Origin of the sequence: Pseudoalteromonas aliena (assembly GCF_038155085.1) — a bacterium.
Taxonomy (GTDB): Bacteria; Pseudomonadota; Gammaproteobacteria; order Enterobacterales; family Alteromonadaceae; genus Pseudoalteromonas; species Pseudoalteromonas aliena_A.
Map to the genome: position 1 here is coordinate 173,014 of NZ_JBAKAU010000003.1, position 57,671 is coordinate 230,684.

A 57,671-nucleotide genomic window follows, 5' to 3' on the forward strand; every position below is an offset into this window, starting at 1 on the left:
GCTTTCGCAAGTAACCGTTATTTTTAACGAAGGCACTGATATTTACTGGGCTCGCCAGCAAATTAGTGAGCGCATTCAGAGTATTCGATCAGATTTACCTGCCAATATTGAGCCAAATTTAGGGCCAATTGCCAGCGGGCTGGGGGAGATTTTTACTTACTCTGTGCATGCAAATAAAGGCGCGATAAAAGATGATGGCACCCCATTTAATGCAGAAGACTTACGTACTTTGCAAGATTGGGTTATTCGCCCGCAGTTATTAAAAGTAAAAGGCGTTACCGAAATAAATAGCCAAGGGGGATTTGAGCGCCAATATCAAGTAGCGCCGATGCCTGAAAAGCTATTAGCTTATAAGCTCACGCTCAGCGATGTAATAACTGCACTTAAATTAAATAACAGTAACCAAGGCGCAGGGTTTATAGAGCGTTTTGACGGGCAATATTTAGTGCGCTCGCCAGGGCAATTAAAAACCATAGATGATATAGCTAATACCGTGGTTGCAAAACGTGATGATGCGCCTGTACGCATTAAAGATGTCGCAAATGTGCGTTTAGGCAAAGAGCTTAGAACTGGCGCAGCTACTTATAACGGCAAAGAGACTGTACTTGGCACCGCTATGATGCTCATTGGCGAAAACAGCCGCATAGTGGCAAAAGCGATGGCCGATAAACTCAAAGCCGTACAACTTAGCTTACCTGAAGGGGTTGTAGTTGAGGCAGTTTATGACCGTACAACCCTTGTTGATAAAACCATAGAAACCGTAAAAACTAACCTGTTCGAAGGTGCGGTATTAGTGATTGTTATTTTGCTGCTGTTATTAGGTAATGTAACTGGTGCGCTTATTACGGCCATGGTTATTCCGCTTAGCATGTTATTTGCCATTACCGGTATGGTTGGCAATCGTGTTTCGGGGAATTTAATGAGCTTAGGCGCAATCGATTTTGGTTTAATTGTTGATGGTGCAGTCATTGTGGTTGAAAACTGTTTAAGGCAGCTTGGCCTTGCACAGCACAAACATGGCAGGCTACTTACTTTGAACGAGCGTTTAAGTGTTGTAACCGCCGCCACTAAAGAAGTGTTCAGCCCAGCAGTATTTGGCATTTTAATTATTATGCTGGTGTATTTACCGCTGTTTGCACTAAGCGGGGTTGAGGGCAAAATGTTTCAGCCAATGGCATTTACTGTTGTTGCTGCATTAGTTGGCGCACTTATTTTTGCAGTGACGTTTGTACCTGCTGCTATTGCGGTGTTTATACGCGGTAAGGTGAGTGAGAGCGAAAATGCGGTTATGCGCGGTATTAAAAAAGGTTATAAACCGCTACTTGGCTTATCGCTTAAGTTACCGTGGGTAATGCTAAGCATTGCTGCTGTGCTCGTAATCGCACTTGGCTTCAGAGTTAAAAATATGGGTGCTGAATTTTTACCACAGCTTGATGAAGGCGATATAGCTATGCATGCACTGCGCATTACCGGCACCGGCATTGAGCAATCGGTAAAAATGCAAAAAGAGTTAGAGCAAGCCATTTTAGACATACCTGAAGTTGAAAAGGTCTTTTCAAAAATTGGTACGCCTGATGTCGCAAACGATCCTATGCCACCTAACGTTGCCGATACATTCTTAATGTTAAAGCCGCGCGAGCAATGGCCTAATCCAGCTTTAAGTAAAGAAGAACTGGTTAAGCAAATTCGCCATTTAGTAAACGAAGTACCAGGTAACAACTATGAGTTCACGCAGCCAATAGAAATGCGCTTTAACGAGTTAATTGCTGGCGTGCGCGCCGATGTGGCAGTTCGCATTTATGGCGATGACTTATCAACATTAAAACAGTACGGTGAAAAAGCCACAGCGCTGGTGCAAAACATTACTGGCGCAACCGATGTTCGCCTTGAGCAAATGGAAGGGTTGCCTACACTTTCGGTAACGCCGCTTCGTGACCATATGGCGCTGTTAGGCTTAACCGTAACCGATATTCAGCAAAGTGTAAGTGCTGCTATAGGCGGTGTGCAAACGGGGCTTATTTATGAGGGTGATAAACGCTTTTCATTATTAGTGCGGTTAGATGAGCGTTGGTCGAGCGATGTATCGCAGCTTGCGCGTTTGCCGGTAGCAGTGCCTAAAAGTGCTAACCCCGACCTTGCATTTGTACCGCTTGGCGAAGTGGCAACAATTAGTATTGATAAAGGCCCTAATCAAATAAACCGTGAAAGCGGTAAGCGTAATGTTGTTGTTACTGCAAATGTAGAAGGGCGCGATTTAGCAAGCTTTGTAAGCGATGCGCAAACTGCTTTAAATTCAGATCTTAATTTACCAAGTGGTTATTGGATTGAATACGGCGGCACGTTTGAGCAGTTAGAATCGGCAAGTAAGCGGTTATCGCTGGTGGTACCGGTTACTTTATTGCTTATATTTGGGCTGCTTTACAGCGCGTTTAATTCACTGCGTGATTCGTTAATTATATTTAGCGGCGTACCACTTGCACTGACAGGTGGCGTGCTTGCGTTATTGTTACGCGATATGCCGCTTTCAATATCAGCAGGCGTTGGTTTTATTGCGCTAAGCGGTGTAGCGGTATTAAATGGTGTGGTGATGCTGTCGTTTATTAAACAGTTAAGAGCCGATGGGCTTAGTTTAATTGATGCGATACAAACCGGTGCGCTTTCGCGCCTGCGCCCAGTCCTTATGACCGCTTTAGTGGCAAGTTTAGGATTTATTCCTATGGCGCTAAATACTGGCACCGGCGCTGAGCTTCAACGTCCGCTGGCGACGGTTGTAGTAGGGGGGATTATTTCATCAACCCTACTTACGCTATTAATATTGCCCGCGCTTTATAAGTTAGTGCATGCAAAGTTTAACAAGCAACAAACAGCTTAGCTAATTGCACCTGTTAGATAACGTAAAAAGCAGCTGAAGTTTCAGCTGCTTTTTTGTTGTTAAGTAAACTTTGCAGGTTAATTATATTGAAACAGGTTATCCCAGCGCTCATCCAAAATAGTTTTCGCGTGCTCCAAATTTATTGCGCTATACACATCATTAGTGCTCGTCACTAAGCGCATACGCTCCAATTTTTCAAGTGCATCGCTAATTTCAAAATCAAGATCGCACTGGTATTTGCTGTTAAACCACGCCTCTATTTGTTCATCAAGCGTTTGGGCAGTTAAGCCACTTTCTGATTTTAGTAAAAAGGTATACGCAAGCAGGGCTTCTTTTGTGTCTTCTTCTTCGGCGGCGTCAATAAGGGTATGAAAAACACCGGCGTTATTATCGAGGTTTTTAAAGTAGAGGTTATCGCTAAGCGCTTTCATAAATTTAATTTTACGGTTTTTAAACTTACTCCACTCTTTAAAAATAAAGCTGCCAAATACTCCCATGCCAATGGCAAAGGTAATAAAGTGTTGTTGTGTCATTTCTACAGCTTCACTTCTAAAACCACCCCAAAAGGCAAACAAAGCAAATAACAATAAAATTGATGCGCCAAGCTTAGTAATTAATACCACCGCACCGCCAACTAAAGCCGATGAGCCAATAATCACTTTATCAATAGGGCGCATGCGTACTTCGCTATTAGGAAATAGCATTTCAAGGTCGGCTTTTGGTACATTTTGAAACAGCTTAACTATGGTCGAGCTTGGCTCAAACCCTAAAGGTGTTTTATTTTTAGCTTCAAAGTGGGCTTTATCTTTAAAACGAATAAACACAGCAACACGGTCGTAATTAGTAAAGTGCAGCGGCTTTTTACGAAGGCCCCAAAAGCTGGTTATGGTTTCGGTCAGTTGCGACTCGCCACGGCGATAAAAAACCACTTCTTCAAAGTCATCAAATTCAACTTCAAGGCGCACTTTAAATAGTGACTCTTCATTTAATGCATCTTGTAAATCTTCATTGGTGATCACTTCAAAGTTAGCTGCGTTGAGTACTTTGGCAAAGTCGCGCGCAAATTCACGTTGGCACTGCGCTTTTTGAGCATTTGAAACCGGCGCTAAAGAGCGTGTATCGCTATTAGGATCAAAGGGGGCGTAGTTATTTTTAAGTGACTCAAGTGTCGTGTGGTAATCGTAATGAATAAGACTTGCTAGTAAATCGCAAAATTGTTTAAACGATGTTTTTTGTGTACTGCTTTTAAGCTCTTCGCTACACATATCAACAATATCTTGCTTTCTAAAGGGAATAAAACGCGCACTTTGCATAAGTTTTTAACTGCTTTGGTAGGTATTTAACTGCATTGGCACATAATAAAATATTCTTATGGATATTACTAATTTGTTAACACCCTAGAGCCAGATAAATTTAGTACACAGTTTTCAGCGTGTATTAACCTAAATATGTGATTATTGATTTATTGAATACTCTTGTTCTTACTGATAAGTGAAAAGGATTTACTATGGCCATTCAAAAAAAGCTAAAAGAAAAAACGCGTAATTTTATTGACTCTAAGCATATGCTTAGCGGTATAACAGTGGCGTCGTTTTTAGAGTCAACCATAGTTCCAATTCCACTTGAAGCAGTGCTTGTGCCTCTTATGCAGGCTCGTCGAGAAAAGCTATGGCTTATAGCATTAATGGCGACCTTGGGCTGTGTAGTGGGGGCATTGTTTGGTTATGCATTGGGTTATTATTTATTTGATGCGGTTGGTGATTGGGTTATTAATACGCTTTCGAGCCCTGAGCAATTTGAAAGCGTTAAACAAAAAATGCAAGATCAAGGTTTTTGGTTTGTAATAACACTGGGCATTGTGCCCATTCCGTTTCAAATAGCGATGCTTGCAGCGGGCGCGACTAAGTACTCTATTTGGCTATTTTTATTGGCCTCAGGTATTGCGCGTTCTATTCGTTACTTTGGTTTGGCTATTATTGTTTATTATGCCGGTAACGAAGCTGAGCGAATCATTAGTAAACATAGAACTAAAGCGATGATTGGCATTACTATTTTAGTGTTGGGATTGTGGGGACTTAGTAGCGTAGTTTAAGTTTAAATTTGGGGGTTATTACGGGTTTCATCTTCGTGGTGGTTTTTATTATTGTGCTATAGTTTTCAAATGAAGTACTGAAAAACCTAGCAATTAATATGATTGAAACAGTAAGACTTACCGTTAAACTTTCTAACTTTTATAAAATGCCTTTGATCAATAAAGTTTTAAGTTTAGCTTTATTGATTTATATTGCTATTTTTTCAGCCTACTCCCTAACTAACTTTCCTCCCTTACAAGTTCAAAACAATGTGTACGGTTTTACTACCGATTTTATTAATTTAATTGTCATTATATTTCTGTTTTGGATGGTTCAATGCTCTGAGCTATCTAAACAAGCATATATTTTTTCAAGTTTCGGTTTATTACTATGGATCATTGGCACCGCGGCAGATGTGCTTGATGAGTTAGTTGTACAGCCTTACTGGGTGAGTATTTACTTGGAAGACTTATGCTGGACCATCGGCATGCTTTTAACATCTTATGGTTTATTTAAAACGATGAGGTTTGTACAAAGTATTAATAACCGATTAGCGCGTGAACTCATTATTGACGATTTAACTAAGGTACATAACAGACGCTATTTTTATCAGCACGCTAAAAGTGCTCAGCACTCACCTTACGTTATTTTAATTATCGATATAGACCACTTTAAAATGATTAATGATGAGTTTGGTCACGATATTGGAGATTTGGTGCTCAAAGAGCTGGCTACTAAATTCGACAATACTTTTACGCACAAAAACAAGTTTGCTCGTCTCGGTGGGGAGGAGTTCGGTGGTTATTTATCTACAAATAACATGACGCAAGCGTGTGACTTTTCGCAGCAATTAATTGCTCTTGCGCACACTATCAATGTTAAAAATACTCGCCATTTAACAGTAAGTATTGGCGTAGCAAAACAAACCGCTAACGAGCCTCTCGATAAAGTCATGAAGCGTGCCGATCAAGCCCTATACGTAGCTAAAAAAACAGGTCGGGATCGTTTTGAAATTGCCCTATAAGCGTTTTCAATTATATAAAAACACGTCCTTATTGTTTGCACATTTACTACACTTTTTAACATTTTCGTAAGGAAGTGTCAGTGAGGGTAATACTTTGTAAACCATGAAATTAAAATAGAATGTTTAGGTCATAATGGGGATATTAATAATAAGGAATAACCTTAATGACCAACTCCCTTTTAAAAGCTGCATTACCCTTAAGTCTAATTACTATTTTGTCGGGCTGCGGCTCTGATGATAGCTCAAGCTCTACAGGTTACATTCAATTGTATAACGGCTCTTACAATAGTCCATATACACGCTTATTTGTTGAAGAAACAGAACGTTCAGGCGCTGATTTTTCCGAAGTAACTACTCGTCATAACTACAGCACAGGTACTTACGATGTAAGTTTTGAATACCTAGACGCTAACGACAGCTACATAACTATTAGCGAAAAAGAAGTATCAATTAAAGGCGATAAAACCCAGTTAGTAGTCATGAGTGGCAATTTTGACGAGCCTACATTTACAGAATTAAGCATACCTACATCAAGCGATACCGGTGAATTTAACTTAGACTTTTACAATATCGCTGATGAAGAAGATAGCTACGATGTTTACCTTGCAACCGATGATGGTGTATTTGAAAGCGCAAATCTTTTTTCATCAGAGCAGTATTTAAGTGAGTTAGATTTACAAAGCTTAGATGAAGGTTACTACACAATTTATATTACTAAAGCAGGCAGTACTGATGTTATTTACGAGTCATCGTCAGTGTATTTTTATGATGAAGCAAGTTATGTAGCAATGATCCGTCCAAGCTATGCAACAGAAGACGGCGGTATTACTCTTGATATAGTAACTGATAATAACTACGTTACTGAGCTCAAACACCAATCTGCCCTAGGGCAATTACGCTTTATAAATACAGTTGATGATTATTCGCCAGTGAGCTTTAGTACTACACGCGGTACGACTGTTAACAATACAAATACCGTGGCAAGCGATACGTATACTGATTACATTGAGCTATCGCCTAATAGTTACAGTGTGGCGATGTACGACGAAGAAGGAACAAAATTAGCTGATAACTTTTTAATGACGCTAGAGCGTGAGCAAAGTGCGGTGGGTATTTTTTATAACGACGTAGATAACGGTTTACGTATGATGAGCGTTGAAGAAAACCTAACACCAAGTAGTTACAGCCATACGGTGTCGGTTGTAAACCTAATTGAAAGCTACGCAGGGCAACCGGTTTCAGATGTTGATGTCTACTTTACACTTAACGGTGAAACGGTAGACGATACAACTAATGTCGTTGATGGACTTGATAAGTATGACCAAGAAGAGCAAGTTGTAGATAATGAAATTTACACTGTTTATGCTGTATATGAAGACAACGGTCAGCAAATTGTGCTTATTCAACAAAGCGATATGGATTTTACACAAGAGGGTAACTACATATTAATTTTAGAGCATGATGAAACAACAAGCTCAGGTTATAAAATGACCCTAGAACGCACCATTACCGATAGTGTTGAATAACTTTAAACATATTAAGTAGCGTAAAGCCTAAGTATTTTAAGTACTTTAAGTGCTTAGGCTTTTTTTACATACAAAATATTACACACATATATGTAAATATAGGTACACTAACCAAGTAAAAAATAACAATAGAGTGTGCCATGGATGATTTAATTGGTTTAGCAGTAATACTTATATTAGTGGTTGTAGCTGGGGCTATTTGTGGCTTAATTGCACTAATACAACTCAATAGTTTAAAGCAAAATGTAGCGCTTTTAAAAGCAAAAGTGAATGAACTACAAGCTGATGCTGCAGGGGGAAAACAAACTCAATTTGTAAATGCAGATACTACGCATCACCAAAGTACAACCGTAACTGCAAAAACATATACTCCACAACCCATACACTCAAGTCATGTTATTGAGCCTCACGCTGTTCAATCTCAAAGTATCCAATCTCAAACTACACAACAGCAAGCAACGGCTAAATCCAGTGTTAACAGTAACGTTAAAGCAAAGCCTAAAAAGCCATCTTCTATTGAATTACTATTTAATAAATTACGCACAGGGTTTGAAGAGAATTGGATGACGTGGATAGGCGCAATAGCGCTTGCATTTGGGGGGATATTTTTAGCTAAATACAGCCTAGAGGCTGGATTACTATCGCCTGTAATGAGGTTGAGTTTAGGCGGCTTATTTGGGCTTAGCTTAATTGCAGCTGCAGCTTATTTACACCATAAACGCATTGTATTTGAAGGCTTTAATAATTACATACCCGCAGCACTTGCCAGCGGCGGGTTTATTACCTGTTTTGCTTTAACGCTTTTAGCTTACAGTAGCTACGATATGCTTAGCCCTACCGTGGCATTTTTTGTACTGGCAGTTATTGCAATTAGCGCAAGTGCGATGGCGCTTAGGTTAGGCCCATTATTAGCCGTGCTTGGTATTATTGGTGCTTACAGCGTTCCAATATTGGTTAATACAGGCAGCGGTAACTTGTTTGCGTTATTTATGTATGTTGGTTTTGTAAGTTTGTCAGCTGCGTTAGTTGCACATAAAGTACAGCGAGCTTGGTTGTGGTACTTATTATGGGCAGGGCATATTGGTTGGTATTTAGTTGGTTTTACATTACTTAAGATTAATACCGTTTGGTTAATGGGGGCTTTTGCTTTACTTAGTATTATAGGGTTAATTGCTATACCGCGCTTAGGTCTAAAACTGAATGTTATTGAGCACCGGCCGCACAGTTTAAAACGCTTACTTAAAGTGCTTCCAGATCATGCATTACTACTCGCTTTTATAACGCCCTTAATATTTACTATGTTGTTCAGTCACTTTGATATGCAGTGGCAAGTAATTGGCGTGTTAAGCATTGTACTAATGCTATTTTTAGTCCTTAAAAATAGCCGCTGGGATATTTGGCAAGGAGTTGCATTAGTAAATGCAACGCTATTAGTGATAGGCGCTGAACGCACGTATCTTTCGCCAAACCTATTTGATGACGCACTCTTTATATTCAAAAATGAATACGGTTTGGGTTTATTACTCGGATTGTTACTTACCGCTTTTGGGCTTTATTACGGTAAAAAACAGATTAAGCGTTTAGTGTTTCATATTACGGGAGCATTTAGTGTATTTGTAATGATAGCGACTTTGTATACGCTTATTCCTAATTCCGCGTTAAGTACTGCATATCCACTTTGGGCCGTTGTATTGTTTATAGTGACCGCTATTTTAATAAAGTGTGCGCAGCATAATACAACGCTTTTTCAGCGTTTTACTTATTGGGTAGGGGCTAATGCCAATATTACGTTAGCAATTACCATGCTACTAAGTGACAGCGGCCTAACCATTGCTCTTGCTGTACAAGTATTACTTATAAGCGTACTTATTAAACGCTATACAGTGCCTATACCGCATTGGCCTATAAAAGCCTTGGTTGCTGCGTTATTACTGCGCTTAACGTTTGCGCCTTGGACACCAAGCTACGATGCACTGACTGTATTTGGTTTGCATTGGAGTATTGTGGTTTATCCGTTATGTATTGCGCTATTTTTTGCCGCAGCTAGGTGTTTTGGCTCATCAAAACTTAAAATATGGCTGGAAGGTGCTGCACTGCATTGTTTAGCGCTTTTTATTACAACCGAAACAAGTTATCAGTTAGTAGGGCATTATCCGCAATTTGATTCACTTAACTTTTACGAACAAATACTCCTTACCTGTAACTGGTTAGCATTAGGGTGTGTGTATTTACACAGAGCAAAACTTGCCGGTACTTTAGCTAAGTTATACCAAGTGGCGGGCTTTGCACTTGCAGGGGTAGCAGGGCTTTTTGCTATTAAAACACTGTTTGACGATAACCCATTACTTGAATCACTTTACATAGGTGAGCTGCCAATATTTAACTGGTTATTACCATTGTGGTTAGTACCTGCAGGATTAGCGCTTTGGCTGGCCAAGCTTCTAAAACCAATAAATGCTAAGGCTACGCCATTTGTATTGGCCGTTGCGGGTGGCTTTTTATTATTGGCAATAAACAGCTTCATTCGCCAATACTGGCAAGGTCCTTACATTTACTTATCGAAAGGCGCAAGTAATGCAGAGCTTTATAGCTACTCTGTTATTTGGTTAGTATTGGGGGCGGGTACTGTTATTTTTGGTCATCTTAAAAATCAACTATTAATACAAAAAGTAGGCTTAGGCTTACTAGCTGCAGTTATTGTAAAAGTATTTTTAATTGATATGGCTAATTTGGAGGGCTTACTTAAAGCGCTTTCGTTTATCGGATTAGGGCTTTCGTTAGTTGGGCTAAGTTGGTTGTTTCAAAAGCTTAGAAGCCGAGTTAGTTAAGTAAAGCCCAGTAAATTAATACTGGGTTTTTGTTTTGTATTTGTAAGGGAAAGCCCATAATTCTTGATATTAAGTGCTGTGATTAAGTAGCGCTTTGAGCTTACCTGGTTTAATTGGCTTACTCAAATAATGAATATTAGCGGCTTTAGTTTCCTGCTTAAGCTCTGTGTCGCGCACGGCGGTAATTAAAATAGCAGGAACTTGGCTTTGCCAAATTTCGCGCAGGGTTTTAATTAGCGTTATCCCATCGCAGTCACTACCTAATTGGTAGTCCATTAAGATAACATCGGGTGTGCTGCTTTGCTTAGCATGTGCGAGTACGTCACCTACGCTATCAAACAATGTGTAGTTAGCCTGCCACTTTTTCAGCAAACTTGCCATTGCAGCTAGGTTTTCGGGGTCGTCATCTACGGCAACAATATTAATTGCTGCACTGTTTTCTATTAGGCTATTTGTAGGATTTTTTTGTTGTACAAATTGCTCGTCGCCGTAAGGAACTTCAATACTAAATCGGCTACCCTTATTAGGCTCAGAATGCACATCAAGTGGCAAACTTAATAAATCAGCCATTCGTTTTACAACTCCTAGGCCTAAGCCTACGCCTTTATTATCTCCAGACTCAACACGGTAAAAGTCGTTAAATATTTTAGCTTGTTCTACTTTGCTAATACCGGGGCCAGTATCCCATACTTCTATTCGTAAATTATGTTTACGGTTTCTGCAGGCAATTAATACTCGGCCATTATTAGTATATTTAACAGCGTTCGATACTAAGTTTTGAATAATACGACGTAGATAGGTTATATCGCTGTGCACAACTTGATGGTTTGAGCGCACACTAAGCTTAAGGCCTTTATCGCTAGATAAAATAGCATATTCACTTTGCAGTGGCGCTAAAATGTCTTCAATGTAAAAGTGGCGTGGGGTTGGCGTCATAGCACCTTGCTCTAGTTTAGCTATTTCAAGTAGTGCTGACATTAAATGCACTGTAGAATCAAGACTGTCGCCTAGTTTTTCAAAGCTGTTTTGATTTGTGCTGTCGAGTTGTTTTTCGTCAATAGCGGCAAGGTATAAACGTGCTGCGTTTAACGGTTGTAAAATATCGTGACTAGCCAGTGCTAAAAAGCGGGTTTTACTGTCGTTGGCCTGCTCTGCTTCGCGTTTGGCTAAAGTGAGTGCTTGCTCTGTTTGTACGCGGCTGTCTATTTGTGCTTGTAAGTCTTTATTAATGGTTTGTACTTCCTGAGTTCGCGCCTCTATGCGGTTTTCAAGATCCATATTTACTTCTTCAAGTGCATTTTGCGTACTAATGTGATTGGTTATATCTGAAAAGCTCGTTACAAAGCCGCCATCAGGTAGAGGGTTACCAATCATTTCAAATACTTGGCCGTTACGACGATGGCGAATAAAGTGATGTGAACTACCATTTTTTAAGTGTTGTACGCGCTTTTCTACTTGGCGCTCTATTTCACCTGGCCCACATTCGCCACGTTCTGCGTTATAGCGAATTATGTCTTGTATGGGTTGACCTACTTCTAGAAAGCCTTCAGGGTAGCTAAACATTTCTCCGTAGCGCTTATTCCATGCAACAAGTTTTAGTTCCTTGTCGACAACTGAAATGCCATGACTCAGGTTTTCAAGAGAAGTATATAAAAGGTTTTGGTTAAATTGCAGCGCTTGTGTGGTTTCGTCAAAAAAGTTTACAACTTCTTCAAACGCCATACGTTTACCCGATGATACCGTATGTATTAACGCTTGTGCCGACGATGCGCCAAGCACGCCCGTTAATGCGCGTTCGCAGTAGGCTATAAATTCAGGCTTTGGATGAGCATTGTTATCATTTAAATGATGGGCAAGTGCGTAATGGGCTAATACTTGTTGGCTGCGCTGAATACCTAAAAAGGTTTGCAAAAGTATTTTAAAATCATAAACAGTGGCTTTTACATCTTTATTTAAACGTCTTGATAAAATAGTCTGATCTTTAGGGTTAACAAATGCAGCAGCCTGAATCTTATCTATTAACCGCTCCTCTGCCCCTAATGAAAAACTAATGTAGCAGCCAATATTGGCAAACAACGCTATTAAAGTACCTCGAGTAATAAGCGTTTGTTGCAGCTCGCTATCAATCATTGCGCCAGCATCAAGTATTGGCATCATTAAAAATAATATCCAACAAATAAAGCCCGCCATTAAGCCTGCATATACGCCATAAGCGTGGCCTTTTCGCCAATATAAACCACCGACTATTGAGGGTAATAACTGTGTAACCAACGAAAATGCAACTAAGCCCATACTGGCCAGCGCACTACTGTGGCCAAACCATTGCTGATAAAAATAGGCCAAAATTAATATGCCAGCAATAGTAAAACGCCTAACAAGTAATATGCGCGATTTATAGCTACTGGTTATTAAATTACGTTTAAATTTACGGCGTAGCATCAGGGGCAATACAACATCGTTTGAGATCATGGTACTTAGCGTAAGTGTTGCAACGACTATCATTGCAGTTGCAGCGCTTAGCCCGCCTATAAATACAAAGGTGGTTAAAAATGCTTGGTCGTGAATTAACGGAAGCGCTAATACAAAGCTGTCGGGCGAGAAACCTGAACCAATATCGGGATGAATAGCAGCGGTGGCAATGGGTAAAATCATCGCGGCGGTAAGCAGTAAATAAAGCGGAAACGCCCAGCGGGCAGTAAATAAATGGCGCTTGTCTTGGTTGTCGACCACGGTCACATGAAATTGACGCGGTAAACATATAATTGCCGCAGCGGCCATGAGCGATTGGCCAATAAAGTCAAAACTAAAAAAGTTAAAATCGCCCCAGTGCTGCCAAATAGACTCGCTTACTTTGCTTGATATTGCGACAGGCATATTAAAAAGGGTGTAAACAGCAAGCCCTGCTACTGCAACAAGTGCAATAAGTTTTATCATCGACTCAAATGCCACAGCGAGCATTAAACCTGAGCGGTACTCTGTTACATCCACTTTGCGAGTACCAAAAAATATTGCAAACATTGCCATAATTAATGTGGCAGAAAGCGCGAGCATATCGCCCGATATTTTATTACTACTTTGCAGCAGTAAAAAGCTGGTACTAAGGGCTTTTAATTGCAGCGCAATATAAGGAATAGTCGCTAATAATGCGATTAAAGTAACCATAATTGCAGTGGTTTGGCGCTTGCCATAACGCGCAGAAATAAAGTCGGCAATGGTGGTTATGTTTTGCTTTTTACTTACTAACACCAGTTTGCGTAAAAACCCTTGGCCGAAAAAAAACAACAGTGCAGGGCCTAATAATATGGGTAAATAACTCCAGCTGCTGGTGGCCGCTGTACCTACAGAGCCATAGTAGGTCCACGATGTACAATAAATACCTAAAGATAATGAATATACAAAAGGGTGATGGCTTATACGCTTTGCCAATGGTGTTGTTTTATCGCCCCAGTTGGCAAGCCAAAACAGCACACCTATATAACCTAAAGCAACAATAATGAGTACGGCAGTCATGTTGTTATTAACCTTATTAGTAAAACATTTCCCTCAACCTTGAGAGCATTAACACAATACCAGAACTGGCAATAAGTGTGCGTGCAGATTTTTATTTTAAAACGCGCTTATTTTTATAATGTATTGAATATATTAAGTAAATTTATATTTGGTATTTTTATTAGACTAATGTCGCATTATTGACCAATTTGGAGCTACTGTGCTTTATAACCTCTTACTTAATATCATAACGTTATGAAAAGTCTATCTTTTATGGTTGCTTGTTAAATGTTGCTTTACAGTTTACGTAAACGTTAACAAGCTGTTACGACTATGGTCTCAATTCAATATTTAAGCTGCGTTGCTAAATTGATTAGCGAAGATAAAAAACCACCCATCGCGATACTGCGATGCTTAAAGGGGAAAATAAAAATGGCTTTTAAAGATGAAGAACAAGCAAAAGCTTATTGGGCAGAAAACATTTCACTACTGTTTAAATTACTAGCAGTGTGGTTTGTGGTCTCGTTTGGCTTTGGCATATTACTGGTAGATGTACTTAATGAAGTACGTTTTTTTGGGTTTAAACTTGGCTTCTGGTTCTCCCAGCAAGGCGCGATTTACACCTTTGTTGCTTTGATTTTTGTGTACGTTTTCAAAATGAATACGTTAGATAAAAAATACGGCGTAGACGAATAGGAGCTAAGCAATGGATGTTCAAACACTCACATTTATAATTGTTGGTTTAAGCTTTGCGCTTTATATCGGCATCGCAATTTGGGCTCGAGCGGGCTCAACTAAAGAATTTTACGTAGCGGGCGGCGGCGTACCACCACTTGCTAATGGTATGGCAACAGCTGCGGATTGGATGAGCGCCGCGTCGTTTATTTCAATGGCGGGTATTATTTCGTTCGCAGGGTATGATGGCGGCGTTTACTTAATGGGGTGGACCGGCGGTTATGTATTACTCGCTATGTGTTTAGCGCCTTACTTACGTAAATTCGGCAAATTCACGGTACCTGATTTTATTGGCGACCGTTACTATTCACAAACAGCGCGTGTTGTTGCTATTTTGTGTGCCATCTTTATTTGTTTTACTTACATTGCAGGGCAAATGCGCGGCGTAGGCGTGGTATTTTCTCGCTTTTTAGAAGTAGAAATTGAAACCGGTGTATACATTGGTATGGTGATTGTATTCTTTTATGCAGTACTTGGCGGCATGAAAGGCATTACCTACACGCAAGTAGCACAGTACTGTGTGCTTGTATTTGCTTACCTTGTTCCTGCTATTTTTATCTCGATGATGATGACAGGCCACTTCTTCCCTCAAACAGGTTTTGGCGCCACACTTATTGGCACTGACGGCGTTTATGTACTCGATAAGTTAGACGGTTTAAGTGCAGAGCTTGGCTTTGCCCAATACACCGAAGGCTCTAAGAGCATGATTGACGTATTTGCAATTACAGGTGCGTTAATGGTGGGTACTGCTGGTTTACCACATGTAATTGTTCGCTTTTTCACTGTACCTCGTGTTAAAGACACACGTATTTCAGCAGCGTGGACACTGGTATTTATTGCTATTGTTTATACCACAGCACCCGCGGTTGCCTCGTTTGCTCGTGTAAACATGATTGATACCATTAACGGTAAAGACGGCAGTGGTACAGAATACGCAGAAGCACCAGCGTGGATTAAAAACTGGGAACGCACAGGCCTTATTACCTTTGATGATAAAAACGGTGATGGCAAAATGTTCTACACAGCAGGTAAAATTGAAGATCCAAATAGCGCAAACGAAGTAAAAGTAGACCGCGATATTATGGTGCTTGCTAACCCTGAAATTGCCAACTTACCAGCATGGGTAATTGCCTTAGTAGCCGCAGGAGGTATTGCTGCAGCACTATCTACTACCGCCGGTTTACTGCTGGTTATTTCGACCTCGGTGTCGCACGATTTACTCAAGCGCACCCTTAAACCCGATATTAGCGATAAACAAGAGCTACTGGCCGCTCGATTAGCTGCGATGGTTGCCATTGTTATATCCGCGTACTTTGGTATTAATCCGCCTGGGTTTGTAGCATCGGTGGTCGCATTTGCCTTTGGTTTAGCGGCGGCGAGTTTCTTCCCAGCAATTATTATGGGTATATTCTCTAAAACAATGAACAGAGAAGGCGCAATTGCCGGCATGGTAACGGGTATTGGCTTTACCGCTGCGTATATTATCTTCTTTAAGTTTGTAAGCCCTGAGTTAAATAGTCCTGAAAACTGGTTCTTAGGTATTTCTCCAGAAGGCATAGGCCTAGTTGGTATGATTATTAACTTTGTAGTTGCAGCTACAGTACTTAAGTTTACTCAGCCTACACCTGTTGAAATTCAAGAAATGGTAGAAGGTATTCGTAATCCTAAAGGGTCGGCTGGAGCACATGCTCACTAAGCCTACTTATTTATAAAGCACCAAAAGCCCGACTTTAGTCGGGCTTTTTATTTGTATAAATAATGAGTACATTGGTGCTGTGTATACTTTTTAATGAGTGCAACAATGAGTGTAGAACAACAAGAAGTAGCCCAGTATGTGTGTATGCAAGCGCCTTTTAGTATGCTGCAAACGAGTGCATGCGAATACTTTGTAAGCCATTTAGATTGTGTTTACTTAACACGCGAAAATCAAACTCAATGGCTGCAAAGCGAAAGCCCAAAGCTCTTTTTAATTCGCTCAGGTTTATACGATTTGGTTGATGCCAAAGGCAATGTAATAACGCGTTTAGCGCAAGGTGACTATTTTGGTTACCCCTCGCTTTTAACCGGTGAAGCAATACAAAATAGGTTAGCGGTTCAAAAAGAGGGTATAGTGTATATGCTCAGCCAAGAGCATTTTGATTTTTTACGCCGTGAATACAAACCGTTTGAACAATACTTTGTAAGAGCACACGCAAACCGTTTACTCTCATCACACTATAAAAGTAAAAGCGATAGCTGGTCTGAGCGTAAAATATCTGAGCTTATGACCCGTAAAGCGATAACTTTAGCGCCTGATGCGAGCATTAGACAAAGTGCTAAAAAAATGAAAGAGCATGGTGTGTCATCAATTATGATCACCGAACATGCCCATTTAGTCGGTGTAGTTACTGACCGCGATTTACGTAATAGAGTACTTGCCGACGAAGTAGATCCACAAGAAGCTGTTAGCAGCATAATGACCGCTAAACCCAAGTTTATTTTTGAAAATAACCGCGTGTTTTCTGCGCTGCATTTAATGCTTAAATACAATATTCATCACTTACCTGTACTTGATGAAAACCATAAACCATTGGGTATGCTTACTAGCACCGATTTACTACGCCAGCAAAAAAGCGACCCAGTACAGCTCATTGGCCGCATTTATAAAGCGCATACCATTACTGACTTAAAACGCTACGCAAAAGAAATTCCTGAGCTTCTGCGTAGTTTTTCATACAACATTGATGATATATCACTAATTGGTAAATTATTAAGCGGCTTAACCGATGCACTAACATCACGCCTTATTCATTTATTTCAAGAAGATAATGGCGCAGCGCCCACCAGTTTTAGCTTTATTTGTTTTGGCTCGCAAGCGCGAGAAGAGCAAACCCTGCACTCAGACCAAGACAACGGTTTACTACTGCCTGATGATTTAAGTGATGAACAACACGCTTATTTTAAACATATGGGGGAGTTTGTATGTGAACAGTTAGTAGAGTGCGGAATTAGACGTTGCCCTGGGAATATAATGGCCAGCAGCGATTTATGCCGAATGAGTATAAGTGACTGGTGTGAGCGCTTTTTTAAATGGATAAAAAGCCCAACGCCAAACGCCATGCTTAACTGCAAAATATTTTTTGATTTGCGCTTTATTGAAGGCTCAAATGCCTTGTACAGCAGCTTTTGTGAGCAGCTTACTCGCATATCTCGCAATGAATTATTTTATGCCGCTATGGCAACCGATATAAGCAGTAACAGCGTACCGATTGGTCTATTTAACAAATTTAAAACCGAAAAAACCGATCAAAATAATAAATACATAGATTTAAAAACACGTGGTGTGGTTATTATTAACGACATAGCAAGGTTATACGCACTTAAAGCTGGAATTAGGCGCGCTAATACACAAGAGCGATTAGATGCGCTTTTAAAGCACAGCTTACTCAGTAAAAAGGATATATATAATTTAAAAGATTGCTGGCGATTCTTAACTCAACTGCGCTTAAGTACTCAAATAAATGAAGAAGGATTGCCAAGTAACTGTATTAATCCTGATAAGTTAAATTCGCTTGAGCGCCACCAGTTAAAAGAAGCTTTTTACTTAGTTAAGCAAGCGCAGCAAGCCGCCGCGTTTAAATTCGCTCGTGGCAGTTTATAAGGCGTATTTTAGGAAAGACCATGGTCAAAAAATTATTTAGCGAGTACTTTAAAAAGCGAAATTTATTAAGTCAAAATGCGTTAACGCAGCGCTATTTAGTTATTGATTTAGAGCTAACAGGGCTTGATGCAAAACAACACGAAATTGTATCGGTAGCGTGGGTTGTAATAGATAACCAATGTATAAAAATGAGTGAGTCAAAACACTTAGTTAATAAAGATGTTAAAAGCCTAGAGCAAAGCCCTGTATATCATGGAATTAACGACGATACTTTAGCTAAAGGGCAAAGCCTTACCAGTATATTAGCGCAATTAAGCAGCCACTTTAGCGACTGTATTTTAGTGTTTCATAATGCAATGCTTGATTGGGGCTTTTTAAAAGTGGCGCTAAAAAACGCAAATATTAATATTCAGCCCAAACTCATCCTTGATACGCTTCATATAGAACAAAAACGCTTAATTAATCATTCATGTGATATAAAACAAGATGATTTAACTCTAAGTGCGTGTCGTATGCGTTATGAGTTACCAAGCTATCATTGTCATCATGCGCTTACCGATGCACAAGCGACCGCCGAATTACTACTAGCTCAGTGCCATCAAATAAGTCGTGGGAAGGAGTTGCAGTTGAGGTCAATAATTTAACAAAACTACAGAATTTACTAATTATTTTGTTAAGATAAGAATTTTAAAAGGATTTATTATGGTAATTGAAGCCGCCAGTAAGTATTACAACCAGTTAAACAATGACCTTAAAGCAGTTAAAAAGTACATTCACAATAATTTTGGTGTGTTTCTTACTATTCTTTACTTACTGGGTAGTTTATCAGGCGTTGTGTATCTTTACGTTTTACTTAATAACTTCTCGGTTGATATATTCAATTTCATTGAAATAAGTGACTTTTTACTGGCACTGATTTCAAACCCTTTACTTATTACTCTTTATACTGCGATCATCGTTTTAACAGCTATTTATTTAAATTGGCGCTCAGGACACATGCCAGATCCTAGTAAAACAACCGTGTTAAAAAAACTTTATTATGGCTTTGGTTACCCGTTCTATTTATTAAAGCCTAGTTACTCAGTAATATTATTTTTAGCACTTATAATATCTACATACCCTACTATGTTGGCGCATTCACACAGTAAAGATATAATAAATGAAAGAACAATGAATTATCACTTGTCATTAAATTATCCAATTGCTCAGAGTAAAGTAACTCAAATTAAAAATGTTCAAATAGTAGCCTCAACAATGGGGAATTTATTTGTTTATGATAATAAACAAGATAAGTTACTTATTATTTCACAAGAAAATATTTCAGCATTAATACCTAACCCACACAAAGAAAAAACGATTAAGCCAAAGTCAAAAGCTGCATCAAGCACACAGTAATTAAACATTCGCTGAAACACGATTGGCTGCTATTTATTAATATGGACGCATAACCCAGCATGGCACTTTTTAGGGACGAAACATGAAACTCATCACTACTATTTTCTTAACTTTATTCCCAGTTATCGCTTTTGCTAATTCGAGCTTACCTGCCAATCGTCATATCTCAGTGCAAGGCACTGCTGAGGTATTAGTTGAGCCTGACATGGCTAAAATACTATTTAAAGTGAATAGCGTTAAAAATGAGCCGAAAGCCGCCAATAACACGCTTGTGAATAAAGTGAAGCTATTAATAGATGGGCTCAATCAATTTGAAATAAGCGCCGATGACTTAGTTGCCTCAAACGTTAAAATTGAAAAAACAGGGATGGATTATATTGAAACAGGGCATCAGGCCCTTAGCGAATACTCAGCGATAAGAACGTTTGAAGTAACGCTAAACAGTATTGAGCGTTTGAGCGATTTAACAGATTTTTTATTGAACAAAGAAGTAAATGCCATTCAAAATATTGAGTTTTCATCTTCAAAATTTGAACAACTACAAGCGCAAGTCACACAGTTAGCAATTGAAGATGCAAAAATAAAAGCGGATTTACTTGCCGATTCATTCAATGCAAAAGTAGGTGAAGTACGCACTATTCGCTCAACTAAAAACAACTATGACAGTGGTTTTAGTACAGCCATAACCAATATGCACAGGGCGCAGCAAGGCAATAATTCTTTTCCTCAAATACGTAGTAACGATTTACAGGCAACAATAAGCTTTAAATCATCTATAAACGTGGTGTTTGATTTAGAAGTGGATGATTAAGTTAAAAATTTAATTCCAAATACAGTTTCGTACTGTAAGCTAGCTTCAGTTTTTGAATAATTTGAAGGTAGCCATACAATGAGCGATGAAAGCAACACATTAAAAGCACAAACCGAGGCAAAAGTAGCCGCGGGGCGAAAAGGTAATCCTGACTTTATGAAAGGTGTTGATGAGAGCATTGCTCAAGCCAAATCCTTTAAAGAGGGGGCTAATGCACTTGCTTTAAACCAAAACGCGCCAAGCTTTGAGTTACCAAATCAACATGCTCAACCGGTGCAGTTAACCGAGTTACTTGCTAAAGGCCCTGTGGTTATTACTTTTTATCGTGGTAGTTGGTGCCCATACTGTAATTTACAGCTTAAAGCGCTCCAAGCTCGCTTACCTGAAATTCATGCGTTAGGCGCACAGCTGGTTGCTATTAGCCCAGAAGTGCCTGATGGTTCAATGAGCGAAAACGAAATAAGTAACATGGATTTTGTAGTGCTGTCGGACCAAAATGCAGATGTAGCAGCAAGTTATGGCGTAGCGTGGAAAGTCCCGACATTTTTATTAGAGCATATGCGCGTAGACCGCGGCCTTGATTTAGAGTCGCTTAATAATGGCAATGGCAGTATTTTACCTATCCCTGCAACCTTTGTTTTAAATAACGAAGGTAGGGTAACGTGGCGTTATGTTGATGTTGATTACCGCACTCGTTCAGAACCCGAAGATATTATTAATGTATTGAAAGCACTGCAGTAAAGAATAAGTTTACACCATGGTGAACGCCCAAAAGTAGCAAGGCAATTAAGCTACTTTTGGGTTAATTTAAAGTTTCTAATCGCTCCCTCTTATAATAATGTGTAAGGTCGATTACAATACAGACATCTAAAAGGCATATTGCCTTTATCTGCACGTAACTAGAGTGGATTTTATATTTCATGGCAATCAAACTTGCAATTAATGGTTTTGGTCGTATTGGTCGAAATATTGTCCGCGCGTTATACGAGTCAGGTTTAAGCGACGAGATTAAAATTGTTGCGATTAACGAACTTGCTGACCCTGAAGCTATTGCTCATTTATTAAAATACGACACATCCCACGGTCGTTTTTCTTTTCCTGTAAAACTTGGTGAAGACACCATCAATGTTGCAGGCGATACCATTGCACTTTTTTGTGAAGAAAACCCAGTAGAATTACCTTGGCAAACCCTTGATATAGATGTAGTACTTGAATGTACTGGTGTTTATCATTCGCGTGAACACGCACAGCTACACATTATAGCGGGCGCTAAAAAGGTGTTGTTTTCGCATCCGGCTGATAACGACGTAGATGCCACTATTGTTTACGGCATAAACGACGATGAGCTTAAAAGCGAGCACACTATTGTATCTAACGGCTCGTGTACCACAAACTGTGTGGTACCCGTAATTAAAGTATTAGATGATGCGTTTAGTATTGAGTCGGGCGCTATTACTACTATTCATGCGTCGATGAACGATCAACAAGTAATAGATGCGTATCATCATGATTTACGCCGTACTCGCGCTGCGAGTCAGTCTATTATTCCGGTAGATACAAAGCTTGCCCGTGGTATAGACCGTATTTTGCCTAAATTTAAAGGTCGCTTTGAAGCGATTGCGGTGCGTGTACCAACGATTAACGTAACGGCGATGGACTTAAGCGTAACGGTTAACGCAGATGTTGATTTAAATGCAGTAAATAATGCACTTAAAGCACAGGCAAAAGATCGCTTAGAAGGTATTTTAAGTTATACCGAAGAGCCGCTTGTATCGGTTGATTTTAATCACGACCCGCATTCTTGTATTATTGATGGCACGCAGACACGAGTTAGTCATAAAAGGCTGATAAAGTTACTTGTTTGGTGCGACAATGAGTGGGGTTTTGCCAATCGCATGCTAGATACAGCGCGTGAGATGATGGCTAAGTAAACGTATTTTATAATAATTTTAAAATTTATTTTTCAGGTTCAAGTATCGTTAACTAAGGAGATGTTCATGTCGGTCATAAAAATGGCAGATTTAGATTTAAACGGCAAGCGCGTATTAATTCGTGAAGATTTAAATGTACCAGTGAAAGCAGGTAAAGTGACGTCAGATGCGCGTATTCGTGCTGCACTGCCTACTATTAAATTAGCGCTTGAAAAAGGCGCTAAAGTAATGGTTATGTCACACCTTGGCCGCCCTACAGAAGGGGAATACGATGATGAGTTTTCACTTGCCCCTGTAGCTGATTACCTAAACGATGCCCTAGAGCAAAATGTACGCCTTGAAAAAGATTACCTAAACGGCGTTGAAGTTGCTGGTAACGAAGTCGTTGTGTTTGAAAACGTACGCTTTAACAAAGGCGAAAAGAAGAACGATGAAGCGTTATCAAAACAACTTGCAGCACTGTGTGATGTATATGTAATGGATGCATTTGGTACGGCTCACCGTGCACAAGCCTCTACACATGGCGTTGGCTTATTTGCCGATGTAGCATGTGCTGGCCCTTTACTTTCAGCTGAGCTTGAAGCATTAGGTAAAGCACTTGATAACCCTGCTCGCCCATTAGTGGCTATTGTTGGTGGTTCTAAAGTATCAACTAAATTAACTGTTTTAGACTCGCTTTCAACGATTGTTGATCAGCTAGTAACAGGCGGCGGTATTGCTAATACCTTTATTGCAGCTGCGGGTCACCCGGTCGGTAAATCACTTTATGAAGCTGATTTAATGGATGAAGCAAATCGTTTATGTGCAGCAGCTAAAGAAAACGATGGCGAAATTCCGGTTCCTACCGATGTTGTAGTAGGTAATGAGTTTTCAGACTCAGCTGTTGCTACGCTTAAAGATGTAAGCGAAGTGACAAGCGACGATATGATTTTTGATATTGGCCCAGATACAGCCAGCCAACTTGCTAAAATTATAGCAAATGCAGGTACTGTAGTTTGGAATGGCCCTGTTGGCGTATTTGAGTTTGATCAGTTTGGTAATGGCACGCGTGCTATTGCTCAAGCTATTGCAAATTCAAAAGCGTTTTCAATTGCTGGTGGCGGTGATACCTTAGCTGCAATTGATAAATACGGCATTGCCGATAAAGTTTCTTACATTTCTACCGGTGGTGGTGCGTTCTTAGAGTTTTTAGAAGGAAAAAAACTTCCAGCAGTAGAAATGCTAGAGTCACGCGCTAAATAAATTTATTTAGCCGTGTAAGGTGAGGGGGAAACCCTCGCCAACAATTAGTTATTAAATACCTCTCACCCTAATTTAATAATTAATTTTGACGGAACTTTGCTGCTAAATAGTGATTTTTCGTGGTGTTATTTAAACGCTAAACTAACAAATCCGTTCAAACTAGATGGTAGGAGACTGCTGTCGATAAATTGGAGAATACCCAATGGCTTTAATCAGTATGCGACAACTTTTAGATCATGCAGCTGAACATGGTTACGGCGTACCTGCCTTTAACGTGAATAACCAAGAGCAAATGCGCGCAATAATGGAAGCGGCTGATAAAACCAACAGCCCAGTAATTGTTCAAGGATCAGCAGGCGCACGTGCTTATGCTGGTGCTCCATTTATTCGTCACATGATTTTAGCAGCCGTTGAAGAATGGCCACATATCCCCGTTGTAATGCACCAAGATCACGGCACTTCACCTGGTATTTGCCAACGTTCAATTCAACTAGGTTTTTCATCTGTAATGATGGATGGCTCATTAATGAGCGATGGTAAAACCCCTTCAAGCTACGAATACAATGTAGAAGTAACACGCGAAACTGTTGCGATGGCGCACGCGTGTGGCGTATCGGTTGAAGGCGAGTTAGGTGTACTTGGCTCACTTGAAACAGGTGAAGCTGGCGAAGAAGATGGTGTAGGCGCAGAAGGTAAACTAACTACGGATCAAATGCTTACCGACCCTGAAGAAGCTGCAGACTTTGTAAATAAAACCCATGTAGATGCGCTGGCTATTGCTTGTGGTACATCGCACGGGGCTTACAAATTTACGCGCCCGCCAACAGATGATATTTTAGCAATTGATCGTATTAAAGAGATCCACGCACGTATTCCTGATACGCATTTAGTAATGCATGGATCGTCGTCTGTACCACAAGAGTGGTTAGAGATCATAAATCAATACGGTGGCGAAATTCCTGAAACTTACGGTGTACCAGTAGAGCAAATTGTAGAAGGTATTAAGTTTGGCGTTCGTAAGGTAAATATAGATACAGACCTACGCTTAGCTTCTACTGGTGCTATTCGCCGTCATATGGCGCTTAACCCATCTAACTTTGACCCGCGAAAATACTTAGCAGAAGCTACAAAAGCGATGACAGAGATTTGTGTAGCGCGTTACAACTCGTTCGGCACAGCAGGACAGGCAAGTAAAATTAAGCCAATTTCACTTGATGAAATGCACCTTAAATACTTAAGCGGTGAACTAGATCCAAAAATTAGATAATACGCTTTTATAAGCGATTCTTTCAAAAGCCAGTAACTTAGTTTCTGGCTTTTTTAATACCTATCAATTTTATTATGCTGAGATCACTGTATTACTAACCTGGTTATTTGGGATCACGCATTTACTAACATAGCCTTTTTCGGATCATTACTTTACTAAGCCAAATATACTTTAATGCTATTTTAGGCTCTGAGATAATTTGATCTTTGTTTTGTTAGTATAAAAAATCAACAGTTATGGCTTTAACTAGGTACAACTCTGATCTGAGGGTGGATCGGCTTAGTAAAAATCTGATCCTTTATTTTAGGCTTAGTAAAATTTAGATCTATTTTTAAACGTATTGATTGTTACACAGGCGGGTTTGTTGATTTTAAAATGGCTTTAAAGCTACTTTTAAACGATCGATCTGTAAAAGTATCTCGGTTAGTAAAGCAATGATCCCAGCTAGTTTAATATTATTTAGTGGTTTTAATAGTGATGCAAAAAAGATAATTTCAAAAGCGAGCTATTACATAAATTTATCGTAAATCTCTTTTTACTACGTTAAATATTAAAAAGGTTTTAAAAATATGATGTTAATAATATTTTTTGTCACTAATTTGTGTTTTTTTTACCACCATTTTAATTTACACGTTACACTTTCATAAAAATGTCATACTTAGTCATAATAATGAAAACTAATTCGATAGCGTAAGAGATAAATTGGAATGTCACGTAAAGTACTAGTCGTAGATGACGAAGCTCCTATTAGGGAGATGTTGGTTTTTGTTTTAGAGCAAAATGGATTTCAAGCAATTGAAGCAGAAGATTACGACTCTGCTATTGCAGCTATGGTTGAACCTTACCCAGATATGGTTTTACTTGATTGGATGTTACCTGGTGGAAGCGGTATCCAAATTGCTAAAAAGTTTAAGCAAAACGAACATACCCGCCAAATTCCAATTATTATGCTTACAGCTCGTGGCGAAGAAGAGGACAAAGTACGGGGCCTAGAAGTAGGTGCTGACGATTACGTGACTAAACCGTTCTCTCCTAAAGAGCTTATGGCGCGTATAAAAGCAGTTATTCGCCGTGTATCGCCAACCTCATTAGAAGAAGCTATTGAAGTACATGGCCTGCGTTTAGACCCTATTTCGCATCGTGTTACCTCAGAAGGTAACGAGCTTGATATGGGGCCAACCGAATTTAGATTACTGCACTTTTTTATGACTCACCCTGAGCGTGTATATAGCCGTGAACAACTGCTTGACCATGTATGGGGAACTAACGTTTACGTAGAAGATCGCACGGTTGATGTGCACATTCGTCGTCTGCGTAAAGCAATTGGCCCACTTGGACATGACCGTTTGGTGCAAACTGTACGTGGTGCTGGGTATCGTTTTTCAAGTAAGCTGTGATCAGCTTATAGCTTAGCTAATGTATGAAATACGTATGTATTACTACTCTAAGGTAAAGTGAGTGTATGTATCGAGTTGTTAATAAACAGGCGTTAGTAAAGCGTCTGTTTATCTATTTTTTACCCTTACTATTAATTGGCGTGCTAGTTGGCGCGCCATTTTTGCTTTTATTTTTAGGATCATTTTCCTTACTTATTTGGCACTACCACCAACTTTATCGTTTGAGCGATTGGCTACTTAATCAGCGCAGCTTTAACCCTCCAGAGGGGGAGGGTGCGTGGGAGCAAGTGTTTGAAGGTATTTATCATCTACAGCACCGTAATCGAAAAAAACGTAATGAGCTTGCAGATTTAATTCGTCGCTTTCGTGATGGAGCTGAAGCGGTACCTGATGCGGTTGTGGTATTACAAAACGATTTAAGTATTGTCTGGTGTAATCAATTAGCCCTTAAGGTGCTTGGTTTGCAGTGGCCAACCGATCATGGTCAGCGTCTTGATAATTTAATTCGCGAACCGAAGTTTGCTAAATATATGCACAAAGGTGAATTTGACGATCCGCTTGAGCTGGATAACGGTCATAGTATTGAGCAGGTACTTGAGTTTAGGGTAATGCCTTATGCAAGCACGCAGCTTATGGTTGTGGTGCGAGATGTGACGCGCTTAAAACAGCTTGAACAAATGCGCAAAGACTTTGTCGCCAATGTTTCGCATGAACTACGTACACCGCTTACCGTGGTTACTGGGTATCTTGAGATGATGGATGGCGACATGATGCCGCCGCCAGCAATGTGGAACAAAGCGCAAAATACCATGCTTGAGCAGTGCAAGCGCATGGACAGCTTAGTCAGCCAATTATTATCGCTTTCGCGTATTGAAGGTGCGCGGCGCCAAGATAACGATAAAGCTATAAATGTGCCGCAATTACTTGGTTATATTCACACTGAAGCAAACTCAATTAATCAAGACAAAGGCCACGAACTGATTTTTGATATTGATAAAACTCTTGATATTAAAGGCTCTGAGGATGAACTGCGTAGTGCGTTTTCTAATTTAGTATTCAATGCAATTCATTACACAAAACCAGGCGGTAAAGTAGAAGTATCCTGGCAGCGCAAAAACAATAAAGCGTGTTTTAGTGTTACTGATAATGGCGATGGTATTGCGCCTGAGCATATTAACCGATTAACTGAACGTTTTTATCGTGTTGATAAAGCTCGCAGTAGAACAACAGGTGGCTCAGGCTTAGGGCTTGCTATTACAAAACATGTGTTAACTCGTCACGATAGTAAATTAAATATTAGCAGTGAAGTTAACAAGGGTTCGTGTTTTTCTTTTGAATTTTCAATAGATAAGATAGTTTCGCTGACTAAATAATTAAGCTAATAGATCAAGTCATAAAAGTGTCATTTAAGAGTAATGTAACTGTCATGTACTCACTTTAGAGTGGGCAGCAGTTAGAAAATGGAACGAACAAACCGGAGAACTCTACATGAAATTTAAAAACTTAGTTGCCGCAATGGGTGTGGCTGTTACAACTTTCGTATCTACACAAGCAGTTGCTCTAGATCAAAATATCCCTGAGTATCAAAAAATTAGTGGCGTTTCAGGTAACTTTTCATCAGTAGGTTCTGACACTTTAGCCAACATGATGACGTTTTGGGCTGAAGAGTACAAACGTATTTACCCAAATGTAAATATTCAAATTCAAGCAGCAGGTTCTTCTACTGCTCCACCGGCACTCACCGAAGGAACAGCTAACCTGGGCCCAATGAGCCGTAAAATGAAATCTAAAGAAATTGAAGCGTTTGAAAAACGTTACGGTTACAAGCCAACAGAAGTTCGCGTAGCTATTGATGCACTTGCTGTATTTGTACATAAAGATAACCCAATTGAAGGCCTTCGTATTGATCAAGTAGATGCTATCTTTTCATCTACTCGTAAATGTGGCGCACCAGAGCAAGTTAATCGTTGGAGCGATGTTGGTCTAACAGGTGATTGGGCAGCTAAAGACGTGCAACTTTACGGACGCAACTCAGTATCAGGTACGTATGGTTACTTTAAAAAGAAAGCACTTTGTAAAGGTGATTTCCGTAATAACGTAAATGAGCAACCGGGTTCTGCATCAGTAGTACAGTCAATTTCATCTTCGTTAAATGCAATTGGTTACTCTGGTATCGGTTATAAAACATCGGGTGTACGCACGGTGCCGCTAGCTAAAAAAGGCGATAACTTTGTTGATGCAACACTTGATAACGTTGCGCAAGGTAAGTATCCGTTATCTCGCTTTTTATATCTTTATGTGAATAAACACCCAAATAAGCCGTTGTCTCCAATGGAAGCGCAGTTCTTAAAAATGGTACTTTCAAAAGATGGTCAGCAAATTGTAGAAAAAGATGGTTATGTACCGCTTTCTGCAAAGTTAGTAGAAACCGAACTTAAGAAGCTTGGTTTAAATTAATAAACTATAAGCAATAAAAAACCGCTCATTGAGCGGTTTTTTTGTGCCTAAAACTAAAAACTTTAAGGAATTAAATATTACCTAATTTTTCGGCTTGTGCTTTACATTGATTATAGCTCTCAACACATTTTGCAGAGCATACTTGTTGCTTTAAGCCCTCAGCAGTTGTTTGCTGTTCACAACTACTTTCACACTGGTAGTTTTGTTGAGCACACTGATTCATTTCAGGGTTTTCTACTTGGTTTTGACAACCTGCTAATAGTGAAAAAGTAAGGGCGACTACGCTTGTTTTTATTAAAGTGTGCATGCTTCTTATCCTTAAAATGGAGTCGCAATAATATTAAATTTCGACTTGAATATTGTCGATCAATCTAACACCACCAAAATAGGCTGCGGCTAAAATAACAAATTGAGTATCTTCGATTGTAGCAGTTTTTAATGTATCTCGTTGAGCAATCTCAAAATAGTCTGGCTTTAGGCCAGCTTGCTCTAAGCTCTGTTTAGCTGAGCTTTCAAGTTTTACGAAGTCTTTTTCGCCATTTTTAAGTTGCTCAGCGCATGTATTAAGTGCTTTAAATAATACGGTTGCAGTCGCTTTTTGTTCATCAGATAAGTAACCATTACGCGAGCTCATAGCAAGGCCAGAAACATCTCGCATTGTAGGTACACCAATAATTTCGACCGGAATTGATAGGTCGCACGCCATGGTTTTAATTACTTGCAGTTGCTGAAAATCTTTTTCACCAAAGCAGGCGTAATCTGGTTGTACAAGGTTAAATAATTTTGTAACTACCGTGGCAACGCCTCTAAAGTGACCAGGGCGTGAGCCACCACAGTAACCTAATGAAATATCAGGCACATCAACAAAGCTTTGTGCGCCAAGTCCATTTGGATAAATTGTCTCTACGCTTGGGGTAAATACAATATCAGTGCCTAGTTCTGCAAGGCCTTGTTTATCTTCGCTTAATGTACGAGGATAGTTATCTAAATCTTCGTTTTCACCAAATTGCATTGGGTTTACAAAAATACTCACAACGACTTTGTCGGCTAAGTTTTTTGCTTTTTCTACTAGCGAAAAATGCCCACGGTGCAAGTTGCCCATCGTTGGCACAAGTGCCACGCTAAGACCCGCTTGTCGCCATGCTTTAATTTGACTACGTAACGATTTGATTTCAGTAATTGACTGCATTATTTAAACTCGTGTTCAGCGCTTGGAAATGCGCCATTTTTAACGTCTGTACAATACTTTTGAACGGCTGCAGGCATATTGCCTGTTTCGAGCAAAAAGTTTTTAGAAAATTTAGGAATGTAACCTGCCGAAATACCAACAAGGTCATGCATTACTAGTATTTGGCCGTCAGTTAAACTGCCAGCACCAATACCAATAGTTGGAATGCTAAGTGCGTCTGTAATGCGTTTTGCCAATGCACTTGGAATACATTCAAGTACTAATAATTGCGCGCCAGCAGCTTCAAGTGCTTTCGCGTCATCAATCATTTTTTGTGCTTTATCTTCTTCGCGACCTTGTATTTTAAAGCCACCAAATACATGAACAGATTGCGGTGTGAGCCCTAAATGTCCGCAAACTGGTATACCTTGTTGAGTAAGCATTTTAATGCTCTCGTAAAGCCATTCTCCGCCTTCAAGCTTAATCATGTTTGCGCCAGCGCGCATAAGCTCAGCTGCATTTTTACAGGTATCATTAACGCTTGAGTAGGTCATAAAAGGTAAGTCAGCAATTACAAATAATTCACGGCTACCAGCGCGTACACAGCGGGTATGATATGCAATATCTTGGTTAGTTACGCCAAGGGTGTCATTGCCACCTTGTAGCACCATACCTAAAGAGTCGCCCACTAAAATAACTTCAACGCCGTTATCATGAAATAACTTTGCAAAACTAGCGTCGTAGGCTGTTAATGCAGTAATTTTGTTATTTTCTGCTTTCATTTTATTTAAAGTAGAAACGGTTATTTTAGACATAATATCCTCGTAGGCAAAAGCCTAGGTTAATTACAGAGGTAATTGTTGTAAGTCGTTGAGCGGTAAATTATTTGCAATCGTTTTTAATGCAATGCCGCTAGGTAAAATAAGTTCAGGTGCAAGCTCTAGCAGTGGATAAACCACAAACTCGCGATCAGTCAAACCATAATGAGGCACGGTTAAACGCGCGGTATTTATAATTTTATCACCAAATAACAAGGTATCGATATCAAGTGTGCGTGGACCCCAACGCTCAGCTTTTCTTACTCGCCCATGCTCAAGCTCAATATTTTGTGTTAAATCAAGAAACTGCTCTGGCTCAAGGGTCGTTTTAATACACGCTACTGCATTGATATAGTCCGGTTGATCTTGTGGGCCCATAGGCTTACTTGCATAGTAATGCGATACGTTTATAAATTCACAATTAGGCAGCTTCTTAAGCGCGACCACCGCATTATCAAGCTGCTCTTTTGGTGAGTTTAGGTTGGCACCTAAACCCAAATAAACACAATGCATACTATTACTCAGTTGGCTTTTTAGTGGGACGGCGGCGTCTTCGCGGTTTGGGACCACCTTGATGACCTAAATTTTTAACCATTTCTTTTTGGCCATTTATATCTTTGCTTAAGTATTGTGTCCACCACTGAGCAAGCTCTGTATGCTGAGTTTCACCTGCATCTACGCGTAATAATAAAAAGTCGTAAGCGGCCTTAAAACGAGGCTGTTGCGTTAGCCTGTAAGCACGTTGGCCTGCGCGTTTATCCAAGCGATGTTGAATATGCCAAATATCGCGAGCGCCTAAAGTAAAACGCTTAGGAACTGCAATATGTTGTGAGTTATCACTCAATACTTTATTCATTGCTTGTGCAAAAGCATCGTACTCAGAGAGTTGCTCTTGGTTTTGAATCTTTTTAGTACGTTCAAGTAGCGGGAACCAAAGTAATGCAGCAAACACAAATGCTGGTGTTACTTTTTTATCTGCATTAATACGCTTATCCGTATTTTGAAACATTTTCTGAACAAATGTACTCTCAAGCCCATTAGGGCTTCTATCTAATATTTTATCAAGTTCAGGAAATAGTGATTTAAATAAACTGTATTTACGCAGCATTAAAAAGTTAGCTTCGGCTTTACCGTTTAAAAACAGTTTAAGAGTTTCTTCAAACAAACGTGCAGGTGGAATGTTATCAAGTAAGTTTGCTAAATCAGCTATAGGTTTTTCACTGTTTGGTGCAATAGCCATATCAAGTTTAGTGGCAAAACGTACTGCACGTAACATACGAACAGGGTCTTCGCGGTAACGCGTTTCAGGATCCCCAATTAACTCAATTTGTTTCGCCTTAATAGCAGCTAAGCCGTTGGCGTAATCGTGAATACTAAAATCTTTGATTGAGTAATAAAGTGCATTGATTGAAAAGTCACGACGCTCTGCATCTTCTTCAATGCTGCCAAATACGTTATCACGAAGTAATTGCCCTTCATCACTCGATTGGCTTATTTGGTTTTTATCTTCTTGTGCTTCGTGATGACCTCGCATAGTGGCTACTTCAATAATTTCACGACCAAACACAATGTGCGCTAGACGAAAGCGACGGCCTATAAGGCGACAATTTCTAAATAGCTTTTTTACTTGATCTGGTGTCGCATTAGTTACTACATCAAAATCTTTAGGTTGTTGGCCTAACAATATATCGCGAATACAACCACCAACTAGGTAGGCATCGTAACCACCGTCTTTTAAACGGTACAGCACTTTGATTGCATTTGGGCTAAATTGTTTGCGTGAAATACCATGCTCACCACGAGTGACAACAATAGGTTCACTGCTTACTGAGGCGCTTTGTGCACTGGTATTTGTGCCGATTATTTGTCGGCAAAATTGAAAAAGCTTGGAAATAATAGTCTGTCTCCTAGAAGGTGTTGATTGACTCACTATTGCAATCAAAAGTTACAGCACATAGGGGGTATAACCCAGTACAAGCTGATTTACGTAAATAGCATATATTTAGGCGGCTATCATATACCAGCAGGGTTTAAAAATTAAGTTGATGTGTTGAAATTAAGCCTTTTTTAATGATTTTTATTTACTTAAATGAGTAAATTAGATGGCTTAGCTAGTTGGATGTTGAGATATTTGTATTTCTGATGCTTGTGGTACCTGTTTTAGGCTAAAGTTTTTAATACCCCAATCGATTAATTGTTCAATATTTAAATCAATTAAATCCGCTATAACAGGCAATCCTAAAAACTTAAATGCACTAACTAAAGCAGGTTTTGGATTTTGTTGGCTGATGGCCGGAGCATAATTTTGTTTAGACAGTTTAAAACCAGGTTTGGTCACAGCTAAAGGTAAATGAGCAAATTCAGGCACAGGACTATTGAGTTGTTTGAACAGACTAATTTGCCGTGCGGTTGGCTCAATTAAGTCAGCTCCTCTGACAATTCGATTTATGCCTTGATCAATATCGTCTACAACCACAACAAGTTGATATGCAAATAAGCCATCACTACGTTTTATTAAGTAATCTTCGTGGGCAAGGGCACTATCGACTTCAACATTACCTTGAATTAAATCATTAAACTGAGTCGTTGGATGCTGCTGAGCTAAACGAAGTGCGCTGGATTGAGTGTTATGATTAAGGGCTTTGCAATGCCCTTGATAAATCCCGCCAATAGCCTTTATTTTTTTGCGAGTACAAGTACATCCATAAACAAGATTTTGTTTTAAAAGTGAATGGGTAATATCCTGATATAAAGGCAGACGCTGCGTTTGATATATAATAGATTCATCCCAGTAAAGGGCATAGGCTTGTAAGGTATTAAGAATATCTGAGTCGGCGTTTTTAATCACGCGCGTAGTGTCTATATCTTCTATTCGAACTAACCATTTTCCTTGATTAGCTTTTGCATCAAGGTAGCTACCCACAGCCGCCACAAGAGAGCCAAAATGAAGTGGCCCTGAAGGAGACGGTGCAAAACGACCGCGATAGTCACGCAAAGGCGTGGTAACGGCTGTAGGAGACATAGTTAATTAGTATTTGTTAATTAACCGCGTCCAGCTTGTTTTTCTTTGATTTCCGCAAGTGTTTTACAATCTACGCACAGATCGGCAGTTGGGCGCGCTTCTAAGCGGCGTATGCCAATTTCTATTCCACAAGATTCACAAAAGCCGAAATCGTCTTCTTTAATTAAATTAATGGTTTTTTCAATTTTTTTAATTAATTTGCGTTCGCGATCACGAGTACGAAGTTCTAGAGAGAACTCTTCTTCTTGTGCAGCGCGGTCAACTGGGTCAGGAAAGTTAGCAGCTTCGTCTTGCATGTGCGATTTAGTACGGTCAACTTCGTTACGTAAATCATTACGCCAAGCTTCTAAAATCGCTTTAAAATGAGCACGTTGTGCTTCATTCATGTACTCTTCGCCTGGTTTTTCTTGATATGGTTCTAAACCGGCTTGAGCCAATAAACCATGTTTCTTTTGGTCTGGCATAACTCTCTCCTAAATCCTTAATTTAATGCCTCAGCATTAGCCGGCGGTATAAATAACAGAATCTTATACCCTAGGCAAATTTATTTTTAATTAATTGAATTAGCTTTAACCATGATTACTGAGTAAAAGGCGTATTAATAGTTTATTTACACTTTTAATTAATTCACATATTCGCTTTCTAAAACTTGCCTTGTTATGCGGGCAAAAACTTTAAAAACAAGTTAATTGTTAAAATTCACTTTTATCACTTTCTATATTTTTACTTGCCTTGTAGATTACACTTAGCTTAATCTCTTGGTTTATTGCACTATTCTATAAATGCGATTCTTTCATTAAGTAAAATCTCATTAGCAGAAATAGTGGCTTTGTATGCTAATACTTCAACGCCGGCTATTATTGCTTGGCTTAATAACGTGGCGTATTTTTTATCAATATGTACTGCTGGACTCACGGTATTTACTCCTTCGTGCAAAACAGCGAAGAGTAATACTGCTCGGTGGCCTTGTTCGATCATTTCTATTAGTTCGCGAATATGTTTTTGTCCGCGTAGTGTTTGCGTATCAGGAAAGTAGCCTTGTCCACTTTGTGGTGCGTCTTCGCTTAATAATGTGACTGATTTAACTTCTACATAGCAATCAGGCTTACTTTTGTCTGTTAGTAAAAAGTCGATACGACTGTTTTCACTGCCGTACTTCACTTCGCTTTGCAATTGACTGTAGTCGAGTAGCTCGCTTATCACACTATTGTTTATTGCTTCTTCGACTACTTTATTAGCCACCGCTGTATTTACACAAATAAGCTGCGAAAAATTATTTTGCGTAAGCTCTAATGAATGCGGGTATTTTCGTTTTGCATTATTGCTCGTTGAATAAAAAGCAGCAAAACCTGGCTCAGCGCATCCTGTCATTTTACCTGTATTTGCACAGTGGGCGGTAAACTCGCTGCCATCACTTAATTGTAAATCAGCTAAAAAGCGTTTGTAGCGCTTTAATAATAAGGCTGGTTGCAGTGCTGGCTTGTACTTCATAATAACTTCCAAAAGTGAGTGGCGTGATTTATGTTATTTATCTTAAGCTGTTGGGAACTTAGGCGCTCTATAGTAAACTCGGTGGCACATTTAAGTGCAAGGGAATTCTAACATGAGTGAAAAATTTGTTGTTCAACTAAGCGAACAAGCAGCAGCGAGTCATTGGGGCGATAATGCGTCATTGTCTTTTAATGAGCGCGGTGCAACTGTTCATTTATCTGAGCAAGACACATTAAAAAATGTTCAAAAAGCAGGTCGTACTATTGCAAGCCAAGGCGTTAAAAATGTTGAATTAGCAGGTGATACTTGGTGTACAGAAAGCCAGTGGGCTTTTTACCAAGGCTTTGTAACACCAAAATCGTTAAACGGTGTTGAGTTTGTTGATAACGCACAATCAGATATTAAAGAACTTGCTCACTTAAAAACGTCAGCAATTTGGGCACGTGAAATGGTTAACGGTACTGCCGATGACATTTACCCAGAAAGCCTAGCTGAAAAAGCAGCTGAGTTTATTCAATCATTAGCGCCTGAACACGTAAGTTACCAAATTATTAAAGGTGATGCGTTATTAGAACAACAGTGGATTGGTATTCATGCAGTTGGTCGCGGTAGTGTTCGCCCACCAGTATTGCTTGAGCTTGATTACAATCCAACAGGCGACGAAAATGCACCAGTAAGTGCTGCCCTTGTAGGTAAAGGTATTACGTTTGACTCAGGTGGTTACTCAATTAAATCAAGCGAAGGTATGCTTGGTATGAAGTGTGATATGGGTGGGGCTGCAACAGTAACAGCAGGTTTAGCATTGGCTATTAACCGTGGTATTGAAAAACGTATTAAGCTGTTTTTATGTTGTGCTGAGAACTTAATTTCAGGTCATGCATACAAATTGGGTGACATTCTTACTTATAAAAATGGTACAACAGTTGAAATTGTAAACACTGATGCTGAAGGTCGCTTAGTACTTGCCGATGGCTTAATGGCAGCAGGAGAAACAGGGGCACCATTAATTATTGATGCCGCCACGTTAACGGGCGCTGCACTTGTTGCTGTTGGCCAAGAGTACAATGCACTATTTGCTCTTGATAAAGAACTTGTACGAGAAGTTGAGAGTTTTGCATCTCAAGAAATGGAAGCGGCTTGGCCACTGCCTCTTGAAAAATGGCATCAACAAAACTGCCCATCGCCTTATGCTGATACGGCAAATAGCCGAGCACAAAAGGGTGGCGGTTACGGCGGCGCATCGAATGCGGCCGGCTTTTTATCACGCTTTGTGCCAAACGATGGCAAAGGCTGGGTGCACATAGATTTAGCTGCTGCTTTTAATATGGGCAGTACAAGCCAATGGGCAGCGGGTGCAACAACTCAAGGCATACGTACGGTTGCTCGTACACTACAAGAAAAAGCATAGTATTTACTAAATTACGCTTTTTACACTAAAAATAGGCATCCTTGGGTGCCTACTTTTTAATTTACAGGCAAGCAATTTTATTTCATTTGCGGTAAAATCCGTCGCCAATACCTGTTTGAGTTTAATTTTTGCTTAACTCTAAGCTGCGCTCAAATCTTATATCCACCACTGGGGTTTCTAATTATGTCAGATAAGTGCTACATCACAGCTCAACAGCTGCTTGAAGATTCGTTCCGCGTAGCGGCACAAGTATACCAAGATGGCTTTCGTCCTGATTTTATTATTGGTATTTGGCGAGGTGGTGCTCCGATCGGTATTGCTGTCCAAGAGTATTACGATTACAAAGGCATTGAGACTGACCACATTGCAGTACGTACATCGTCTTATTACGGTATTGGTAAGCAGTCGAAAGAAATTAAAGTACACGGTTTGCATTACATTGTAGAGAACGCAAATGCAGGCGACTCGCTATTGATTGTTGATGATGTATTTGACTCTGGCCGTAGTATTGTTGCATTAAAAGAAAAGCTTTCTGAGCTTATGCGATTAAACTTGCCACGTGATATTCGTATTGCATGTCCTTATTACAAACCAAAAAACTCAAAAGTAGATACTGTTCCAGATTATTATATTCATGAATCTGAAGAGTGGTTAGTGTTTCCGCATGAACTATCGGGTTTAACACCGGATGAAATTATTGCTGGTAAATCTGATCTTGCGAAAATACACGATATTTTGTTAGAAAAGTAATTTACAAATATAACTAACTTGAATGGTGGTGGGTTAATTGCTTAACCAAAATTCAAGATAAATAAAAAGGCCGTAAAGGCCTTTTTTTGTGTTTTAAACTTAGTTTAAAACTAATTAAGAAATTAATTTAAAGCTGAGCAAAGCTATCCACGTACTCACTTAGCTTTGGTATATCGACTGCTTGTAAGCCATCGTTACTTCTAAGTACCAAGCCTTTTTCGACAAGCTCTGTAACAACACGTCTGTAGGCTCGCTCAGTGGTAGCAAAGCGTTCGGCCTCAGCATTTACAGTTGGGTAAGCTCTAAGTAGCGTAGGATTGTTGTTCTCGGCCCTTAGTAAGCAATCTTTAGCTATGTTATAGCTCAGTGGTAGTAGTAGCTTATCTAAATTGATTTTTTGATTTTCCTGAAATTTAGCCGCAATAGTTTGTGCGGTATATAAACTCAGTTCTGGTTTTTCAAGCAACAGAGCTCGCCAATGCCTCAATTCAATAAGATTATAAGTTACATCGCTAAAGCACGTTACCGTATAAATACACGGATTATTATTTAGCGCTTCTATTTCACCAATGAGGGTGTTGTTACAATCCAATTGCCCTAACAGCAGGCGTCGTCCATTACCTACGTCGTAGCTAAACGACACAGTGCCACTGCGTACAAGAACAAGCTTGCTTAAAGGCTGATCTTGATGGATCAGAACTTCTTTTTTTGATTGTTGATAGCTACTACCAGCAAAGGTTAAAAGCTGATCAACAAGGTAACTAGAAAAATGGTATTGAAACATCAATGTGCTCTTCGGACATTTGTCCTATTTATTACATCTTAATGACGATAGCATTAAGACACTAAGAATTTACGCTAACTTGCTACTAATACTATTAGCTTTGCTAAGAGTATTATTTTACCTTCATTTCCCGTGTAATGATTTAAGAAGTTGCTGGTATTTTCCGGCAAACTTTTTCAGGTTTTTTAAGCAAGTTAGCTTTTTTATTTTGTCGTAACTTTGCAATACTTATAAATGCTGTAATTTAGCAGTACATGTAATGCTAACCTAAAGGCTTGGAGAGAACAATTGAGTTGGGAATATTTAGGTTATATTGCATCAGCTTTATTGGTTGCATCGTTAACAATGACAGATGTAGTAAAACTTCGTTGGTACAATATGTTTGGCTGTATGGTATTTACAGCTTATGGTGTAGCCATTGGTGCAGTGCCTGTGATTTTTACCAACGGCTTATTGTCACTCGTAAATTTATATCACATTATAAAAATATATCGCCAACCAAAAGTTGAAGCGCCTAAAAGCTAAAACACTAGGCTGTAACTAAAAAGGTTAACTTGCGTTAACCTTAGTACGCTTTATTTATCGATAATATTTTTTTCTTTGTCGTACCTTTTTATTCCTGCTATCCATGTTTGTAACACATTCGTTTTATAAATCTCATCAACAGGTACTTTAAAGTAGTCTTTGTCGATTAAAATAAAGTCGGCCCATTTTCCTTGCTCCAAACTGCCAACTTTAAACTCTTGATGAGCAGCATAAGCGCCGCCTAAAGTAAATGCACGTAGTGCGTCTTCTCGGTTTAAAACTTCGCTTGCGCGCCAGCCGTTTTCCGGTCGTTTGTTATGGTCCATGCGAGTAATAGCTGAATACAAACCATCAAATGGATTTGCAAGCTCTACAGGATAGTCAGACCCTGCTGCAACAACAGACCCTTGCTTTAAAAATGTTTGCCAAGCGTAGGCCCCACTTAATTGTTTTTCAGTTAAACGCTGCTCTGCCATATGCATATCAGAGGTGGCATGCACTGGCTGCATTGAAGGGATTATTTTTAACGCTTTAAAGCGAGGGATGTCCTCAGGGGTTACAATTTGGGCATGCTCTATTCGGTTACGTAGTAATATTCCGCCCGTTTTTTTAAACACATTTTGATAGGCATCGAGCACTACCTTATTTGCTTTATCACCAATGGCATGGGTATTTGCGCTAAAGCCGCTTTTAAAGCTTTGTGTAAAGAGTGCTTCAAGTTTTTCTTGTGTTTCAAGCATTAAACCATTGTGGCCAGGTCTGTCTGCATATTCTTCAATAAGCGCGGCTCCACGAGAGCCCAGTGCGCCATCGGCGTAAACTTTGACACTGCGAATTTCCATAAAGTCGTTTTTGCCATGGTATCGACCTGCTTTTAACATCGTATCTAAATCAGGACTTGCACCACTTAGCATTGCCACAATACGTAATGGTAAATTACCAAGCTCACCGCGCTCTTTGTAAACCTCCCACGTTGTTTTATCAATGCCTGCATCGTGAGTAGAGGTAATGCCTAAACTTAATAAGTGCTTACCTGCTGCATCTAATGAGCCACTTATATCTTGTTTTGAAGGGGCTGGCATATGTTGGGTAATTAGCGATTCTGCTTTATCTACAAAAATGCCTGTAGGATTGCCAAATTCGTCTTTAATTATTTCACCGCCTTCAGGCGCTGTTGTTTCGGTGGTAATGCCTGCAAGTTCGAGTGCTTTTGAGTTAGCCCAGATAGCGTGACTATCAACCCGAGAAAGCACCACAGGTCGATCGCTAACTACTTTGTCTAAATCTTTAGCTGTAGGAAAGCGTGTATCAGCCCAAAGCTCTTGGTTCCAACCTCGCCCTATAATCCAACCCTGTTTGTTATCGGCAAATACCTTTAGTTTACTCGTTACCTCATCAACCGATATTGCACCGCGTACATCAAGTTGCGATAAATTGTCACCAAGGCCAATAACGTGCCCATGAGCATCGATTAAACCAGGGAGGAGTGTGTTGCCGTGAGCATTAATTAGTTTTGCATCTGGAAAGCTATTTTTAAGCTTCTCATTCCCTAGCTTTACAACTTTCCCGTCTTTTATAACCAAAGTAGAGAATTGTTGTACTTCACCTTTGTATAAAGGGGTATAACCATTGGCGTTATAAATTACTTTTGTTTGTGCAAGAGCGGAGTTTGAGCTTGTCAAAATACTCATAAGCAGAAGAGGTTTAGCTATTTTTTTGAGTAACATAAGGCATTATTTTTTATTGTTAGTTTACCCACATTAACAAACTTGATTTTATAATACCAATGAATTGATAGGCCTCATTTTAAGATTTTTCTCTATATTATCTGTTTACAAAATAGGTAATTTATGTGATTGTTTAGTACGCTAAATAATCAATAAAGCATAAGGAAACGCTATGAAAGCTCTCTATTTATTACTCCCATTAATTTCATTACTTGCGGCATGTGGGGTAACATCTACGACAGAGAAAACTGTTGAAAAAATAGATTATATAGATTTATCAAGTGTTGAGCTGCGCGATAGAGTGAAAGACTATTGGAATATTTCCACAAGAACAGAACCGCTATATCCTATAGCTGCTGCAAGAAAAAATTTAGCAGGTTGTGTAGAGCTCGTGACTATCATTAATTCTGAGGGTAAGGCGCAAGGATATAAAGTGCTCTCTTCATATCCTAAAGGGTTATTTGATAAAGCCGCAGCTCAATCTTTAAATACATGGGCTTGGCTTCCTACAGCCGTAAATACAACTAAGCAACCCGTTCTTACTCATATTAGAATGGATTTTACTCTCGACTCGAAACCTGTAGGTAAAAAATATTTAAAAAATTGTCCAGCTGGTGAAGCATTTTTAGTTACTGGAGAAAAGTCTATTGTATCTACTGAAATAAGAAAAATTCAATAAAGTAGTATGGCTAGGTGTTTTCTCATCTAGCTAGAAAACTACTTACTTGCATACGTGCTGTATTCGCTAAGTGAAAGGCAGCTGTCTTTGTCTTGATCGTAGCTTGAAAACCGGGACCATAAAGCAGGATCTACAGCGGTTTCTGAACGAGATAAAAAACCATCTTTGTTTCTATCTAGCTTTTCAAATTGCTTTGCAATGTCGTTGCTTGCGGCAAAGCTAGAAATACTAAACGCCAGCAGCGTTAAATAGCTAATACTTTTCATACAAATCACTTAGTAAAGGTTATTGGTTAGATAATTTTTAAATTCGACTAACGAAATTTGGTTATCTTGATTTTTATCCCACATCACAAACGTGCTCAAAAGTTGCGGTTGGGGTTCAAGTTCATCTTGGGTTAGGTAGCCACTTTTATTGCTATCAAGATGATCAAAGCGTTGCTTTACATCAAGTGCTGCGGCATTGAAGCTAAAGATCAAAAGTAGGCTTGATGCAAATGTAAGTATCTTCATGGTGTTCCTTCCAAAAGATGTATTTAAAATTCATGACTAAAATAAAGTGAAAAGGAAAAGCACTTGCCGTAATTTAACTCCCAACATTAAATCCGTTTACACACTCCCTCAGGGATTATGGCAAATGCTTTTAATTCAACTCTACCTGTAACGAGCTTAAGCAAAGCTTAATTAACTAAAGCTGGTTATGGCTTAAAACTCTCAAACTCCTTCTTTGAAATTTTTTCGTCACCGTCTTCATCTAAATCGGCAAACTGTCTCACTACTTGTTTATCTTGTTTTGCTTCAATAAGTGTTATTTGTCCGTCCATGTCCTTATCTAAATGGGCAAAACGCACGTTTGTTGGTGATGCAATTACAGTGGCACTAATTGTTAAAAACATTAATGAAAAAGCGGCTATAAGTTGTTTCATAATCACGTTCCTTATTAGATGAGTTTATTGAATAAATTTTTTGAATTCATTTAGCGACAATTGCCCATCTTGATTAGTATCAATTTGAGAGAAATTCTCATGTAAAACAGCATCTTCACCTGCTTCAGCTTCACTTAATGTACCGTTACCGTCTTTATCAAGTTCGTTAAAAGTTGCGTGAACGTCCATAGCCTGTGCCTTAGTGCCTAAAAAGCCTAAAGTCAGTAATGATGAAATTATTAAAATGCGTTTGTTCATAATTATTTCCTTATTGATTGAAGTTATTGTTCCTATTACAAAAATAGTGCCAATAGTAATTGTTGTTATTTTTCAACTGGTTATTTTTTCTAGGTTAAGCGAGTAAGAAATTTTTACGGAGTTTATTGTAATTTTTGTGCGCCTTTTGCAACACTATTTAGTGAGGTTGAAGAGAGAACTTTAAAATCAATAGGTTAAGCTGTCTCTATTTGGCGACACATTGTTTTATAGCACTGGCTTTTAATCGTATTAAATATAATTGCTGGTTCAGCTAGTGTATAAGGTAAGCACTTAATAATAGAGCGCTTAACTTAAAAGGACTAAATGAAATGCCAGCAACCATAGCTAAAAAATACCAAGCAATGCTTAACTGGCGGCCTAATTTAATTGGGCAATTTGCAATGAGTATGCTGCTTTCGCTACTTCCGCTTTCTATAGTGGTAATCGTATTTTTAAATGCACTTAATAAACAATTAGCGGTTACTCAAAGTATTGTGAGTAACAACTACCAAGTTACCAAATCCTTTAATACTTTAAAGCAAGAACTCAACAGCCTTGAGCGCGCCACTAGGCAAAACTGGGTATTAAAAAGTGAATCGCTTGATAAGCTCATTGTCGATAAATGGCAATCATCCCTACAAAGTATTGATGAACTCAAATTTGTAAACACAAATAAAGAGTATATTCACCAATGGCAACGCTTATATTCCACCTTACAAACCGCGCATGTAAAACTCGTTGAGCAAAAACAACAACAAGCTGAGCTATTTGTGCCAGTGAGCGATTTAGTTGCTGAGCTTACTTTATGGTTACGTGATAAAAACGAAGCGCAAATTACCAATAACCAAAATGAACTTACAAGCCTGCAAGCATCATTTATAAACTGGCTAGTGGCACTTATTCCACTGACTTTAATTGTTGGGGGAGGTTTTTTATGGCGCATAAGTGGACGACTAAAAGGGTTAACTACGGTTATTGATAAGCTAGGGCAGGGGCATTGGCAGCAAAAAATATCCGTGAAAGGTTCAGCTGAGCTTGTTGAGCTAGGAGAAAAACTCCAATGGGTACAAGAGCAACTTCATATGCTTGAGCAGCAGAAAGACACTTTTTTACGCCATGTAACTCATGAGCTAAAAACGCCGCTTGCGTCAATGGTTGAAGGCACTGACTTATTAACTGATGAAATAGTAGGCCCAATTACAGCAGAGCAAAAAGCGGTGCTTGAGCTCATTAGCCAATCTATGGTGCGCCTTCGTACAATGATTGACAGTTTGCTGAGTTATAATGCGATTCGCACTAGTAAAGACAGCTTAAGCGAAGTTGAATTTAGTCTTCTTATTAATAAAATTAATAGCCATTTTGAGCATCGCTTAAGTGCGCGTCAACAAGTTCTGCAGTGGCAAAATACCGTACCTAATAAGCCGCTTGCTTTACCTAGTGAGCTTATTGAGATGATTTTAATTCAGCTTATTTCAAATGGCTTAAAATTTTCAGAGGACAAGCAAAGCGTTACTATTAATTTAGCGCTTGAGGAAAACCAGTTTTGTATCGTTGTGCTTGATAAAGGGTGCGGTATTAAAGATCAAGAAAAAACTCAAATTTTCAGCGCATTTTATCAAGGTAAAAACAGTAAAAATGTTACGCTGCAAGGCAGTGGACTAGGTTTAACTATTGTAAAAGAGTCTGTTGAACAGCTAAGAGGTACACTTAGTGTTGAGCATAACGAGCCACATGGTTGCCGATTTTCAATTAAAATTCCCATAACAAAAAATCTAGGAGTTAATTAACATGTGCTTGCGTTTAATCGCTATTTTATGTGTGCTCAGTAGCAGCATGATTATATCAGGCTGTGAAATTAATAATGGGCAAGAAGAGCGTGTGTCAATTACACCTGCATCTGTGGTTGATACAAAAAAAACGAACGACAAAAACAGTAACCCTAGTCCAAAACCTAGACCCAAAATTGAACCAAGCTATCCTCCTGCAGAGCAAGTTATTGCATGGCACGCTAATCAGTGTGGCGGATTTAAATTGGTACCTAGCAAAGATGTTTTTACAGGCGAAAACGAACTTAAACGCTTTTTTAAATTCATGTGCTTAAACATAAATGATGATCCAAATACGGTAATGACTAAGTTACTAAAACTCGATCTTGCTTACTTTTGGCCTGATGACATAAAGCAATATTTATGGCTTCAAAAGCAGCAAGTGACTATGCAAATAAATGCTAAAAAAGAGCAGCAAGCACTTAATAATAAAATGCAAGAAACCCTCTCATCGTTAGCAACGATTGAGCAGCAACTTTTACTACGAGAAGAAACGAAGGAGCAGTAACGATGGCAGCAACTAAAGTACAAGGTGCAAAAGTATTACTCGTAGACGACGACGCTAGCTTATTAAAACTGCTCGCAATTCGTATTGAATCAAAAGGATATGAAGTAACAACCTGCGAAAGCGGCTTAGCCGCACTACAAATACTTAAAAGCCAAGTGTTTGACGCGGTAATAACCGACTTACGTATGGATGAAATGGATGGCATGGCATTGCATCGTCAGCTGCAAAGCCGCTATCCTGCATTACCTGTCATTATGATGACGGCGCACGGCTCAATTCCTGATGCGGTAGAGGCGACTAAACAGGGCATTTTTGCATTTATAACTAAACCTGTAGATAAAGATGAGCTATTTGACAGCCTTGCTAAAGCAATTGAAATTCACGGTGTTAACGCTGATGAAGCTGCACCTAAAAGTAATATAGTTACGCGCAGTGGCGCAATGCTGCACTTGTTAGAGCAAGTAAAACTACTTGGGCCAACGCAAGTTAATGTATTGATTTCGGGAGCTAGTGGTACAGGTAAAGAGTTACTCGCACAGGCGATTCATCAACATAGTCATGTAAGCGGTGGCCCTTTTGTTGCTATTAACTGTGGCGCTGTACCGGGTGAACTTTTAGAATCCGAATTATTTGGCCATAAGAAAGGCTCGTTTACAGGCGCAATTAAAGATCACCAAGGGTTGTTTCAACAAGCTGAGGGTGGCACGTTATTTTTAGATGAAATAGGCGATATGCCACTTAATTTACAAGTTAAGCTATTGCGCGTATTACAAGAAAAAACGATTCGTCCGGTGGGTTTTCAAGAAGAAATAGCAATAGATGTACGTATTGTATCGGCAACACATAAAAATCTACCCGAAGCTATTTTAAATCAGCAGTTCAGAGAAGATTTATACTATCGCTTAAACGTCGTTAATTTAAAATTACCGCCACTGTGTGAGCGCCGCGAAGATATAAGCTTATTAGCACAACATTTTAGTGCAAGCATTGCTAAGCGGATGAACCAAACTGAAAAACACTTTGCAAGCGATGCTATGCATGCACTAGTACGTTACGATTGGCCGGGTAATATCCGCCAATTACAAAACGTAGTAGAGCAGGTTGTAGCATTAACACCTAGCGATGTTATTTCAGAGCACTTAGTGTTAGCTGCGCTAAATAGCAATGAAACAAACGTAGAACCATTATCACTAAACGACGCTAAAAAAGAGTTTGAGCGCGACTATGTTATTAACACTTTAAAAATGGCAGGCGGTAACGTAGCCGAAGGTGCTAAGCTTGCCAAGCGTAACCGCTCAGATTTTTATAAGTTGATCAAAAAGCATAATATTGATGTTGATAATTTAGGTTAAGGAAAAGCATGCAGTTATTTATGGTGTACTTAGGTGGTCGAATTCAAGGCTGCCACATTGAAATGCACGATATCCGCTTTGTAGTAGGGGAGAATATTGAGCAAACCTACTCAAAGTTAAAAAGCCAATGGGTGGGCGATAAAAGCAGTGTTCATATGGATAGCTACATGGCAATTAATCATATTGATGGGTTTAAAGTAGAAGTGGTTGATAGCTATGTGGAGCAAAATAAGCAACTCTATTTTGTAAACCTAGGGGCTTATAGAAGTGACTCTATGGCTGAGCAACACGACTTTGCACTTTATGTTGCAAGCAGTAGCAATGAGGCCAAGCAACGCGCTAAAAATGATTTACTCGCAGGCCTTAGCCATATTCATAAAGACGATCTGCACGACGTGGACGATTGTTTCGCAATTGACTTACTCGATAGCCCCTATAAAATAAAGTTAACTAAAAGTGAAAAAAACCAACAAATAAAACCAGATTGGTTTGGTTATCACATTTTATAATTTGTTTCATTTAGGGAAAATGCGTGAAAAAATATGGGCTATGCAGCTTAATTGTACTATTGAGTGGGTGTGAATCAGTATCTCACTTAGCACCAGTAAAAGATTTAAATATACTCGTCCATCAAATTAAAAATAATCCCACCGATGTTGTAACGATCAAAAAGCAAGTTGAAAAAACGCATTACTCAATCAAGCAGCAAGTTGGAAGCGTGGGTCAGTTATTAGCAACTTTAGAAAGTATAGTAAGTAAGAAGTGGGGGGCACAAAATACGCAACAACCCACGCGAAGAAAATACGTAAAATACAGCAATAATTATCAAGCTAGAGCCATAATTGATTTTGATAGCAGCACTGTTCAGGTTGAAACAATAGCGACTAATAATACAGAAGTGCTATTAAACCAAGCAATTGTTACCACGCTATTAACCTCGAGCGACCCAGGTAAAACTGATATTTTTACAAGTGAAGATCCGATTTTAGAAGGCGAACCTTTTTTATATCAGCAAGTATTAGACGAAGATGGGCTACCCATTAAATATCAGTGGCGAGCAAATCGATTTGCTCGTTATTTAATTGATAATAAAAAGCAGACTAACTATAGCAATGGCCATCAAGTTACTTCGGTTACTTTTGAGCTAGTAGAGCAAAATGCCCATCTACGAAAGCAAAAATATAGTGAGTATGTGTTGGCTGCATCAAAAAAATATCAAATATCAGCATCACTCATATACGGCATTATTGAGACCGAAAGTCATTTTAATCCCTATGCAGTAAGCTCTTCAAATGCGTATGGTTTAATGCAAATTATTCCTGCAACGGCGGGTAAAGACGTATATGAAAGAATTAAAAAAGTGCCAGGGCAACCGAGCAAAGAAGTGCTTTTCAAACCAGAAAATAATATTGATATAGGGAGTGCTTATTTAAGTATTTTACAAAATAATTACTTGTATAAGATTAATGCCGATCAAAATCAGCACTATGCAATGATCTCATCATATAATGGTGGTGCAGGTAATGTGTTTAAAATATTTAATGAAGATAAGGATATTGCCTTTTCGCAAATAAATCAGCTGACTGCTAGTCAGTTTTATTACATATTAACAACTAAACACTCCAGAGAAGAGACTCGACGTTACCTAGAAAAAGTAACAATTGCAGAAAAAACATATCAATAATTAATAAGAGAATAACGAAAAGTAGCTATTAACTATTTTTCGTTATCATCACGTTCGCTTTTCGCTGCCATCTTAAACGCTACAATAACCAATCCAAACATAGCAAACGGCAGTGCTGCCAACATGTATTCAACCATATTACTGTCTTGAAAATTTGCTTGTAGTAAAAAGTGACCCGCTATACACATTAAAATAACCACTAATAAAATGGGCAGTAACATGAGTTCTTTTTTTGATGAATGGTTTTTCATTGAATACGAGGCTGTAGCTAAAAATAATGCGCCATTGTAATGAGCTTACTTAAGCTTGGCAAACACCGCAGAGTTTTTTAATTAATGTTATGATTAGCGTCAAACAATTGGGCAAGTGTTATTGGGAATAAAGTGAAAAGTAACTTAAAACAAGTTTACCTCGTTGGGGGTGCAGTGCGCGACAAACTGCTAAATATAAAATCAAAAGATAACGACTATGTAGTGATTGGTGAAACACCAGGCACAATGGAGTCACTTGGTTTTGTACCAATAGGTAGCGACTTTCCGGTTTACTTGCACCCAAAAACAAAAGAAGAATATGCACTAGGGCGTACAGAGCGTAAAAGTGGCAAAGGCTATACTGGCTTTGTGGTTGATGCCAGCCCAACCGTTACGCTCGAAGAAGATTTAGCAAGGCGCGATTTAACTATAAATTCAATGGCGCTTGATAAAAACGGCGATATTATTGACCCGTTTAACGGCCAAGCTGACTTACAAAATAAAATCCTGCGCCACACCACTGAGGCATTTGTAGAAGATCCTGTTCGAGTACTGCGTATTGCCCGTTTTTTAGCGCGCTATGGCAGCCAGTGGAGTATTCACCCAAGTACGTATGCATTGATGCGCGAGCTTAAAAATAAAGGTGAGCTAAATCATTTAGTAGCTGAGCGCGTGTGGCTTGAAACCGAAAAAGCACTGGGTGAAAAGCACCCTGAGCTTTATTTTGAAGCATTGCAAGGTTTGGGGGTTTTTCCAGAGCTTGAGCGTATGGCTAATGTACCGCAACCAGCAAACCATCATCCAGAAGGGGATGTATTTGTACATACTATGCTGGTACTTAGACGTGCAGCTGATTTAAATTTTAACTTAGAAACTCGTTTTGCAGCCCTGACTCATGACTTTGGTAAAGCACTTAGTTTTAAAAAGTATGGAAATTTACGTGGGCACGAACGCGAAGGTGTTGCAGTTATAGAGGCGTTTTGTGAGCGCTTAAAAGTGCCTAACCGTTTTCGTGATATTGGTGTACTCACTAGTGATAATCACACCCTTTGCCATACAGTTGATCAACTAAGGCCGCAAACCATTCACAAGCTAATAGTGACTAACTTAAATGCGTTGGTACATCCGAATCGTTTTATAGCGTTTACTCAAGCGTGCCAATGCGATGCACAAGGGCGTGGTGAAACACTTGTTGATAAGCCATATCCGCAAGCCGCTAAGCTGCGAGCAATCCATGCTGAGCTGCAAAAAATGGATAAAAAGCAGGTAGTGCAAAATGCACTTAAAAATGGCAAAAAAGGCCCTGAAATAGGCGAAGAAGTAAAACTTGCAGAAATAAACTGCATTAAAGCATTTTTAGAACACGAGAAGTCTCATTTGTTATAACGTTAAACCAAGTAGTGCGATACGCCTTGGTTTTTAGTCGTGTCGTGCTTTCTTAGCTCTTTGTAGTTAGTACTTTTAGGTTTTACACTCTCTGATTCAGTCTTTTTAGACGACCTATATAAATCAAAAATAAAGTCTAGTTCTTCACGCTCTAGTGATGGCTTCATGGGTATTCCTCAAATGCAATACTTTAATATGATATTAGGGTATGGCTGTTTGACTGAATAAAAAGTGAATAGTTACATTTGAAGTTGCACTAAATTGTAATCGGCAGGTTTTGAGGGACGAGTAGAATATAGTTGTTAATTTATATAGGGTTAAGGTAAATAAAAAATAAATTAGTTTAACAAAGAATATACGGCTGAATTTAATTTATTACGTAATTACTATTTGCATATAATACTGTGGCTATAAATATAATGGTACAAATATAGCCCTAACTGTTAGCTAACGGCAGTGTTACGGTAAATACGACACCATCGGCTTGTTCGTTGTTTTTCGCTGCTACATTGCCTTTATGGTAATCGCATACCAACCTTACAATATAAAGTCCTAACCCCAAGTGTGGCTGTTGCTGCATTTGCTGGCTACGTACCGACACCATAGAATCAAAAATATGCTCAGTTAATCCTTCGGGTAAAGTGGGACCTGTGTTACTGACTGTTAATGTTGCTTTATTTTCGCTCTGTTTGAGGCTTACATTAATAGCCGTATTGGCTTCACTAAACTCCATCGCGTTATTAATTAGCTTATCAAGTAGCTGAGCTATAAACTCCGGCGCACCTTGCATAGGTAGTTTGCTTTGGCATACATCAAGCGAAAATAATTGGTTTGGGTAAGTAAGCTGATAGCCTTGCATACAACCATTTATTACTTTTTGTAAATCAAAAGGCTCAGGCTCGTTGCTTTGAATACTTTGTTCAAGGCGGGTGGCTTCGCTCATAGTAGTTATTATTTTACCTAAGCGTTCAACACCTTCACTAGCGCGATCGAGGTATTTTTGACTCAGCTCGTTTTGTGGCAAGCTTTGCAAGTTCTCAAGCGATGAACGCACTACGGCAACAGGTGTACGCAGCTCGTGTGATAATCGCGACGACATATTCTCTAAGTAATCGGTATAGCCACCAAGTCGACTAACAATGTTTGAAAAACTACGAGACAGATCGCCAATTTCATCGTTAGCGTCGCTGTAATTAATACTGCCGGTAACACGTCCTTGTGAGTCAATTGCTTGCTCAGCTGTATCGCGCAGTCGTCTAATACGGCTCGATATACGCGAGGCAAAAAAGAATAGCGTGACAGTACCAATTAGCATCACGGCTAAAATAACATTGAATAGTTTTTCGAGCGATTTATTACGCAGCGTACGTACGCCGTTAGTGGTTTCCTCTGCTATTACCGCACCAATTACTTGGTCTTGAATCCAAATAGGGTAAGCGGCCGATAAAATAACGGCTTTGCTGTCGGGGGTTAAGCGCCATGACGATGCAGGTTGTCCTTTTAATGCTTTCGCTAAATGTGTGCCCTGCATAGAGGCTACATCGTGCAGGGTATCTAAAAACTCATTTTCGGGGCGTGTTAATATTTTATAATAAATTGGGTGTAAGTAATTTTGCTCAAAGCGCTGCCACCAAGTTTTAGGTGCTTGGTTAGCAAGCCCGTCAGCCCATACGCCATCTGCATTTTGAATAGTACCCGATTGTGCAAGTACACGATGATGGTTATCAACCACCCAAATGCGGCTACCACTGTGACCCATGCCTTTTAAAATACGGCTAATTTCTGGGGAAGGGACTAATACTGAGCCCAAATCGTTCGGGTTATTTAAGTTTGAGGTCGACATTATTTTAGGCTCTAACAATGCCTCTTTACTATCTATGTCAACAATGGCAAAGCCAAGTTTGTTGCCCAGCATGTTAATAGGAAAGCGCAGCTCTACGTTATAACCTGATTTGGTACTTTCAAAATAGCCCTGAATTTTCGTAAATGGGGCTTTAGTATTTGCATCAAACGCATTAACCCAGCCATCTTGGCGCGGCGCAATAATGTAAGTATTAAACTGGCCGTCAGGCGTTTTTAGACCAATTTGTAAATAATCGTTATTGGTAATGCTCAAGCTATTTTTAGCGCGATAAATAAGGGTATTGTCGGTTACTTCAAATACGGCATATAAGTAGTTATCAAATTTTCCCACCATGTGATCAAACGATAAGTCACTGGCTTGATGTTTGTTATCTGTTTTTCGTAAGTAGCGCTTGTCGTAATGCCAAAATAGCGGTTGGTAGCTGTCCCAATCGTTAAGTTTACCGTCTAATTGAATAGGGTTTTTAAGGTTATAAGCGTATAAATCGCGGCCTTTTACTACTTGGTCTAAAAAATTAGTTTGCTCGTCAAATAATGCAGGTCGCTCATGTAATGCAGTTGCAAGTGCGCGAGTGGTGCCTACGAGGGTTTTTTCTTGGCCTTGGCGTAAAAACTTTTCCATTTCCCATACGTACTCGTAGCCAAGCCACGGTAGCAAAAACAAAAAACATGAAAGTAATATAAATTTACTGCGCAGACCAAATCGTAGCATTAGTGTTGTTCCCACCTGTAGCCCATGCCATACACGGTATCTATGCAATCAAAGGTACTATCGAGTGCTATAAATTTTTTACGAATACGTTTCACGTGTGAGGTAATAGTGCTGTCGTCTACATAAATTTTTGCATCGCTCATTAAGTCGTTACGGCTTTTAACATGCCCTGGTCGCTGGGCGAGTGAATGCAGCATCCAAAATTCAGTTACGGTTAAATCAACTAATTGTTGCTGCCAAAATACCTGCATACGTTGCGTATCGAGTGTTAACTGCCCACGTGTTATGAGGGCGTTTGCATCAGCAGGTTGTTCAAGTGCTTCCATTCGGCGAAATAGCGCACCAATACGTGCAGCTAAGTGAGCCAAGCTTATGTCTTTTGTTAGATAGTCGTCGGCGCCCATGCGCAGGCCGCATACAGTATCTATTTCGCTATCGCGAGCGGTTAAAAAAATAATAGGCAGTGCTTTAGAAAGTGATCGCAATGTTTGGCACAGTAAAAAACCACCATCTATTTCATGGCCTAGGCCAATGTCAACAATGGCTAAATCGGGCAGGGCATTTTTAAACTCAGCTTCTGCGCTGGCGCGATCTGCAAAGCCCCTTACTTGATAGCCCTGTAAGCTCAGCATTTCTATGTAGTTTTCGCGGATTGCGGGTTCATCTTCAATGATGGCTATTTTTTTCATCTTAATCATTATCCTATCGTCTCTGCTGTGCACTATAACGAAATTTTTAAGTTAAGTACGCTTAAAAAGGCAATTGCCATTTTTTTGCCACAATTGCTCAGCAGTTTGCCATTTTTGCTCCCCTTTGTTGCCACTTGAGCTTGTTTTAATACACCCATCAAAACAAAACATCATAAATTAAAAAGTAATTTAAAGGATCACATCATGAAAAAGACATTAATCGCGTTAACCCTTGTAGCTGGCTTTTGTACTCCAGCAATTGCCTCAACATCTAACACGCCATCAAAAGAAACCCATAAAGAAACGGCTATTGGGCTAGGAGCTGGCGCTATTATTGGCGGCGTAGTAGGCGGGCCAATAGGTGCATTTATTGGGGCATTTGCTGGCGGTTTAATAGGTGATTCAAAAGTAGCTGATAACAAAATTGCAGAGCAAGAGCGTGCAATTACGGTTATGAAAGAAAAAACCAGCGATTACCAACACGTGCTTAACCACAACAATATGTTAGAGCAACAGCTAGAAGTACTTGCTAATCAAAATGAGCAGTTAACTCAAGTTCAAATTAATAACTTACTAGCCATGACTGTGCAATTTAAAACAGGTTCAAGTGTTATTGCTCCGCATTTTGCATCGCAGTTAGACCAACTCGTTACATTATTAAACAACCAACCACAACTCGCACTTGATTTAAGTGGCTTTGCCGATCAACGCGGCGATGAGCAAGCTAACCTTTTACTTTCTAAAGCGCGTGTAAATGCCGTGCAAAGCTATTTAATAAAACACGGCGTGAGCCATAAACGCTTAAGCACGCAGGCATTTGGCGAGCAGCAAACATTGGCTAATAGCAACACGGTGGAAGATAACTTTTTTGATAGACGTGTAACGCTTACCACTCGCTCAATGAACCCAACAAATGGCCAAACGGCGAGTAACTAAAACTAGTTAAAACAAAGCGTTCGATGGAGTGATTTTATGTTGAGTAAACCAACCAAAATGCTTACTAAAGTAAGCATTTTTATATTCATAGTGATTGTGCTGTTAGCAAGCTTTAAAAGCCATGCGCAATCACCCAAGTTAGAACTTTTTGATAGCAATGGTGCGCCAGCAGGACCAGCAATAATATTAAAAAGCGACGCCAATATGACCTTAACCGGCCTAATTAATCATGTTGTAGTAACGCAAACCTATCAAAACGAAAACCCGTTTGCGGTTAATGCGCGCTACGTTTTTCCATTGCCTGATGAAAGCGCCGTGCACGCCATGACAATGCGTATAGGTGAGCGAGTCATTAAAGGCCAAATTGATAAAAAAGTGGAAGCCGAAAAAAAGTACGAGGAGGCTAAAAAAGCAGGTAAGCAAGCGACCCTTGTACGCCAGCAACGCGCCAATATGTTTATTACTAATGTGGCAAATATTGGCCCTGGTGAGCAAGTGATTATTGAGCTTGAGTATCAAGAAATAATTGATTACAGCAGCGGTACATTCGCTATTAGGTTTCCTACTACCATTACACCGCGTTATCACGCGATTAGTGGTGAGGTTAATACTCAAAATAAAGCGCATGTAAATCCGCTCCCAACGGGATGGTTAAGTCCTGTTTACAGTATTAAAAGCAGTACTCAAAATGATAGCGTACTAAGCAGCCAATTTAGCTTAAATATTGATATAGATGTCGGCTTAGAACTGGTGGATATCAATTCTAAATTTCATAATGTTGATGTACAAAACACTGCGTTTGGGCAATATAAAATAGCATTAAATGAAGCAAATGCAGTTAATCGCGACTTTGTACTTGAGTTTAAACCGCTGCAAAAAGAGCAAGCTCAAGCTGCATTTTTTACTCAGCAGTTTGAAAATGGTGACCGATACGGGCTTGCTATGCTAATGCCACCGGGGGATCACTTTACAGAAACTCAGCGCTTACCTCGCGAAATGGTATTTGTAGTTGATACGTCAGGCTCTATGCACGGGCAATCTATGGAGCAAGCTAAAAAAGCGTTGTTTTATGCGCTGTCATTACTTGATAGCGACGACAGCTTTAACATTATTGGTTTTGACAACTTAGTAACTCCAATGAGCGATAAACCACTTATAGCCAGTGACTTTAATTTACGCCGTGCAGAGCGATTTATTTATAGCCTAGAGGCCGACGGCGGCACAGAAATACAAGGTGCGCTTAATGCTGTACTTGATGGTAGCGAGTTTGATGGTTTTGTGCGCCAAGTTGTATTTTTAACTGATGGTAGCGTAAGTAATGAAGATGCATTGTTTAAAAATATTCAAAGTAAGTTAGGCGATAGCCGCTTATTTACGGTAGGTATTGGCAGCGCACCGAATAGCTTTTTTATGCGCCGAGCGGCAGATGTCGGCAAAGGCTCATTTACGTTTATAGGCAGCACAAGTGAGGTGCAACCTAAAATGCAGCAATTGTTTGATAAGCTTGCGCATCCGGCTATTACTAATTTGGCGCTAAGCGATGAAAGCGGTAACAGTTTTGATTTTTGGCCATCACCACTACCTGATTTATATTTTGGCGAGCCTATTATGGTCGCTATAAAACTTAATAATGCTAAAAATGTGGTACTTACTGGGCAAACAGCACAAGGGCCTTTAAGTATTAAATTAAGTATACAAAATAGCTCAAGCGCTCAAGGTATAGCAAAATTGTGGGCGCGCCAAAAAATCAAGTCATTACTTTTATATAACGAGCAAAGTACAGTTAAAGATGAAGTACAAGAGCTTGCGCTTACTCATCAATTACTTAGTCCGTTTACTGCATTTATAGCGATTGAACAAACTCAAATAAAAGAGGTGGCAGAGAAAACGGCGCAAGCTACTAATGCAGTTCCACAAGGTATGGCAATACGTTTACCGCAAACCGATGGGCAAAGCAGGCCGCAGATAGTATTAGGCTGTATTTTATTATTGGGATTTGGTGCTCTTAAATTTAAACTCAGAGCGAATCCTTAAATGAGAAAGTGGCTAAGCGCGGGCTTACTAATCGCTGGGCTTGGATTATTTGGTCACGGCGCTTATATGCAGGCAAAAGCGTGGCTTGCTCAAGTATTAATTGAACAAGCATGGCAAGAGGCGCTTAAATCACCCAGCACTAAAGTAAAGCCGTGGTATTACGCCGACAGCTACGTGACTGCAAAGCTTGATTGGCCAAGCCATAATAAAACATTAAGTGTATTGGCTGGCGCCAGTGGTCGTAATTTAGCGTTTGCGCCTAGCCAATTTTTACCCGCAGGGGAGCTTGGCGGAAAAGAATTTGGAAACGAAAAAGGCGCGCTAATAGCAGGGCATAACGACACCCACTTTGCATTTTTACAAAACGCAAAAGTGGGAGAGGCGTTTACTTTGCAACTGCAAAGTGGGGTGATACAAAATTATAAGGTAACGGGGATTGAGATTATTCATCAATCCCAAAACACATTTTTACAAACCCCCGGGCTGTATTTGCTTACCTGTTATCCTTTTGATTCGCTTGCCTCGGGTACTGATTTAAGATTACTTGTATCTGCGCAAATGTCTTCACCCGATTCGCTAAGTGGTATATCAACCACAAGTTCTTGATGCCGCTGGCTTACCATTACACCAATAAATACCACAAATATGCTCAGCCATTGCCAAACGTTGAGCACTTCTCCCAAAATAATAGCTGACAAAATAAGTGTAAAAATAGGAATTAAATTAGAATAAGCAGCAGCGGTTAATACCGATACCTTGCTAATTGCGTAGTTATACATGCCATACCCGCCAAGAGTTACACACGAACCTAAATACAAAATGCTCATGAGTGCAGTTAAGTCGTGTTGGTTTTCGCTTGGTAGGTCGATAAAAAATAAAAATGGCGCAAAAAACAAGCTGCCGCTAATACCTTGCAACGCAATTAAAGTCAGGGGCGAGTAGCGATTAGCCAAATGTTTAATACTTACGGTATAAAATGCAGCGCACACCATCGCCATAAGCTCTAAAAAGTTACCTAGCAACGGATTAGGTGCTTGGTCGGTACTTGGTGAAAGAAGCGTAAGTAAAATACTGCCGCCAATACACAGCGTAAAACCAACAACAATAGCTTTGCTTATATGCTCTTTAAGTAATAAAAAGGCAAGTAGCGCAATAATAATAGGTAAGCACGACACAATAACCCCAGCCTGCGAGGCTGATGTGTATTCCATTGCATGGCCTTCAAATAAAAAGTATAAGCAAGGCTCAGCAAGCGACATACCCACTAAATACTTCCAGTCACCTTTTAAATACTCAAACCGAATAACATAGCGCCATAAACAAAGCGACAAAACTAACGTGGTGAGCATGCGTAAAAATATCACCAATGCAGGGTCGTAAATAGCAATGGCGTATTTGAGCGCAATAAAAGAGCTGCCCCATAAAAAGGTGGCAATAATTAAACATAAACTGGCAGGCATAAAGAGTAATTTACTTAATTTAATAAAATCAGATCCTAGCATGAAAATTTTTAACTTGTTCAAAAATACCGAGCTGGTATAAATTAATTAATCTTTAATCAATGATTAGTAAAAAGCACATGCAAAGGGAGCAGGTAATAGTTGTAAAGCTTGGTACAAGCGTACTTACAGGCGGCACCGATAAACTAGATAAAGCACATATGGTTGAATTAGTACGCCAATGCTGCGAGCTTAAAAAACAAGGTCACCAGGTTATTTTAGTATCGAGCGGTGCAGTTGCTGCTGGGCGTGAACAACTATTAAAACCCTGTGGCAAAAGCTTAATTGATAAACAAATGCTTGCTGCAATTGGGCAAGGTCAACTTATTCATATTTGGCAGAGCTTGTTTGCTTTATACGGTGTAAATGTAGGGCAAATGCTGCTAACTCGCGCTGATGTAGACGACAGAGAGCGCTACCTTAATGCCCGCGATACACTCAATGCGTTATTAAATTACGACGTTGTGCCTATTATTAACGAAAACGACGCAGTCGCTACCAGCGAAATAAAAGTAGGCGACAACGATAATTTATCGGCACTTGTCGCTATTTTGGCTAATGCTAATAAGTTACTGCTACTTACCGATCAAGAAGGGTTGTTTACCAGCGATCCACGCACTAATGCCAATGCCACCCTCATTGGCGAAGTTACACATATAAATGATGAGCTGCGCCAACTTGCTGGTGGCA

The 57,671-nt window shown here is 39.6% G+C and carries 53 protein-coding genes (2 of these 53 only partly in view); 32 read left to right on the top strand and 21 right to left on the bottom strand.

What is annotated here, in order from left to right; genetic code table 11:
• A protein-coding gene (locus V6260_RS05070) for a CusA/CzcA family heavy metal efflux RND transporter (protein ID WP_341592974.1) crosses the window boundary here: on the top strand, positions 1–2,872 show its 3' portion. Its footprint begins 266 nt before the window's first position; the window shows 2,872 of its 3,138 coding nt (coding positions 267–3,138); its start codon lies off the left edge, out of view; the stop codon is at positions 2,870–2,872.
• A 77-nt stretch (positions 2,873–2,949) separates the two neighbouring features.
• On the opposite strand, the gene V6260_RS05075 is transcribed toward V6260_RS05070, so the two are convergent.
• Positions 2,950–4,185: a TMEM143 family protein gene (locus V6260_RS05075; RefSeq protein ID WP_341592975.1), complete on the bottom strand. Its 1,236-nt coding sequence runs from the start codon at positions 4,183–4,185 to the stop codon at positions 2,950–2,952.
• 194 nt (positions 4,186–4,379) lie between these two features.
• Here V6260_RS05075 and V6260_RS05080 point away from each other — a divergent pair, with 194 nt between their 5' ends.
• The 4 genes from V6260_RS05080 to V6260_RS05095 all read left to right on the top strand — a co-directional run bounded on the left by V6260_RS05080 (position 4,380) and on the right by V6260_RS05095 (position 10,322).
• Positions 4,380–4,964 (top strand): YqaA family protein, encoded by a 585-nt coding sequence (locus V6260_RS05080; RefSeq protein ID WP_341592976.1) that lies wholly within the window; start codon positions 4,380–4,382, stop codon positions 4,962–4,964.
• A gap of 98 nt (positions 4,965–5,062) precedes the next feature.
• Positions 5,063–5,968, top strand: a complete 906-nt coding sequence (locus V6260_RS05085) for a GGDEF domain-containing protein (protein WP_341592977.1) — start codon at positions 5,063–5,065, stop codon at positions 5,966–5,968.
• A 164-nt stretch (positions 5,969–6,132) separates the two neighbouring features.
• A complete protein-coding gene (locus tag V6260_RS05090; RefSeq protein ID WP_341592978.1) occupies positions 6,133–7,494 on the top strand; it encodes a hypothetical protein in 1,362 nt (453 codons plus the stop codon).
• A gap of 140 nt (positions 7,495–7,634) precedes the next feature.
• Entirely contained in the window at positions 7,635–10,322 is a 2,688-nt protein-coding gene (locus V6260_RS05095; protein ID WP_341592979.1) for a DUF2339 domain-containing protein, read from the top strand.
• 69 nt (positions 10,323–10,391) lie between these two features.
• On the opposite strand, the gene V6260_RS05100 is transcribed toward V6260_RS05095, so the two are convergent.
• On the bottom strand, positions 10,392–13,832 hold the full coding sequence (locus V6260_RS05100) for a PAS domain-containing hybrid sensor histidine kinase/response regulator (RefSeq protein ID WP_341592980.1): 3,441 nt from the start codon (positions 13,830–13,832) through the stop codon (positions 10,392–10,394).
• A 411-nt stretch (positions 13,833–14,243) separates the two neighbouring features.
• Between V6260_RS05100 and V6260_RS05105 the strand changes: the two genes are divergently transcribed.
• From V6260_RS05105 to V6260_RS05165, 13 genes are all read left to right on the top strand, one after another.
• A complete protein-coding gene (locus V6260_RS05105) occupies positions 14,244–14,507 on the top strand; it encodes a DUF4212 domain-containing protein (protein ID WP_004586074.1) in 264 nt (87 codons plus the stop codon).
• Positions 14,508–14,517: 10 nt separating this feature from the next.
• Entirely contained in the window at positions 14,518–16,242 is a 1,725-nt protein-coding gene (locus tag V6260_RS05110; RefSeq protein ID WP_058547129.1) for a sodium:solute symporter family protein, read from the top strand.
• 105 nt (positions 16,243–16,347) lie between these two features.
• On the top strand, positions 16,348–18,186 hold the full coding sequence (locus tag V6260_RS05115; protein WP_341592981.1) for a DUF294 nucleotidyltransferase-like domain-containing protein: 1,839 nt from the start codon (positions 16,348–16,350) through the stop codon (positions 18,184–18,186).
• 20 nt (positions 18,187–18,206) lie between these two features.
• Positions 18,207–18,830 carry a 3'-5' exonuclease gene (locus tag V6260_RS05120; protein WP_341592982.1) on the top strand — a complete coding sequence of 208 codons (624 nt, stop codon included), beginning with the start codon at positions 18,207–18,209 and terminating at the stop codon, positions 18,828–18,830.
• A 58-nt stretch (positions 18,831–18,888) separates the two neighbouring features.
• A complete protein-coding gene (locus V6260_RS05125; protein ID WP_341592983.1) occupies positions 18,889–19,581 on the top strand; it encodes a hypothetical protein in 693 nt (230 codons plus the stop codon).
• An 82-nt stretch (positions 19,582–19,663) separates the two neighbouring features.
• Positions 19,664–20,392, top strand: coding sequence for an SIMPL domain-containing protein (locus tag V6260_RS05130; RefSeq protein ID WP_341592984.1), 729 nt, complete (start codon positions 19,664–19,666; stop codon positions 20,390–20,392).
• A gap of 78 nt (positions 20,393–20,470) precedes the next feature.
• Positions 20,471–21,133 (top strand): peroxiredoxin-like family protein, encoded by a 663-nt coding sequence (locus V6260_RS05135; protein WP_341592985.1) that lies wholly within the window; start codon positions 20,471–20,473, stop codon positions 21,131–21,133.
• Positions 21,134–21,312: 179 nt separating this feature from the next.
• The gene (gene epd, locus V6260_RS05140) at positions 21,313–22,323 is read left to right on the top strand and encodes an erythrose-4-phosphate dehydrogenase (protein ID WP_341592986.1); all 1,011 of its coding nucleotides are present in this window, start codon (positions 21,313–21,315) and stop codon (positions 22,321–22,323) included.
• 66 nt (positions 22,324–22,389) lie between these two features.
• A complete protein-coding gene (locus tag V6260_RS05145) occupies positions 22,390–23,565 on the top strand; it encodes a phosphoglycerate kinase (RefSeq protein WP_341592987.1) in 1,176 nt (391 codons plus the stop codon).
• A 202-nt stretch (positions 23,566–23,767) separates the two neighbouring features.
• The gene (gene fba / locus V6260_RS05150; protein ID WP_341592988.1) at positions 23,768–24,832 is read left to right on the top strand and encodes a class II fructose-bisphosphate aldolase; all 1,065 of its coding nucleotides are present in this window, start codon (positions 23,768–23,770) and stop codon (positions 24,830–24,832) included.
• Between the two features lie 707 nt (positions 24,833–25,539).
• Positions 25,540–26,229 carry a phosphate regulon transcriptional regulator PhoB gene (gene phoB / locus V6260_RS05155; protein WP_006791869.1) on the top strand — a complete coding sequence of 230 codons (690 nt, stop codon included), beginning with the start codon at positions 25,540–25,542 and terminating at the stop codon, positions 26,227–26,229.
• A 65-nt stretch (positions 26,230–26,294) separates the two neighbouring features.
• The gene (gene phoR / locus V6260_RS05160) at positions 26,295–27,602 is read left to right on the top strand and encodes a phosphate regulon sensor histidine kinase PhoR (protein ID WP_341592989.1); all 1,308 of its coding nucleotides are present in this window, start codon (positions 26,295–26,297) and stop codon (positions 27,600–27,602) included.
• A 115-nt stretch (positions 27,603–27,717) separates the two neighbouring features.
• Complete coding sequence (locus V6260_RS05165; protein ID WP_341592990.1) at positions 27,718–28,686, top strand: phosphate ABC transporter substrate-binding protein PstS family protein; 969 nt, start codon at positions 27,718–27,720, stop codon at positions 28,684–28,686.
• A 70-nt stretch (positions 28,687–28,756) separates the two neighbouring features.
• On the opposite strand, the gene V6260_RS05170 is transcribed toward V6260_RS05165, so the two are convergent.
• From V6260_RS05170 to sfsA, 8 genes are all read right to left on the bottom strand, one after another.
• The gene (locus V6260_RS05170; RefSeq protein ID WP_341592991.1) at positions 28,757–28,993 is read right to left on the bottom strand and encodes a hypothetical protein; all 237 of its coding nucleotides are present in this window, start codon (positions 28,991–28,993) and stop codon (positions 28,757–28,759) included.
• A gap of 33 nt (positions 28,994–29,026) precedes the next feature.
• Positions 29,027–29,875: a pantoate--beta-alanine ligase gene (gene panC / locus V6260_RS05175; protein WP_341592992.1), complete on the bottom strand. Its 849-nt coding sequence runs from the start codon at positions 29,873–29,875 to the stop codon at positions 29,027–29,029.
• The gene (gene panB, locus V6260_RS05180) at positions 29,875–30,669 is read right to left on the bottom strand and encodes a 3-methyl-2-oxobutanoate hydroxymethyltransferase (protein WP_341592993.1); all 795 of its coding nucleotides are present in this window, start codon (positions 30,667–30,669) and stop codon (positions 29,875–29,877) included. Before panB ends, panC begins: the two co-directional genes overlap by 1 nt.
• A gap of 30 nt (positions 30,670–30,699) precedes the next feature.
• A complete protein-coding gene (gene folK / locus V6260_RS05185) occupies positions 30,700–31,185 on the bottom strand; it encodes a 2-amino-4-hydroxy-6-hydroxymethyldihydropteridine diphosphokinase (protein ID WP_341592994.1) in 486 nt (161 codons plus the stop codon).
• Positions 31,186–31,189: 4 nt separating this feature from the next.
• Entirely contained in the window at positions 31,190–32,605 is a 1,416-nt protein-coding gene (pcnB, locus tag V6260_RS05190) for a polynucleotide adenylyltransferase PcnB (RefSeq protein WP_341593075.1), read from the bottom strand.
• Positions 32,606–32,779: 174 nt separating this feature from the next.
• Positions 32,780–33,694, bottom strand: coding sequence for a tRNA glutamyl-Q(34) synthetase GluQRS (gene gluQRS / locus V6260_RS05195; RefSeq protein WP_341592995.1), 915 nt, complete (start codon positions 33,692–33,694; stop codon positions 32,780–32,782).
• Between the two features lie 20 nt (positions 33,695–33,714).
• Complete coding sequence (dksA, locus tag V6260_RS05200; protein WP_341592996.1) at positions 33,715–34,158, bottom strand: RNA polymerase-binding protein DksA; 444 nt, start codon at positions 34,156–34,158, stop codon at positions 33,715–33,717.
• A gap of 307 nt (positions 34,159–34,465) precedes the next feature.
• Entirely contained in the window at positions 34,466–35,185 is a 720-nt protein-coding gene (gene sfsA, locus V6260_RS05205) for a DNA/RNA nuclease SfsA (RefSeq protein ID WP_341592997.1), read from the bottom strand.
• Positions 35,186–35,297: 112 nt separating this feature from the next.
• Here sfsA and pepB point away from each other — a divergent pair, with 112 nt between their 5' ends.
• A complete protein-coding gene (gene pepB, locus V6260_RS05210) occupies positions 35,298–36,593 on the top strand; it encodes an aminopeptidase PepB (RefSeq protein ID WP_341592998.1) in 1,296 nt (431 codons plus the stop codon).
• Positions 36,594–36,776: 183 nt separating this feature from the next.
• A complete protein-coding gene (locus V6260_RS05215) occupies positions 36,777–37,343 on the top strand; it encodes a phosphoribosyltransferase (protein ID WP_007377478.1) in 567 nt (188 codons plus the stop codon).
• 127 nt (positions 37,344–37,470) lie between these two features.
• Here V6260_RS05215 and V6260_RS05220 read toward each other — a convergent pair whose 3' ends face one another.
• Positions 37,471–38,127 carry a Crp/Fnr family transcriptional regulator gene (locus tag V6260_RS05220; protein WP_002962665.1) on the bottom strand — a complete coding sequence of 219 codons (657 nt, stop codon included), beginning with the start codon at positions 38,125–38,127 and terminating at the stop codon, positions 37,471–37,473.
• Between the two features lie 288 nt (positions 38,128–38,415).
• On the opposite strand from V6260_RS05220, the gene V6260_RS05225 reads away from it, so the two are divergent.
• Positions 38,416–38,652, top strand: coding sequence for a uroporphyrinogen decarboxylase (locus V6260_RS05225; protein ID WP_341592999.1), 237 nt, complete (start codon positions 38,416–38,418; stop codon positions 38,650–38,652).
• 50 nt (positions 38,653–38,702) lie between these two features.
• Here V6260_RS05225 and V6260_RS05230 read toward each other — a convergent pair whose 3' ends face one another.
• Positions 38,703–40,379 carry an amidohydrolase gene (locus tag V6260_RS05230; protein WP_341593000.1) on the bottom strand — a complete coding sequence of 559 codons (1,677 nt, stop codon included), beginning with the start codon at positions 40,377–40,379 and terminating at the stop codon, positions 38,703–38,705.
• A 172-nt stretch (positions 40,380–40,551) separates the two neighbouring features.
• Here V6260_RS05230 and V6260_RS05235 point away from each other — a divergent pair, with 172 nt between their 5' ends.
• The gene (locus tag V6260_RS05235; RefSeq protein WP_341593001.1) at positions 40,552–41,058 is read left to right on the top strand and encodes an energy transducer TonB; all 507 of its coding nucleotides are present in this window, start codon (positions 40,552–40,554) and stop codon (positions 41,056–41,058) included.
• Between the two features lie 38 nt (positions 41,059–41,096).
• On the opposite strand, the gene V6260_RS05240 is transcribed toward V6260_RS05235, so the two are convergent.
• The 4 genes from V6260_RS05240 to V6260_RS05255 form a co-directional block, all read right to left on the bottom strand.
• Positions 41,097–41,324 carry an EF-hand domain-containing protein gene (locus V6260_RS05240; protein ID WP_341593002.1) on the bottom strand — a complete coding sequence of 76 codons (228 nt, stop codon included), beginning with the start codon at positions 41,322–41,324 and terminating at the stop codon, positions 41,097–41,099.
• 9 nt (positions 41,325–41,333) lie between these two features.
• Positions 41,334–41,570, bottom strand: coding sequence for an EF-hand domain-containing protein (locus tag V6260_RS05245; protein ID WP_341593003.1), 237 nt, complete (start codon positions 41,568–41,570; stop codon positions 41,334–41,336).
• A gap of 185 nt (positions 41,571–41,755) precedes the next feature.
• Entirely contained in the window at positions 41,756–41,983 is a 228-nt protein-coding gene (locus V6260_RS05250; protein WP_341593004.1) for a hypothetical protein, read from the bottom strand.
• 24 nt (positions 41,984–42,007) lie between these two features.
• The gene (locus V6260_RS05255; protein WP_341593005.1) at positions 42,008–42,241 is read right to left on the bottom strand and encodes an EF-hand domain-containing protein; all 234 of its coding nucleotides are present in this window, start codon (positions 42,239–42,241) and stop codon (positions 42,008–42,010) included.
• Positions 42,242–42,570: 329 nt separating this feature from the next.
• On the opposite strand from V6260_RS05255, the gene V6260_RS05260 reads away from it, so the two are divergent.
• Genes V6260_RS05260 through V6260_RS05280 form a run of 5 tightly spaced genes read left to right on the top strand, consistent with a single transcriptional unit; the run spans position 42,571 to position 47,611 of the window.
• A complete protein-coding gene (locus tag V6260_RS05260; RefSeq protein ID WP_341593006.1) occupies positions 42,571–44,028 on the top strand; it encodes a HAMP domain-containing sensor histidine kinase in 1,458 nt (485 codons plus the stop codon).
• Position 44,029: 1 nt separating this feature from the next.
• Positions 44,030–44,575: a hypothetical protein gene (locus V6260_RS05265; RefSeq protein WP_341593007.1), complete on the top strand. Its 546-nt coding sequence runs from the start codon at positions 44,030–44,032 to the stop codon at positions 44,573–44,575.
• 2 nt (positions 44,576–44,577) lie between these two features.
• Complete coding sequence (locus V6260_RS05270; RefSeq protein WP_341593008.1) at positions 44,578–45,927, top strand: sigma 54-interacting transcriptional regulator; 1,350 nt, start codon at positions 44,578–44,580, stop codon at positions 45,925–45,927.
• Between the two features lie 8 nt (positions 45,928–45,935).
• Positions 45,936–46,436 carry a DUF1543 domain-containing protein gene (locus V6260_RS05275; RefSeq protein ID WP_341593009.1) on the top strand — a complete coding sequence of 167 codons (501 nt, stop codon included), beginning with the start codon at positions 45,936–45,938 and terminating at the stop codon, positions 46,434–46,436.
• Between the two features lie 23 nt (positions 46,437–46,459).
• Positions 46,460–47,611: a murein transglycosylase domain-containing protein gene (locus V6260_RS05280; protein WP_341593010.1), complete on the top strand. Its 1,152-nt coding sequence runs from the start codon at positions 46,460–46,462 to the stop codon at positions 47,609–47,611.
• A gap of 32 nt (positions 47,612–47,643) precedes the next feature.
• On the opposite strand, the gene V6260_RS05285 is transcribed toward V6260_RS05280, so the two are convergent.
• Complete coding sequence (locus V6260_RS05285) at positions 47,644–47,862, bottom strand: hypothetical protein (protein WP_341593011.1); 219 nt, start codon at positions 47,860–47,862, stop codon at positions 47,644–47,646.
• A gap of 132 nt (positions 47,863–47,994) precedes the next feature.
• Between V6260_RS05285 and V6260_RS05290 the strand changes: the two genes are divergently transcribed.
• The gene (locus tag V6260_RS05290; RefSeq protein ID WP_341593012.1) at positions 47,995–49,248 is read left to right on the top strand and encodes a multifunctional CCA addition/repair protein; all 1,254 of its coding nucleotides are present in this window, start codon (positions 47,995–47,997) and stop codon (positions 49,246–49,248) included.
• Positions 49,249–49,250: 2 nt separating this feature from the next.
• Here V6260_RS05290 and V6260_RS05295 read toward each other — a convergent pair whose 3' ends face one another.
• The 3 genes from V6260_RS05295 to pdsR all read right to left on the bottom strand — a co-directional run bounded on the left by V6260_RS05295 (position 49,251) and on the right by pdsR (position 52,512).
• Positions 49,251–49,415: a hypothetical protein gene (locus tag V6260_RS05295; RefSeq protein WP_341593013.1), complete on the bottom strand. Its 165-nt coding sequence runs from the start codon at positions 49,413–49,415 to the stop codon at positions 49,251–49,253.
• A 269-nt stretch (positions 49,416–49,684) separates the two neighbouring features.
• Positions 49,685–51,823: a proteobacterial dedicated sortase system histidine kinase gene (gene pdsS, locus V6260_RS05300; RefSeq protein ID WP_341593014.1), complete on the bottom strand. Its 2,139-nt coding sequence runs from the start codon at positions 51,821–51,823 to the stop codon at positions 49,685–49,687.
• Positions 51,823–52,512: a proteobacterial dedicated sortase system response regulator gene (pdsR, locus tag V6260_RS05305; protein WP_341593015.1), complete on the bottom strand. Its 690-nt coding sequence runs from the start codon at positions 52,510–52,512 to the stop codon at positions 51,823–51,825. The genes pdsS and pdsR overlap by 1 nt, the downstream gene beginning before the upstream one ends.
• 204 nt (positions 52,513–52,716) lie before the next feature.
• On the opposite strand from pdsR, the gene pdsO reads away from it, so the two are divergent.
• The 3 genes from pdsO to V6260_RS05320 are packed head-to-tail and all read left to right on the top strand — an operon-like array spanning position 52,717 to position 56,088.
• Complete coding sequence (pdsO, locus tag V6260_RS05310; protein ID WP_341593016.1) at positions 52,717–53,448, top strand: sortase-associated OmpA-like protein PdsO; 732 nt, start codon at positions 52,717–52,719, stop codon at positions 53,446–53,448.
• Positions 53,449–53,484: 36 nt separating this feature from the next.
• Positions 53,485–55,482, top strand: a complete 1,998-nt coding sequence (locus tag V6260_RS05315) for a marine proteobacterial sortase target protein (RefSeq protein ID WP_341593017.1) — start codon at positions 53,485–53,487, stop codon at positions 55,480–55,482.
• Complete coding sequence (locus V6260_RS05320) at positions 55,483–56,088, top strand: class GN sortase (protein ID WP_341593018.1); 606 nt, start codon at positions 55,483–55,485, stop codon at positions 56,086–56,088.
• On the opposite strand, the gene V6260_RS05325 is transcribed toward V6260_RS05320, so the two are convergent.
• Positions 55,983–56,942, bottom strand: coding sequence for a DMT family transporter (locus V6260_RS05325; RefSeq protein WP_341593019.1), 960 nt, complete (start codon positions 56,940–56,942; stop codon positions 55,983–55,985). The genes V6260_RS05320 and V6260_RS05325 overlap by 106 nt on opposite strands.
• 119 nt (positions 56,943–57,061) lie before the next feature.
• Between V6260_RS05325 and proB the strand changes: the two genes are divergently transcribed.
• Positions 57,062–57,671 carry the 5' portion of a glutamate 5-kinase gene (proB, locus tag V6260_RS05330; protein WP_341593076.1) on the top strand. 494 nt of this gene lie beyond the right edge of the window, so only the first 610 of its 1,104 coding nucleotides appear in the window; its start codon is at positions 57,062–57,064; the stop codon falls past the right edge of the window.

Bases quoted from the DNA above. Each gene is read 5' to 3' on its own strand.
- V6260_RS05075 (WP_341592975.1), bottom strand. From the start codon at position 4,185: ATGCAAAGTGCGCGTTTTATTCCCTTTAGAAAGCAAGATATTGTTGAT.
- V6260_RS05080 (WP_341592976.1), top strand. From the start codon at position 4,380: ATGGCCATTCAAAAAAAGCTAAAAGAAAAAACGCGTAATTTTATTGAC.
- V6260_RS05085 (WP_341592977.1), top strand. From the start codon at position 5,063: ATGATTGAAACAGTAAGACTTACCGTTAAACTTTCTAACTTTTATAAA.
- V6260_RS05090 (WP_341592978.1), top strand. From the start codon at position 6,133: ATGACCAACTCCCTTTTAAAAGCTGCATTACCCTTAAGTCTAATTACT.
- V6260_RS05095 (WP_341592979.1), top strand. From the start codon at position 7,635: ATGGATGATTTAATTGGTTTAGCAGTAATACTTATATTAGTGGTTGTA.
- V6260_RS05100 (WP_341592980.1), bottom strand. From the start codon at position 13,832: ATGACTGCCGTACTCATTATTGTTGCTTTAGGTTATATAGGTGTGCTG.
- V6260_RS05105 (WP_004586074.1), top strand. From the start codon at position 14,244: ATGGCTTTTAAAGATGAAGAACAAGCAAAAGCTTATTGGGCAGAAAAC.
- V6260_RS05110 (WP_058547129.1), top strand. From the start codon at position 14,518: ATGGATGTTCAAACACTCACATTTATAATTGTTGGTTTAAGCTTTGCG.
- V6260_RS05115 (WP_341592981.1), top strand. From the start codon at position 16,348: ATGAGTGTAGAACAACAAGAAGTAGCCCAGTATGTGTGTATGCAAGCG.
- V6260_RS05120 (WP_341592982.1), top strand. From the start codon at position 18,207: ATGGTCAAAAAATTATTTAGCGAGTACTTTAAAAAGCGAAATTTATTA.
- V6260_RS05125 (WP_341592983.1), top strand. From the start codon at position 18,889: ATGGTAATTGAAGCCGCCAGTAAGTATTACAACCAGTTAAACAATGAC.
- V6260_RS05130 (WP_341592984.1), top strand. From the start codon at position 19,664: ATGAAACTCATCACTACTATTTTCTTAACTTTATTCCCAGTTATCGCT.
- V6260_RS05135 (WP_341592985.1), top strand. From the start codon at position 20,471: ATGAGCGATGAAAGCAACACATTAAAAGCACAAACCGAGGCAAAAGTA.
- epd (WP_341592986.1), top strand. From the start codon at position 21,313: ATGGCAATCAAACTTGCAATTAATGGTTTTGGTCGTATTGGTCGAAAT.
- V6260_RS05145 (WP_341592987.1), top strand. From the start codon at position 22,390: ATGTCGGTCATAAAAATGGCAGATTTAGATTTAAACGGCAAGCGCGTA.
- fba (WP_341592988.1), top strand. From the start codon at position 23,768: ATGGCTTTAATCAGTATGCGACAACTTTTAGATCATGCAGCTGAACAT.
- phoB (WP_006791869.1), top strand. From the start codon at position 25,540: ATGTCACGTAAAGTACTAGTCGTAGATGACGAAGCTCCTATTAGGGAG.
- phoR (WP_341592989.1), top strand. From the start codon at position 26,295: ATGTATCGAGTTGTTAATAAACAGGCGTTAGTAAAGCGTCTGTTTATC.
- V6260_RS05165 (WP_341592990.1), top strand. From the start codon at position 27,718: ATGAAATTTAAAAACTTAGTTGCCGCAATGGGTGTGGCTGTTACAACT.
- V6260_RS05170 (WP_341592991.1), bottom strand. From the start codon at position 28,993: ATGCACACTTTAATAAAAACAAGCGTAGTCGCCCTTACTTTTTCACTA.
- panC (WP_341592992.1), bottom strand. From the start codon at position 29,875: ATGCAGTCAATTACTGAAATCAAATCGTTACGTAGTCAAATTAAAGCA.
- panB (WP_341592993.1), bottom strand. From the start codon at position 30,669: ATGTCTAAAATAACCGTTTCTACTTTAAATAAAATGAAAGCAGAAAAT.
- folK (WP_341592994.1), bottom strand. From the start codon at position 31,185: ATGCATTGTGTTTATTTGGGTTTAGGTGCCAACCTAAACTCACCAAAA.
- gluQRS (WP_341592995.1), bottom strand. From the start codon at position 33,694: ATGTCTCCTACAGCCGTTACCACGCCTTTGCGTGACTATCGCGGTCGT.
- dksA (WP_341592996.1), bottom strand. From the start codon at position 34,158: ATGCCAGACCAAAAGAAACATGGTTTATTGGCTCAAGCCGGTTTAGAA.
- sfsA (WP_341592997.1), bottom strand. From the start codon at position 35,185: ATGAAGTACAAGCCAGCACTGCAACCAGCCTTATTATTAAAGCGCTAC.
- pepB (WP_341592998.1), top strand. From the start codon at position 35,298: ATGAGTGAAAAATTTGTTGTTCAACTAAGCGAACAAGCAGCAGCGAGT.
- V6260_RS05215 (WP_007377478.1), top strand. From the start codon at position 36,777: ATGTCAGATAAGTGCTACATCACAGCTCAACAGCTGCTTGAAGATTCG.
- V6260_RS05220 (WP_002962665.1), bottom strand. From the start codon at position 38,127: ATGTTTCAATACCATTTTTCTAGTTACCTTGTTGATCAGCTTTTAACC.
- V6260_RS05230 (WP_341593000.1), bottom strand. From the start codon at position 40,379: ATGTTACTCAAAAAAATAGCTAAACCTCTTCTGCTTATGAGTATTTTG.
- V6260_RS05235 (WP_341593001.1), top strand. From the start codon at position 40,552: ATGAAAGCTCTCTATTTATTACTCCCATTAATTTCATTACTTGCGGCA.
- V6260_RS05240 (WP_341593002.1), bottom strand. From the start codon at position 41,324: ATGAAAAGTATTAGCTATTTAACGCTGCTGGCGTTTAGTATTTCTAGC.
- V6260_RS05245 (WP_341593003.1), bottom strand. From the start codon at position 41,570: ATGAAGATACTTACATTTGCATCAAGCCTACTTTTGATCTTTAGCTTC.
- V6260_RS05250 (WP_341593004.1), bottom strand. From the start codon at position 41,983: ATGAAACAACTTATAGCCGCTTTTTCATTAATGTTTTTAACAATTAGT.
- V6260_RS05255 (WP_341593005.1), bottom strand. From the start codon at position 42,241: ATGAACAAACGCATTTTAATAATTTCATCATTACTGACTTTAGGCTTT.
- V6260_RS05260 (WP_341593006.1), top strand. From the start codon at position 42,571: ATGCCAGCAACCATAGCTAAAAAATACCAAGCAATGCTTAACTGGCGG.
- V6260_RS05265 (WP_341593007.1), top strand. From the start codon at position 44,030: ATGTGCTTGCGTTTAATCGCTATTTTATGTGTGCTCAGTAGCAGCATG.
- V6260_RS05270 (WP_341593008.1), top strand. From the start codon at position 44,578: ATGGCAGCAACTAAAGTACAAGGTGCAAAAGTATTACTCGTAGACGAC.
- V6260_RS05275 (WP_341593009.1), top strand. From the start codon at position 45,936: ATGCAGTTATTTATGGTGTACTTAGGTGGTCGAATTCAAGGCTGCCAC.
- V6260_RS05285 (WP_341593011.1), bottom strand. From the start codon at position 47,862: ATGAAAAACCATTCATCAAAAAAAGAACTCATGTTACTGCCCATTTTA.
- V6260_RS05295 (WP_341593013.1), bottom strand. From the start codon at position 49,415: ATGAAGCCATCACTAGAGCGTGAAGAACTAGACTTTATTTTTGATTTA.
- pdsS (WP_341593014.1), bottom strand. From the start codon at position 51,823: ATGCTACGATTTGGTCTGCGCAGTAAATTTATATTACTTTCATGTTTT.
- pdsR (WP_341593015.1), bottom strand. From the start codon at position 52,512: ATGAAAAAAATAGCCATCATTGAAGATGAACCCGCAATCCGCGAAAAC.
- pdsO (WP_341593016.1), top strand. From the start codon at position 52,717: ATGAAAAAGACATTAATCGCGTTAACCCTTGTAGCTGGCTTTTGTACT.
- V6260_RS05315 (WP_341593017.1), top strand. From the start codon at position 53,485: ATGTTGAGTAAACCAACCAAAATGCTTACTAAAGTAAGCATTTTTATA.
- V6260_RS05320 (WP_341593018.1), top strand. From the start codon at position 55,483: ATGAGAAAGTGGCTAAGCGCGGGCTTACTAATCGCTGGGCTTGGATTA.
- V6260_RS05325 (WP_341593019.1), bottom strand. From the start codon at position 56,942: ATGCCTGCCAGTTTATGTTTAATTATTGCCACCTTTTTATGGGGCAGC.